General features: G+C 59.5%; 52 protein-coding genes and 1 tRNA gene (1 of these 53 running past the window's edge). 11 read left to right on the top strand and 42 right to left on the bottom strand.

What is annotated here, in order from left to right; genetic code table 11:
• From dprA to ADM64_RS09625, 8 genes are all read right to left on the bottom strand, one after another.
• Nucleotides 1-831, bottom strand: the 5' portion of a protein-coding gene (gene dprA / locus ADM64_RS09660; protein WP_049189671.1) for a DNA-processing protein DprA. It extends 306 nt beyond the left edge of the window; the window shows 831 of its 1,137 coding nt (coding positions 1-831); the start codon lies at nt 829-831; its stop codon lies off the left edge, out of view.
• Between the two features lie 29 nt (nt 832-860).
• The gene (locus tag ADM64_RS09655; RefSeq protein ID WP_049194022.1) at nt 861-2,393 is read right to left on the bottom strand and encodes a YifB family Mg chelatase-like AAA ATPase; all 1,533 of its coding nucleotides are present in this window, start codon (nt 2,391-2,393) and stop codon (nt 861-863) included.
• Nucleotides 2,394-2,816, bottom strand: coding sequence for a YraN family protein (locus ADM64_RS09650; RefSeq protein ID WP_049194021.1), 423 nt, complete (start codon nt 2,814-2,816; stop codon nt 2,394-2,396). It lies immediately after the preceding gene.
• A gap of 221 nt (nt 2,817-3,037) precedes the next feature.
• Nucleotides 3,038-3,340, bottom strand: a complete 303-nt coding sequence (locus ADM64_RS09645) for a DUF2469 domain-containing protein (protein WP_005509529.1) — start codon at nt 3,338-3,340, stop codon at nt 3,038-3,040.
• A gap of 54 nt (nt 3,341-3,394) precedes the next feature.
• A complete protein-coding gene (locus ADM64_RS09640) occupies nt 3,395-4,099 on the bottom strand; it encodes a ribonuclease HII (RefSeq protein WP_224783775.1) in 705 nt (234 codons plus the stop codon).
• A complete protein-coding gene (gene lepB / locus ADM64_RS09635) occupies nt 4,074-4,871 on the bottom strand; it encodes a signal peptidase I (protein WP_048735525.1) in 798 nt (265 codons plus the stop codon). Before lepB ends, ADM64_RS09640 begins: the two co-directional genes overlap by 26 nt.
• Before the next feature lie 74 nt (nt 4,872-4,945).
• Nucleotides 4,946-5,287, bottom strand: a complete 342-nt coding sequence (rplS, locus tag ADM64_RS09630) for a 50S ribosomal protein L19 (RefSeq protein WP_048761860.1) — start codon at nt 5,285-5,287, stop codon at nt 4,946-4,948.
• 139 nt (nt 5,288-5,426) lie between these two features.
• Nucleotides 5,427-6,836: an HNH endonuclease signature motif containing protein gene (locus ADM64_RS09625; RefSeq protein ID WP_049170763.1), complete on the bottom strand. Its 1,410-nt coding sequence runs from the start codon at nt 6,834-6,836 to the stop codon at nt 5,427-5,429.
• 340 nt (nt 6,837-7,176) lie between these two features.
• Here ADM64_RS09625 and ADM64_RS09620 point away from each other — a divergent pair, with 340 nt between their 5' ends.
• Nucleotides 7,177-8,160: a DUF1648 domain-containing protein gene (locus ADM64_RS09620; RefSeq protein WP_049171516.1), complete on the top strand. Its 984-nt coding sequence runs from the start codon at nt 7,177-7,179 to the stop codon at nt 8,158-8,160.
• A 38-nt stretch (nt 8,161-8,198) separates the two neighbouring features.
• Here ADM64_RS09620 and ADM64_RS09615 read toward each other — a convergent pair whose 3' ends face one another.
• Complete coding sequence (locus ADM64_RS09615) at nt 8,199-10,514, bottom strand: Tex family protein (RefSeq protein ID WP_049194020.1); 2,316 nt, start codon at nt 10,512-10,514, stop codon at nt 8,199-8,201.
• Between the two features lie 82 nt (nt 10,515-10,596).
• Here ADM64_RS09615 and ADM64_RS09610 point away from each other — a divergent pair, with 82 nt between their 5' ends.
• Nucleotides 10,597-11,091, top strand: coding sequence for a DUF1877 family protein (locus ADM64_RS09610; protein WP_049171521.1), 495 nt, complete (start codon nt 10,597-10,599; stop codon nt 11,089-11,091).
• On the opposite strand, the gene ADM64_RS09605 is transcribed toward ADM64_RS09610, so the two are convergent.
• From ADM64_RS09605 to rpsP, 4 genes are all read right to left on the bottom strand, one after another.
• On the bottom strand, nt 11,051-11,698 hold the full coding sequence (locus tag ADM64_RS09605) for a phosphatase PAP2 family protein (protein ID WP_049171524.1): 648 nt from the start codon (nt 11,696-11,698) through the stop codon (nt 11,051-11,053). The genes ADM64_RS09610 and ADM64_RS09605 overlap by 41 nt on opposite strands.
• Complete coding sequence (trmD, locus tag ADM64_RS09600) at nt 11,698-12,585, bottom strand: tRNA (guanosine(37)-N1)-methyltransferase TrmD (RefSeq protein ID WP_049171525.1); 888 nt, start codon at nt 12,583-12,585, stop codon at nt 11,698-11,700. The genes ADM64_RS09605 and trmD overlap by 1 nt, the downstream gene beginning before the upstream one ends.
• On the bottom strand, nt 12,582-13,076 hold the full coding sequence (gene rimM, locus ADM64_RS09595; RefSeq protein WP_049171609.1) for a ribosome maturation factor RimM: 495 nt from the start codon (nt 13,074-13,076) through the stop codon (nt 12,582-12,584). Before rimM ends, trmD begins: the two co-directional genes overlap by 4 nt.
• A gap of 144 nt (nt 13,077-13,220) precedes the next feature.
• Complete coding sequence (gene rpsP / locus ADM64_RS09590; RefSeq protein ID WP_038628648.1) at nt 13,221-13,703, bottom strand: 30S ribosomal protein S16; 483 nt, start codon at nt 13,701-13,703, stop codon at nt 13,221-13,223.
• Between the two features lie 298 nt (nt 13,704-14,001).
• On the opposite strand from rpsP, the gene ADM64_RS09585 reads away from it, so the two are divergent.
• Nucleotides 14,002-16,152 (top strand): acyltransferase family protein, encoded by a 2,151-nt coding sequence (locus ADM64_RS09585; RefSeq protein ID WP_049194019.1) that lies wholly within the window; start codon nt 14,002-14,004, stop codon nt 16,150-16,152.
• A gap of 16 nt (nt 16,153-16,168) precedes the next feature.
• Here ADM64_RS09585 and ffh read toward each other — a convergent pair whose 3' ends face one another.
• The gene (gene ffh, locus ADM64_RS09580; RefSeq protein ID WP_049189530.1) at nt 16,169-17,782 is read right to left on the bottom strand and encodes a signal recognition particle protein; all 1,614 of its coding nucleotides are present in this window, start codon (nt 17,780-17,782) and stop codon (nt 16,169-16,171) included.
• Nucleotides 17,783-18,387: 605 nt separating this feature from the next.
• Between ffh and ADM64_RS11055 the strand changes: the two genes are divergently transcribed.
• Together ADM64_RS11055 and ADM64_RS09570 are read left to right on the top strand one after the other, a co-directional pair.
• Nucleotides 18,388-19,338 (top strand): hypothetical protein, encoded by a 951-nt coding sequence (locus tag ADM64_RS11055; RefSeq protein ID WP_049194017.1) that lies wholly within the window; start codon nt 18,388-18,390, stop codon nt 19,336-19,338.
• Nucleotides 19,339-19,816: 478 nt separating this feature from the next.
• On the top strand, nt 19,817-20,566 hold the full coding sequence (locus ADM64_RS09570) for a hypothetical protein (protein WP_048735495.1): 750 nt from the start codon (nt 19,817-19,819) through the stop codon (nt 20,564-20,566).
• A gap of 167 nt (nt 20,567-20,733) precedes the next feature.
• Here ADM64_RS09570 and ftsY read toward each other — a convergent pair whose 3' ends face one another.
• The 16 genes from ftsY to ADM64_RS09490 all read right to left on the bottom strand — a co-directional run bounded on the left by ftsY (nt 20,734) and on the right by ADM64_RS09490 (nt 38,975).
• Complete coding sequence (gene ftsY / locus ADM64_RS09565; protein ID WP_049171536.1) at nt 20,734-22,293, bottom strand: signal recognition particle-docking protein FtsY; 1,560 nt, start codon at nt 22,291-22,293, stop codon at nt 20,734-20,736.
• Between the two features lie 47 nt (nt 22,294-22,340).
• Complete coding sequence (smc, locus tag ADM64_RS09560; RefSeq protein WP_049194016.1) at nt 22,341-25,835, bottom strand: chromosome segregation protein SMC; 3,495 nt, start codon at nt 25,833-25,835, stop codon at nt 22,341-22,343.
• Nucleotides 25,836-25,923: 88 nt separating this feature from the next.
• Nucleotides 25,924-27,243, bottom strand: coding sequence for an ammonium transporter (locus ADM64_RS09555; protein ID WP_049194015.1), 1,320 nt, complete (start codon nt 27,241-27,243; stop codon nt 25,924-25,926).
• A gap of 255 nt (nt 27,244-27,498) precedes the next feature.
• Nucleotides 27,499-27,780 carry an acylphosphatase gene (locus tag ADM64_RS09550; protein ID WP_049171546.1) on the bottom strand — a complete coding sequence of 94 codons (282 nt, stop codon included), beginning with the start codon at nt 27,778-27,780 and terminating at the stop codon, nt 27,499-27,501.
• A complete protein-coding gene (locus ADM64_RS09545; RefSeq protein WP_049171612.1) occupies nt 27,770-29,230 on the bottom strand; it encodes an alanine/glycine:cation symporter family protein in 1,461 nt (486 codons plus the stop codon). Before ADM64_RS09545 ends, ADM64_RS09550 begins: the two co-directional genes overlap by 11 nt.
• A gap of 18 nt (nt 29,231-29,248) precedes the next feature.
• On the bottom strand, nt 29,249-30,112 hold the full coding sequence (gene mutM, locus ADM64_RS09540) for a bifunctional DNA-formamidopyrimidine glycosylase/DNA-(apurinic or apyrimidinic site) lyase (RefSeq protein ID WP_049189533.1): 864 nt from the start codon (nt 30,110-30,112) through the stop codon (nt 29,249-29,251).
• A complete protein-coding gene (rnc, locus tag ADM64_RS09535; protein WP_049194014.1) occupies nt 30,112-30,840 on the bottom strand; it encodes a ribonuclease III in 729 nt (242 codons plus the stop codon). The genes mutM and rnc overlap by 1 nt, the downstream gene beginning before the upstream one ends.
• Nucleotides 30,841-30,882: 42 nt before the next feature.
• A complete protein-coding gene (locus tag ADM64_RS09530) occupies nt 30,883-31,443 on the bottom strand; it encodes a YceD family protein (protein ID WP_048735478.1) in 561 nt (186 codons plus the stop codon).
• Between the two features lie 29 nt (nt 31,444-31,472).
• Nucleotides 31,473-32,234: a DivIVA domain-containing protein gene (locus tag ADM64_RS09525; protein ID WP_049194013.1), complete on the bottom strand. Its 762-nt coding sequence runs from the start codon at nt 32,232-32,234 to the stop codon at nt 31,473-31,475.
• A gap of 10 nt (nt 32,235-32,244) precedes the next feature.
• Nucleotides 32,245-32,718: a pantetheine-phosphate adenylyltransferase gene (gene coaD, locus ADM64_RS09520; protein WP_049189535.1), complete on the bottom strand. Its 474-nt coding sequence runs from the start codon at nt 32,716-32,718 to the stop codon at nt 32,245-32,247.
• Nucleotides 32,719-32,763: 45 nt separating this feature from the next.
• A complete protein-coding gene (gene rsmD, locus ADM64_RS09515; protein WP_049189536.1) occupies nt 32,764-33,330 on the bottom strand; it encodes a 16S rRNA (guanine(966)-N(2))-methyltransferase RsmD in 567 nt (188 codons plus the stop codon).
• Nucleotides 33,331-33,603, bottom strand: coding sequence for an acetyl-CoA carboxylase biotin carboxyl carrier protein subunit (locus ADM64_RS09510; RefSeq protein ID WP_049171558.1), 273 nt, complete (start codon nt 33,601-33,603; stop codon nt 33,331-33,333). It abuts the gene before it with no gap.
• Nucleotides 33,604-33,627: 24 nt separating this feature from the next.
• Nucleotides 33,628-35,778, bottom strand: a complete 2,151-nt coding sequence (locus ADM64_RS09505) for an ATP-dependent DNA helicase RecG (RefSeq protein ID WP_049171560.1) — start codon at nt 35,776-35,778, stop codon at nt 33,628-33,630.
• A 4-nt stretch (nt 35,779-35,782) separates the two neighbouring features.
• Nucleotides 35,783-37,309 (bottom strand): DAK2 domain-containing protein, encoded by a 1,527-nt coding sequence (locus ADM64_RS09500; protein WP_048735464.1) that lies wholly within the window; start codon nt 37,307-37,309, stop codon nt 35,783-35,785.
• Between the two features lie 6 nt (nt 37,310-37,315).
• Nucleotides 37,316-37,981: a uracil-DNA glycosylase gene (locus ADM64_RS09495; RefSeq protein WP_048735462.1), complete on the bottom strand. Its 666-nt coding sequence runs from the start codon at nt 37,979-37,981 to the stop codon at nt 37,316-37,318.
• 37 nt (nt 37,982-38,018) lie between these two features.
• Entirely contained in the window at nt 38,019-38,975 is a 957-nt protein-coding gene (locus tag ADM64_RS09490; RefSeq protein WP_049171566.1) for a thiamine-phosphate kinase, read from the bottom strand.
• A gap of 111 nt (nt 38,976-39,086) precedes the next feature.
• Here ADM64_RS09490 and ADM64_RS09485 point away from each other — a divergent pair, with 111 nt between their 5' ends.
• The gene (locus tag ADM64_RS09485; RefSeq protein WP_049194012.1) at nt 39,087-40,067 is read left to right on the top strand and encodes a DUF3515 domain-containing protein; all 981 of its coding nucleotides are present in this window, start codon (nt 39,087-39,089) and stop codon (nt 40,065-40,067) included.
• A gap of 10 nt (nt 40,068-40,077) precedes the next feature.
• Here ADM64_RS09485 and ADM64_RS09480 read toward each other — a convergent pair whose 3' ends face one another.
• Nucleotides 40,078-41,181: a D-alanine--D-alanine ligase family protein gene (locus ADM64_RS09480; protein WP_049194011.1), complete on the bottom strand. Its 1,104-nt coding sequence runs from the start codon at nt 41,179-41,181 to the stop codon at nt 40,078-40,080.
• A gap of 35 nt (nt 41,182-41,216) precedes the next feature.
• On the bottom strand, nt 41,217-42,215 hold the full coding sequence (locus tag ADM64_RS09475) for an NAD(P)H-dependent glycerol-3-phosphate dehydrogenase (protein WP_049171574.1): 999 nt from the start codon (nt 42,213-42,215) through the stop codon (nt 41,217-41,219).
• A 112-nt stretch (nt 42,216-42,327) separates the two neighbouring features.
• On the opposite strand from ADM64_RS09475, the gene ADM64_RS09470 reads away from it, so the two are divergent.
• Nucleotides 42,328-43,308, top strand: a complete 981-nt coding sequence (locus ADM64_RS09470; protein WP_187269737.1) for an NUDIX hydrolase — start codon at nt 42,328-42,330, stop codon at nt 43,306-43,308.
• 3 nt (nt 43,309-43,311) lie between these two features.
• Here the strand turns inward: ADM64_RS09470 and ADM64_RS09465 are convergent, their stop codons facing one another.
• From ADM64_RS09465 to leuC, 4 genes are all read right to left on the bottom strand, one after another.
• On the bottom strand, nt 43,312-45,780 hold the full coding sequence (locus tag ADM64_RS09465) for a polynucleotide kinase-phosphatase (protein WP_049194009.1): 2,469 nt from the start codon (nt 45,778-45,780) through the stop codon (nt 43,312-43,314).
• Nucleotides 45,781-45,782: 2 nt separating this feature from the next.
• Nucleotides 45,783-47,183 (bottom strand): 3' terminal RNA ribose 2'-O-methyltransferase Hen1, encoded by a 1,401-nt coding sequence (locus ADM64_RS09460; protein WP_065428902.1) that lies wholly within the window; start codon nt 47,181-47,183, stop codon nt 45,783-45,785.
• A 48-nt stretch (nt 47,184-47,231) separates the two neighbouring features.
• Nucleotides 47,232-47,822, bottom strand: coding sequence for a 3-isopropylmalate dehydratase small subunit (gene leuD, locus ADM64_RS09455; RefSeq protein ID WP_049189541.1), 591 nt, complete (start codon nt 47,820-47,822; stop codon nt 47,232-47,234).
• Between the two features lie 62 nt (nt 47,823-47,884).
• Nucleotides 47,885-49,312: a 3-isopropylmalate dehydratase large subunit gene (gene leuC, locus ADM64_RS09450; RefSeq protein ID WP_049194008.1), complete on the bottom strand. Its 1,428-nt coding sequence runs from the start codon at nt 49,310-49,312 to the stop codon at nt 47,885-47,887.
• Nucleotides 49,313-49,377: 65 nt separating this feature from the next.
• Between leuC and ADM64_RS09445 the strand changes: the two genes are divergently transcribed.
• Nucleotides 49,378-50,103, top strand: coding sequence for an IclR family transcriptional regulator (locus tag ADM64_RS09445; protein WP_049171587.1), 726 nt, complete (start codon nt 49,378-49,380; stop codon nt 50,101-50,103).
• Nucleotides 50,103-51,293 (top strand): MFS transporter, encoded by a 1,191-nt coding sequence (locus ADM64_RS09440; protein WP_049189543.1) that lies wholly within the window; start codon nt 50,103-50,105, stop codon nt 51,291-51,293. Before ADM64_RS09445 ends, ADM64_RS09440 begins: the two co-directional genes overlap by 1 nt.
• On the opposite strand, the gene ADM64_RS09435 is transcribed toward ADM64_RS09440, so the two are convergent.
• On the bottom strand, nt 51,294-52,217 hold the full coding sequence (locus ADM64_RS09435; protein ID WP_065428904.1) for a TDT family transporter: 924 nt from the start codon (nt 52,215-52,217) through the stop codon (nt 51,294-51,296).
• A gap of 69 nt (nt 52,218-52,286) precedes the next feature.
• On the opposite strand from ADM64_RS09435, the gene ADM64_RS09430 reads away from it, so the two are divergent.
• Together ADM64_RS09430 and ADM64_RS09425 are read left to right on the top strand one after the other, a co-directional pair.
• On the top strand, nt 52,287-53,189 hold the full coding sequence (locus tag ADM64_RS09430) for a LysR family transcriptional regulator (RefSeq protein ID WP_048735417.1): 903 nt from the start codon (nt 52,287-52,289) through the stop codon (nt 53,187-53,189).
• Entirely contained in the window at nt 53,173-53,598 is a 426-nt protein-coding gene (locus tag ADM64_RS09425) for a carboxymuconolactone decarboxylase family protein (protein ID WP_048735414.1), read from the top strand. Before ADM64_RS09430 ends, ADM64_RS09425 begins: the two co-directional genes overlap by 17 nt.
• On the opposite strand, the gene ADM64_RS09420 is transcribed toward ADM64_RS09425, so the two are convergent.
• The 5 genes from ADM64_RS09420 to ADM64_RS09400 form a co-directional block, all read right to left on the bottom strand.
• Complete coding sequence (locus ADM64_RS09420) at nt 53,592-54,701, bottom strand: acyltransferase family protein (protein ID WP_049194006.1); 1,110 nt, start codon at nt 54,699-54,701, stop codon at nt 53,592-53,594. The genes ADM64_RS09425 and ADM64_RS09420 overlap by 7 nt on opposite strands.
• A gap of 70 nt (nt 54,702-54,771) precedes the next feature.
• Nucleotides 54,772-55,728 carry a lactate/malate family dehydrogenase gene (locus ADM64_RS09415; protein ID WP_048735408.1) on the bottom strand — a complete coding sequence of 319 codons (957 nt, stop codon included), beginning with the start codon at nt 55,726-55,728 and terminating at the stop codon, nt 54,772-54,774.
• Between the two features lie 110 nt (nt 55,729-55,838).
• A tRNA-Glu gene (locus tag ADM64_RS09410) sits at nt 55,839-55,911 on the bottom strand.
• Nucleotides 55,912-55,994: 83 nt separating this feature from the next.
• On the bottom strand, nt 55,995-56,780 hold the full coding sequence (locus tag ADM64_RS09405; protein WP_241482131.1) for a TatD family hydrolase: 786 nt from the start codon (nt 56,778-56,780) through the stop codon (nt 55,995-55,997).
• Nucleotides 56,777-57,556: a tRNA threonylcarbamoyladenosine dehydratase gene (locus tag ADM64_RS09400; protein WP_048735404.1), complete on the bottom strand. Its 780-nt coding sequence runs from the start codon at nt 57,554-57,556 to the stop codon at nt 56,777-56,779. Before ADM64_RS09400 ends, ADM64_RS09405 begins: the two co-directional genes overlap by 4 nt.
• Nucleotides 57,557-57,671 lie beyond the last annotated feature (115 nt).

The following is a 57,671-nucleotide window of genomic DNA, read 5'->3' as shown; positions in this document are numbered from 1 at the left end:
GCGGATTAGGTCATGACAGCCAGAGGTAGTTTGCAGCGTCACCGGTCCCGGCACTGCTCCCAAGGGCTTGTTTAGCCTCACTGCCCAGTGCGCTGTGTTGCGCGCCCCTGAACGCCAGCCCGCCTCGACGATTGTGGTTGCTCGCGATAGGGCCGCTACCAGACGATTCCTAGTCAAAAACCGATGCCGCGCAGGTCGCACCCCCAGTGGATACTCCGTAATCAGCGCACCCCGCTCTGCAATCCCGTCGAAGAGTTCTGCATGCGCCCGCGGATAGTCAACCCCTACACCACCGGCTCCGACCACAACCGTAGTGCCGCCAGCGTCGAGCGCAGCTCGATGCGCCGCGGCATCAATACCCAACGCACCACCACTGATGACACTAACCCCCGCATTCGCGAACTGCCCCGCGAATTGGGCCGCCACCTGTGTCCCGTAGCTGCTGGCCATCCGCGTTCCGACAATCGCCACCGCTTCACTGACCACGTCCCGCAAGTCACGGCCACGCACCCACAGCGCAAGTGGTGGTGCATCGGCGCGGTCACGGACTTCGAGCGTCGTAAAGCAGGACAGCAGCTCCCCCGGCCACTCTGGGTGCCCCGGATAAATAAGACGCCACCCCATCGCTGCCGCCAGCTCCAAATCGTGGCCGCTCTGGTCAACGTCGGCCCGTGCCTGCGTCGTATTGAGCAGACCTTCCGGCAGCCCGGCGCGAGCCTTGATCCTCTCTGCTACCTCTACCGGCCCAAACTCCGTCACGAGCCGCACAATCTGCGGATGCGTCGCCTCTATCACACGATTCAGGTAAGCCCACGCGTGAATTTCGTCCATTTCTCCCCCTTGATAGTGGTTCGGTTGTATTAGCCGCCCTCGCGGTCATGCAGCTGGCAGGCACGTTGCACGTGCTCGAAGGTAAACGCGTCTACTCCCCCGAGGTCTGCGAGCGTCCACGCCACTGCGATTACTTTGTCCACTCCCCGCTGGGTAATCTCTCCGTTCCTCAACTGGAAGTCCAATAACGCCATCGCTTCTTCGTCTAAGCCCGCGTGACGACGGAGAAGCGAGCGTGGCACACTCGCGTTGGTGACGGCTGCTTCGTCGGCAAGCCCCAGGGCCTGCCACCTATGTCGGGCACGGTCACGTGCGGCCTGTACCCGATCGCGAACGGCCGCGGAGGGCTCATTGTGTGCTTTGTTTTTAATTCCCAGCTTGGCCCCGGCAGGACTGAGCGTGACGTTGAGATCCATGCGATCGCGTAGCGGGCCCGATAATGCGCGACCATGCTTGGCTCGCTCGGTACTAGAACAGGTGCATTCGCTGGCATACGCCGCCCCACACCGACAGGGATTGGTCGCCATGACTAGTTGTGTTCTCGCCGGAAAGGTCACTCGATGGTGCGTACGCAGGTGGACGACCACCCCGTTTTCCATCGGCATCCGCAACGCATCCAATACCGCCGGGCGCATGAGGGTGATTTCGTCCAAGAACAGCACCCCATGGTGGGCAAGGCTAATCGCGCCGGGCTTGGGCACAGCACCGCCGCCGACTAACGCTGCCACAGTCGCGCTGTGATGTGGAGCCACAAACGGCGGATGTTGAATAAGAGTGTCCGCAGTATCGAGCGCTCCGGCCACCGAATGCAGCGCGGTGACCTCCAGCTGCTGCCACTTCTGCAATGGCGGCAGAATTGTGGGCAAGCGCTCAGCGAGCATGGACTTCCCAGTTCCCGGAGAACCCTGCATGAACAGATTGTGCCCACCTGCTGCGGCTACCTCGAGGGCGAAGCGGGCCTCAGGTTGGCCATCGACATCGGCCAGGTCTACCGAGAAGGCTTGTTCGCTGGGGTCGTCGTTAAGCGCGGTCGTCAAACCTGAGCCGGTGAGTACCCAGCCCCATAGCTGTGTGAGGTCGGCTGCGGTGCAGACTGCGATGCCGTCGACGAGCGCGGCCTCGGCGGCGTTGGCGGCGGGGACGACAACCCAACGGGCACCTGCCTCGCGGGCGGCAAGGACCTGCGGCAGCACTCCACGCACCGGGCGAATGGAACCGTCGAGCCCAAGTTCGCCAATGAGAACCGTGTGGCGGAGACGACCTCGGGCCTCCATGTCATCGCTGGTTGCGATAAGGATGGCGCAGACGATGGCGAGGTCAAAGCTAGTGCCGTGCTTGCGGATATGCGCCGGCGACAGACTCACCACGACTTTTGTCTTCGGCCAGGGCAACTGCGAGTTAGCAACCGCCGTGCGCACGCGATGTTTGGCTTCTCCGACGGCGGCATCGCCGAGCCCACCGATATACATTCCCGGCAAGCCACGCCCAACATCGGCTTCCACCTGCACAATAGTTCCTTCAATGCCGCTGAGGCTGACTGCAAGAGCTGTACCGACAGTCATCTAGCAGTCCCACATGATTGCGTCGCTGATTGCGGGAATGTACGTAACTGCAACGACTGGAGGACCGGACGAAGGGCTGGACACTGTGACTTCTGCGCAGTCGATAACTACGGACTCTAACCAGTAGGTAGAACTCTCTGACAGCCACTGTCCCGCCGCCTTGCGCAAATGACGAAGCTTGGCTGCTGTGATGGACTCTCTGCCGTCCCCAAACTGACTACTTCGCGAGCTGCGCCGCGTTTTTACCTCCACAAAATGCAGCCTGCCGTCAACATCTTCAGCAATAAGATCGAGCTCATAGCGCCCCACCCGCTCATTCCGAGCAATAACTTCCCACCCCTGATCCTCCAACATCTCAGCAACGAAATCCTCCCCAAACGCGCCGAGCTGTCTTGTGGTTAGTTCTTCAAAGCTCTGTGTCATAGCCCCGGTCCCCCTGGTTCCCCGTTGAATTGTGCCTTGGCGGTTTACTGCCTAGACTTTTGCCGCCTTGGCGGTTCGGAAACACTCTTGCACAGCGGGCATGACAAAGGCCCTCCGATAAATGCTCAGAGGGCCCTAACTGTGGATAATTTTTCGACTGTGGATAACTGTTAGCAGCTAGCCATAACATGCGATGACAGGCGACGATACGCGGCGATAAACTACGGCAGTCGCAAGTCCGGCTTATCCAGTTCCTCGATATTGACATCCTTGAAAGTGATAACGCGCACGTAGCGGACAAACCGAGCCGGGCGATGGACATCCCACACCCACGCATCCGACATCCGCAGCTCGAAATAGACCTCGTTTTCGCTGTTGTGCGGAATCAGCTCCACAGCATTAGCAAGGTAGAACCTGCGCTCCGTCTCAACAACGTACGAAAACTGACTAACGACATCGCGGAACTCCTTGTACAGGGATAGTTCAACGTCGGCCTCGTAGTTTTCTAGATCTTCTGCGCTCACGACCGCGACGGCTCCTTCGAGTGTTTACATGTTGCTCTTTTTGTACATGTTGGTCTATTCGGGGTGCTCAAGATACTCCGCGTGTGCCAAGCGCACATTGCGGTATGACCACCGATGCTCCGGGGTTGCGCCATGGCGTGAAATCGCTTCCATATGCGATGACGTGCCGTAGCCCTTATGCCCCGCCAGACCATAGTCCGGATACTTCTCCGATAGGTCAACCATAATGCGGTCGCGGGTGACTTTGGCTAAGACACTCGCAGCAGCAATACATCGGCAAGCGGAATCACCACCAATCACGGGCAAATAGGGTGCCGTGAAGCCAGACACCTTGAGTGCGTCGGTAAGCACGTAGCCAGGACGCTGCCCCAACCCGGCTACCGCGCGGCGCATTCCAGTGACATTCGCGTCCTGGATGCCGAATTGGTCGATGTAGGACGCGGGAATCGTCGTCACGCAAAAAGAGGTGGCGAAGCGTTGGATGAGCGGAAAGAGCCGTTCACGTGCGGCCGGCGTGAGCTTTTTAGAATCGGTGAGCTTATCCAGCTCTGCGATAGGGCGTTCTGGAAGGCAGCAGGCGGCGATAACTATCGGGCCTGCACAGGCGCCGCGACCAGCCTCGTCGACCCCGGCTACAGGTCCAAAGCCGCGCTTTGCCAGCGCGACCTCTATCGTGCGCGACTGCTTCAGCCTCCGCAGTTTCGGCGCCGGCGGCGTGAGCAGACTGTGCTGACTAGTTGTGCTGGATGTCCGGATCATCGACGCCACCGATGCGGTTAAACGGCAGGATGATTGCCTGCACCTTGCCGACGACGTTATCCAGTGGCACAGTACCCTGCAGCTCGTCGCCCATGTGATAGCGAGAGTCCGCGGAGTTGGTGCGGTTATCACCCATGACCCACAGATGCCCCTCCGGCACTGTTACCGGCCCGAAGTACGGGCCACCACACTGCTCTGAGCCAAGATTATCCACCACCGGCTTGTCTGCTGGAGTTTTAATGAAATCCTGGTCTGTCATCTTGCCGTCAACCATGATGCCGGGATCTCCTGGGCGACACTGCACAGTCTGCCCACCCGTGGCAATCACACGCTTGACCAACGCATTTTCATCAGGGGCGACAAGGCCAATCCAGGAACCAACCGTCTGCAGCGAGTTTGCCACCGGGTTAGTAGAACGCTGTGACACGTAGTTACTATTCCAGGACTCCGGGCCATTAAAGACGACAACATCGCCGGGCTTGGGATCTGAGAACTGGTAGGAAACCTTATCCACCCAAATGCGGTCACCGGTGCACCCGACACATCCGTTGAGCGTCGGCTGCATCGACTCGGATGGAATCACGTAGACACGGCCGATAAAGGACTGCACACCAGCACTGATGAGCAGGGCAATCACGATAATGATTGGAATCTCGATGTACCACGGAGTGTGCTTTTCAGGCTCCTCGTCAAGTTTCCGGAAGCCTTTCAAGCCTTCAGTACGGTCTTCTTTTTGGCCGTCAGTCTGTTCGCGAGAATCGTCGTCGGTCATGGGAAAAGACTATACGCGATAGAAAAATCCCCACCGAGCTCAACACTCGATGGGGATTATTTTGCGCCAAAAGACTAGCGGCGCTCCTTGATGCGTGCAGCCTTACCGCGCAGGTTGCGCAGGTAGTACAGCTTCGCACGGCGAACGTCGCCCTTGAAGACAACGCGAATCTCGTCGATGTTCGGGGAGTGCACCGGGAAGGTACGCTCAACAGCGATACCGAAGGATACCTTGCGGACGGTGAAGGTCTCGCGGACGCCGCCGCCCTGACGACGGATAACGACGCCCTTGAAGACCTGAATACGCTCGGTCTTACCCTCGACAATCTTTACGTCGACCTCGACGGTGTCACCAGCGCGGAACTCCGGAATGTCGTCGCGCAGGTATGCTGCATCAACCTTGTCAAGAATGTTCATGGAAACTTATTCCTTTACTTTTTGCATAGACAGAGGACCCTGGCGGCGCTTTCCCACAGAGGGACGCTCGGCCGGTTCATGCCCGAAACAGGTAAAGCTGCCTATAAAGACAACCTGGAAATTATTACACACCCCCTGGTCAGAAACCAAACTCTTCCATGTTCGGCGGGTCTTGCGGGTCTTGGGGAGCTTCCGAGTCTTGGGGGTCTTGCGGGTTGGGAGTATCGGTGTCTTCTCCCCTGCGCGCTTCCTCGACCAGCTTCCGTGATTGCTCTATCAGCTCCTGGCGATACTCGTTATATTCTGCCAGCGCCTGCGTCATCCGCAGTCCCCGTTTGTCGAAAGTGTAGCGCCCGTGCCCGGCAAGCGGCCCGTCTTCCAGGCTCACCGCCTTTTTGCCCGTGCTTGACGACGTCCACAGTTCCACCCCATCCCGATCACGTGCAACATTCCACAGACCAGCTGTTTTCATGTTGTGGTGCCGGCGGCAGAGGCAGTGGAGGTTCGGCGTTTCTGTTGCCCCGCCCTCCTCTGGGTGCTCTTTGTCGTACGGCTCAATATGGTCAATGTCGCAGAGCTCCGCGGGTACATCACACCCCGGAAAGCGACACGTTCCGTCCCGACCTTTAACGAAGGCTCTCTGACTTTCGGTTGGGGCGTAGCCCTCCGCGGTTTCGTCGGCAAGCATACGAATATGCGTGACCTTATCAATCCACGCCTGCGTAGCTAACTGCGAGATCCAGCCAACGCCGCCAAGCCAGGCGGTGCGGGGACGCTCCTCTGTGGCAGGACAGTATAGGTTGAGTACGATTTTTGCCTCGGCGGTGCCGCGGATGAGGTGTGTCAAAGCTTCGACTCGAGTGCAGCCAGCTGAGCTGGAGATGGACTCGAGGGTGGTTTTGAATTCGAGAGCGCGGGTCTTTTCCAGCTCCATAAAAACTTCCGCGAAGTTGTCGCTCTCTTCAAAACCGATACTCTCTCCTACTATTTCGCGTTCTCCTGCAGGAAGCAGCGGATCGACATCACCCGGAAGGTTTTTGGGGCGAAGCTGAGGTTCAATTTCTTCGATAACCCGTTGCAGGAATTTATGTAGGCTGCGAACTCCCCGGAGTGCCTCGCCATGCTTTCGGGGAATGACAAAGCGGGCAATTTCTTCTTCAACAGCTGCACGCACCTCTGGATCGTGGAGCGGCGCTGTCGCGCGAGCAATGGTGATCAGATGCGCAAAGGGCAAATGAGCTCGAGCTTTAATAAAGGCACCCAGCCGGGGCATACGCGCTAACTGAATGCCGACCTCTACATACTCGAGCGCCTTACCGCGGGAAATACCCAACTCGGGTGCGATTTCAGCAATGTATGCATCCACATCAATCTCAAGCGACTTCGGCGTGCAACCGCAAGCTATACCCAGTTCCAGGCGATTGCGTTGGATACCCGCCACCGCCAACTGGTTCGTGGATGACTCGTGGAAAAACTGCGGCGCTTCAGGCAGCAGAGCCGCTTGGTAAACATCGGACGGTTGTTTGGCCGGACTATCTTTTTCAGACATTGTTCCCCCAAAGCCCCAACCCCGCTCAGTGTCGATAACCAGTGAATACCACTAGCCCAACGCCAAGAAGAGAAGCTCAAGCACTTTGTTCTTGATGCCTCCATTTTAGCACACCCATTCGATTGCGCAACCCCTTTAATAAAACTTTTTCGCTTGTACATTCGAGTGAATTGTTGAGCGTGTTATCAAATGTCACGAGGTGCATCTTCTGGCGAAACTCCGCGCACACTAAGACGGCACGCTACAACCGCTCGCTACAACGTCACGCTGATACAGCACTCCAATAACGACCGCTGCCGACCGTTGCTACAAAGCCCCCCCCAACTGCTAGATTGTCTCCATGCAGCAGATTCCACGCTTTGACCCCTGGATTGTTCGAGGAACAATCATCGCCCCGTGCGTTCTGGCGATTGCACAGCTTCTGTGGGTAATTGCCATTTCCGACCGACTACCGGAGCAGTTAGCAACGCATTGGAGCGGTAGCGGCACTCCCAACGGTTTCATGCCGCCAATTCAAAGCACATTGATTATGGCCATCATCGTCATCGCATGTGCGCAGATCGGTTGGCTCGGTGCAAAGACCAGCACGCCGCTTGTCGTGCGCAAGCCAATTGCAATAACCAACCTCGCCCTCTGCGGCTTCTTAATCGGCATTGAATTCGCGATTATCATCCCGCAGATCGGCACGACGGACCCTACGACCGCCCGAATCGGCTGGATCTATGCAATAGCCGGCGTCATCATCGGCCTAGTAGCGGCCCTGCTCGTGACGCGCCGCCTCAAGGACTACTCCTCGCTTACCGACGCCACGGTCACCGAGCCGACATCGCCACAGTTGCCCCATCGAGAAGGAGCCCCGACTCCCATCGATGTCAGTGTGGCCATCTCTAAGGGGGTCAAGGTCACCCTCGCAGTCTGGTGCGTGGTGTCTGTAGCGCTCGCAGTGTTCCTGCCAAGCCTCGGCATTGTTTTTCTGCTGTGCACGCCGCTATTCCTCATCGCATATGAAACCGGCATGACACTAGACACGGACCCGAAGACAGATTCCATTACCGTTTTTAACGGCTGTGGACCGCTGAAGATGAAACACCCCATTGAGCTTCGAACCATCAAATATGCGAAGCCGGCCACTTATAACTGGGCCGACGGTGGCGGTATTGGGCTTCGACTTGGCAATGATGGCCGCATCACCGTGGCGGCACGGTCAGGCGAGGCAGTCAAGATTGAGACCTCGGGGTCCGATTACACCATCGTCGTACCGGATGGAATGGCTGCGGCTGTCGCGGGTGAGATCAACAGCCGCATCGACGCTATGCGCCAATAGGCTATGCGCTAATAAATCAAGCGCTAACAGATCAGGAGCTAAAAGCCTGCCCTGCGCAGCGCGTCAGCCATGGAACCGCCGCCTCCACCGCGGTTGGCTCCACCGCGCTTCTTATTCTGGGAACCACGCTTTCGGCCGCCTCCACGGCCTTCTCCGCGACCGCCGTCACGCTTTGGCTTGGCATCCGAGGCGTCGTCGTCAAGCCTGAGCGATAGACCGATGCGGTTGCGTTCGACGTCAACGTCGAGAACCTTCACCTTGACCACCTCGCCCGAGCGGACGACCTCGTGCGGGTCGGAGACGAAACCGCGGGCCATGTTGGAGACGTGGACGAGGCCGTCCTGGTGGACTCCGACGTCGACGAAGGCGCCGAAGGCCGCGACGTTGGTGACGGTGCCCTCGAGAATCATGCCGGGCTGAAGATCGGAGACCTTCTCCACGCCTTCCTTGAAGGTGGCGGTGACGAACTCGGGACGCGGATCGCGGCCGGGCTTGTCCAGCTCGGTCAAGATGTCCTGGACGGTGGGCAGGCCGATACCTGCGGACTCGTCGACGAAGTCTGCAGCACGCACCTTGGACAGGACACGGGAGTTGCCGATGAGCTCCTGGACACTAACGCCGGTCGAAGCGGCGATGGCATCGACGACGCGGTAGGACTCCGGGTGCACGGCGGAGGCATCCAGCGGGTTGTTAGCGCCGTGGATGCGAAGGAAGCCGGCGCACTGCTCGAAGGCCTTCGGGCCAAGACGCGGAACCTTCAGCAGCTCCTTGCGGGAGGTGAAAGCGCCGTTTTCGTCTCGGTAAGCGACGATGTTGTCCGCAACAGTCGAGGACACGCCAGCAACGCGACCGAGCAGCGGCGCAGAGGCGGTGTTGACCTCCACGCCGACAGCGTTGACGGCATCCTCGACCACGGCATCGAGAGAGTGCTCGAGCTTGGTCTGGGAAACGTCGTGCTGGTACTGGCCGACACCGATGGACTTCGGATCGATTTTGACGAGCTCAGCAAGCGGGTCCTGCAGGCGGCGGGCAATCGATACGGCACCGCGGAGAGATACATCCATGTCCGGGAACTCAGCTGCTGCCAGGGACGATGCGGAGTAGACGGAAGCACCGGCCTCAGAAACCACCACAGGGGTCGGCTTTTTGCCGCCGGCCTGAGCTATCAGGTCAGCGATTTCGCGGGCCAGGGTTTCGGTCTCGCGGGAAGCGGTGCCGTTGCCGATGGCCATGAGCTCCACGCGGTGCGTGGCGCAGAGAGTGGCCAGTTGCTCCTTGGCGCCGGACCAGTCATTGCGCGGCTGGTGCGGGTAGACGATGGCAGTGTCGAGCACCTTGCCAGTGGAGTCGACAACGGCGCACTTAACACCATTGCGGTATCCCGGGTCCAGGCCGAGAGTGGCGCGCTGGCCAGCCGGTGCGGCCAGCAGCAGGTCACGCAGGTTACGGGCGAAGACATCCACGGCTTCGGCCTCGGCGCGCTCCTTCAGTCGAGTGCGGGCATCGAGGGCAGCGGACACCTCCAACTTGGTGCGCCAACCGAAACGAACGGCCTGGTCAATCCACTTGGAGGTACCGCCGTCGGGAAGCTCAAAGGCCTCACGGATCATGTGCTCGTAGGTCTCATCCTCACCCGCATCGATGTTGAGCGTCAGGATGCCCTCGGCCTCACCGCGCAGCACGGCCAACACGCGGTGGCTAGGCATGGTGTCCAGAGGTTCGTTGTGCTCGAAGTAGTCACGGTACTTCGCACCCGCAGTCTCCTTGCCCTCCACCACGGCAGCGGCGGCGGAACCGGAGGACCACACCTGCTCACGGACAGAGCCAACCAAATCAGCATCGGTAGCGAAGCGATCGACCAAGATGGCACGGGCACCGGTCAGAGCGTCCTTCGCATCCTTACCAGCTGCCTCGCCGTACTTAGTGGCCAGAGTCTCGGGGTCCGCGGCTGGGTCGGCCAGCAGCTCCTCCACCAGCGGTTCGTACCCGGCCTCACGTGCAATATCGGCCTTGGTCTTGCGCTTCTTCTTGTACGGCAGGTAGAGATCCTCCAACCGCGCCTTAGTGTCGCAGGCGAGGATGGCGGCCTTCAGGTCGTCGTTAAGCTTTCCCTGCTCTTCGATAGCGGCGAGAATCGTTTGCTTGCGATCTTCTAGTTCGCGCAGGTAGACGACGCGTTCCTCGATGAAACGCAGCTGTGTGTCATCGAGTCCGCCGGTTACTTCCTTGCGATAGCGGGCGATGAAAGGCACGGTGTTGCCTTCGTCGAGAAGCTTGATAGCGGCGGCGACGGCACTTTCGGCAACGTCCGCACCAGTGGCGGCGAGTTCTCGGGCAATTACTGATGAAATCACCCGGGCAACTTTACTATCGTGGAAGTACCAATTGGCGAACGCCCCACAGAAGGCTCGCAGTAATCACCGGAAAAGGAGCCCCATGAAGCAGAAACTCTGTGCCGAATACCTGCGCATTTCCGATGAGGAGGCAGCGCGGTTAGTTGAGGTCGCAGCACCTGCGGCGACCAGCGACGGCGGCACGGCGGGGCTTGTTACCGACGGCGCGGAGAAGATTATCCTGCAGCACTTCGTCGACGTTCCGGACGAAGATGCCCTGGACATCGACACGGACTGGGAGTCCCTGCTGCGCACGTTGACCGGCAATCCCATCGACGGCCAGGCACTCGGCGACCCGCTGGCGGAGGCCATCCTCGGTGCCGACCGCGTCTGCCGCAAGCCGCTGTCTGCAGTCATCCGCGCCGATCGCGTCGGCGACGTGCACCAGACGCTGGCAAGCATCGATCTTGCCGCCCGCATCACGGACAATGGTTCGCTTATCGACGAAGCCACTGCGACACAGCGGTACCGCGAACTCGTGGCCTTCTACGAGGAGACTAAGGCAGCGCGTAGCGCCGTGCTCGTGGCCATCTCCTAAGAACTAGCAGCGCAACTGCTAAGCCGATAACTCCGGCGATGAGGCCGCCGATAACATCGGTGAGCCAGTGCGCCCCGACCCACACGCGCGACAGTGCCACAGCGCCGATAAGCGCGATGATGGCCAGGTCGAGCAGCTTGCGGGCTGTGCGGCGCAATACGGGGATGGCAAGCTGCATCGCGGCCATGCCACTGGAGGTAACCGCTGCCACATGTGCAGAAGGAAACGCCGCATCGTGCAGGTTGACCAGTGAGAACTCCTCTCCCGGTCGGTCGCGGTCCAAAAACCACTTCATGGCATAAGTCACCGCAATTGACGAACCGAATGACGCCGGCAGTAGCAACGCCCACGCACGGAAGCGGAACCACAGGAGTGCCGCAGCAACAAGCGTGACCGGCGCGATGTAAATCGGCCGGATAATCTCGCTCAAAGCCAGCATCACACTATCGACGCGGCCATCCCGCGCCCCATGCAGGTCACTGACCCAGCCCGCAAACGACTGATCCATACTCCCCGCCAGCTGCGTCTGAGTGAACCACGCCAGCGCCCCAAGGACAGCTAGCCAACCAATGACGTGCCGAGGTCGCGCAATTCGAACACGTGCCACTAGCAGTTCTCCTCGGTTACTTCCCCAATGACTCCCTGGATTATTTCCCGGTCACGGGCGCTGAGGTCGACGTCGGCAAGCAAATCGGGACGACGTTCGGCCGTGCGGATGAGCGATTGGTCGCGCCGCCAACGGTCCACCAGCGCGTGATTGCCGCTGAGGAGAACGTCCGGCACTGTCAGTCCACGCCACTCGCGCGGCTTGGTGTAGGACGGCCCTTCGAGCAGACCGTCAGAGAAAGAGTCCTCCTCGTGGCTTTTGCGATTGCCCAACACACCCGGGATCAACCGCACGACGGACTCCGCAATCACCAGCACCGCCACTTCCCCGCCGATCAGCACATAGTCCCCAATAGAGACCTCACGCACGCGGTAACGATTAGCGGCATCATCAATAACTCGCTGGTCGATGCCCTCGTAGCGCCCGCACGCGAACACAATGTGCTCCTCGTGTGAGAACTCCTGCGCCATCTGCTGCGTAAACGGCTCGCCCGCCGGGGTCGGGACGATCAGCAGGGGCTTCGCTGAATCTTCTTCGCTTAACGACGGCACTTCCGCTGCAGCATAGGAAGATTCCTCGACCAAGCCCAGTTTCTGATCATGGCGGACATTGTCCAAATGTGGCACCGCGGACGTGAGCGACTGCTCCGCTTTCAGCGTCGCCACCTCGTCGAGGGCGGGGCCCCAGACATCCGGCTTCATAACCATGCCGGGGCCACCGCCGTAGGGCGAGTCATCCACGGCTTGATGTACACCTGGCGCCCAGTCGCGCAGGTTGTGCACTCCGACACTCAAAATGCCCTGCTCAATTGCCTTGCCCAGCAGCGCATGACGCAGTGGCTCGAGGTACTCCGGGAAGATTGTGACTACATCGAGACGTAAGCTCACAGCTCCAACAGTCCTTCCGGCGGGGTGATGGTGACAGTAGAATTCTCAAGGTCAACTTCCGGAACGATGTCCTCTACCAGAGGGATGAGTACCTCCCGGGCCCCGTCGTCAAGCGTGACTTCAAGGAGACGATGAGCGGGCGCGCGGACGATAGAAGTGACCTCGCCTATATCGGTGCCGTTATGGACTACGCGCAGGCCTTCAAGTTCAAAGTCATAAAAGTCCTCGTCTTCGAAGACGGGCTCGGCATAAAACTTCATACCCCGATGACGCTCGGCCTCATTGCGGCCCGGAATCTCCTCGAAGCGAATCAGCAAACGCCCCTGGTGCGGGCGTGCCGTTTTCACAGTCAGCTGTTCCTCACGGCCGGCCTGTACACCCAACAGCGTGGCCCCGACTGCGAAACGCCCTTCCGGATCATCCGTTGTCGCATCGACGACGACTTCCCCGCGCACACCGTGGGGCTTGATCACTCGGCCAATAAGCACCATGTCAGCTACCGACACGCGCACACTCCCTCTCTTATAAAGGCTCTGTAAAACACCCCGCGTAAAGCAAAAAGGCGCCACCCAACACTTCGTCTTGAAGTATAAGGTAGCGCCCGGATTAGCTAAGCGGCGTACTCAGCGTCCTTATTACTCGGCGTCCTCGGAAGCCTCGGACTCAGCAGCCTCAGCCTCGGCAGCCTTTGCGGCCTCCTCAGCTTCCTTAGCAGCCTTAGCTGCTTCCTTGGCCTCGCGGCGCTTAGCGGTGATGGCCTCAGCGGACGGGCCATTGTTGGCCTCTTCCAGAGCCTTGTTGAACAGCTCGAGCTTGGTCGGCTTCGGCTCAGCAACCTTCAGAGTGCCCTCTGCACCCTCGAGGCCCTTGAACTTCTGCCAGTCGCCGGTGACCTTCAGCAGAGCCAGAACCGGCTCGGTCGGCTGTGCACCGACGCCCAGCCAGTACTGAACGCGCTCGGAGTCAATCTTGATGATCGACGGCTCTTCCTTCGGCTGGTAGATGCCCAGGTTCTCAATGACCGCACCGTTGCGACGGGTACGAGCATCAGCAACGACAACGCGGTACTGAGCGGTACGAATCTTACCCAGGCGCTGCAGCTTAATCTTGACTGCCATGAGGAGTTCCTCTTTCTTCTATGTCACTGGACAATACTTATGCATCCGAGCTCACGAGTAATTACTAACGAAGTGCCTCGGACCGGTTTTGCCCTTGGGATATTTACACTGCGCGTGACCACCGGGCGGCCGTGGCCGGATCCGATGAATTCGCAGTCGTGCCTCAGCTGAGGATTCTCATTGAGACAACTCGAGGTATGTTACCAGCAGTTTTTGGAAATTAACAAAACTGCGCACTCGAAACGCTGCATACCCACTAATGCTGAACGTCGTTGACAGTGCGGTAACGTAACATTCTATGAAAACCACCGGCACCCAATATAGGTATGACTTGGACGGACTACGGGGCATTTCGATTGCCCTCGTAGTCCTTTTCCACGTTTACGTCGGCCGCGTTTCCGGTGGTGTGGACGTATTCCTCTTGCTCTCCGGGTTTTTCTTCTTCGGCGCGCAGTACCGCAATGCCATCAATCCCCGGCAGTCCATCAATCCATGGTGGAGCATCTGGCGCACGCTGCGTCGCCTAATCCCGACACTAGTGCTGGTCCTCTTTGCGACAACCCTGTTTGTCATTTACTTCATTCCATCGCTTCGCACGATCGACATTGCCCAGCAACTCCGCGCCAGCCTGCTCTACTACCAAAATTATGAACTGGCACTCCAGGGCTCGGACTACGCAGCCGCAGAGAGCGAAACCTCCCCACTGCAGCACCTGTGGTCAATGTCGGTACAGGGCCAGTTTTATCTCGGCTCCATTTTGCTCATCTCCCTACTCGCCTGGATGACGCGCTCACCCCAGATTGTCGGCGCGGTTACCTCACCGGTGGAGGCGAAGCGCACCGACGCTACCGGCGGTAAACTCCGCCGAATCCTCACTCCGTTGCTGGCAGTTATCACTCTCGGCTCGATTGCCTATGCCTTCTATATGCACTCCGAGAACCAGGGGTGGAACTACTACTCCACTGTCAGCCGCCTCTGGGAACTCTGCCTCGGCGCACTACTCGGACTGATTCTTGTCCGGGGATCCATCCCCATGCCCAAGCCACTTCGAGTGCTGTTAGCCAGCATCGGCCTCGCACTGGTAGTCTCCACCGGTTTCATCTTCGACGGCGCCGCACAGTTCCCAGGCCCTTGGACCCTATGGCCCCTCGGTGGTGCTGCGCTGATTATTATCGCCGGCCCTGAGGCGGGCTGGATCTCCAAGTTCCTGGCCAGCCGCCCAATGCGCGAAGTAGGCCAGAGCGCCTACGCGCTCTACCTGTGGCACTGGCCTCTTCTCATCCTGGCCATAAACTACCTCAACCGCGATACTCCGGGGCTGAAACTTGGCACCACAGTGATCGTCGTTTCCTTTATTTTGGCCAAACTCACCAACAAGTATGTCGAGCTGCCGCTGGCTCAATCGACTCGCCGACCGACCCGGACTCAGCCCGTCGTTGGCGATGCAATCCACGCAATGAAGCATCGTCGCCCGGCTCGTCGTCTAGCGGCAGTCGGCACTGTTGTCGTCATTGCGTTGGTCGGCATGTCCAGCCTTGTCAACGTGCAACAGGTGCGCGTCGATCGCGCCTCCGCCACCAGCCTAGATCCAGAGGTCTATCCAGGTGCACTCGCGCTTACCGACGGGTACGAGGTCCCCAAGGCAGCCACAAAGCCGAATACCGATTTCATCACGGACCTTTGGCCGGAACCTGCCCTCGATGGCTGCCTTGCGACAGGCGGTGAGGACGTCGGATACTTCCCGCCGAATCGCCGTTGGCGCGATGAGACCCAGCCGTGTGTCTACGGTGATGCAGATGCTAGTGAATCGATTGTCATCGTCGGCGGCTCGCACATGGAACATTGGTTTGCCCCGATTGATGCCTACGGCAAAAACAACGGGTACCGAGTGGTGGTTCTTCTCCGACAAGGCTGTCCAGCGACCTTAGAACCGATCCACGGAGTCGGCGATATCTGCGTGGCCTGGACTTTCGAGGCTCTGCAGAAAATTGACGAGATTCAGCCAGAGATGGTTTTCACCACTGCAACCAGACCCTTGTTCCAGGCGGACCCACCGCAGCCCGGCGACTACACACCGGATGGTTACGTTTCGTTTTTCGCTGCTCTACAAGAACGCGGAATTGATTTCTTCGCCATCCGCGATAACCCATGGGCGCTACGGGAGGACTTGGACCAATTCTCCCCCAGCGTATGCGAAGAAGCGGAAGAAGACTGCACTATCCACCGCAAAACTGCCCTAAATGCAGAAAATCCCGCTGAGGAGATTCTTGCGAACTTCCCCAACGGGCACAGTCTAGATTTCTCCGACATCTTCTGCGGTCCGACCACCTGCCGTAAAGTTATTGGCAATATCTACGTCTACCGCGACAGCAATCACATCACCGATGAACTAGCGGCCACTTTCAGTCCTGAAATGGACCGCCAGATTCAGAAGGCTCTGCGGGACTAGCTACTTCTAGTCCCCGCTACTTCTTGCCCTGTCCGAAGTCGAGATTGTTGAGGTCAAAGTCCTCCATACCTTCTGGCAGCTGATTACCCATCTGCTTCTGCAGCTTCTGCAGTTCAGCCATGCTAGGCATACCCGGTATGCCCTGCATACCTGGCATTCCAGGCATACCGGGCATTCCGCCACCGCGCATTGCCTTCGGCGGCGTTGGACCACGGTTAGCGCCCTTGCGCTTATTCTTGCCCTTGCCCTTTCGACCACGCTTGGCCTTGCGGTTCGATGGGCGACCACCGCCCATACCAAATCGGCCGGCCATCTGCGCCATCATCTTCCGCGCCTCATTGAAACGCTCGATGAGCTGGTTAACCTCTGAAACGGACACACCGGAACCGTTGGCGATACGACGACGTCGTGAAGCATTCAGAATCTTCGGATTCTCGCGCTCTTCCGGAGTCATACCGCGGATAATCGCCTCGATGCGGTCAAGCTGCTTTTCGTCGACCATCTCGGCGGCCTTGGACATTTCCGCGCCGCCGGGGAGCATCTTGAGGATGTTGCCGATTGGGCCCATCTTGCGGACCATCATCATCTGCTCGAGGAAGTCCTCAAGAGTCAGTTCGCCGGAACCAATCTTCTGGGCGGACTTGGCAGCCTGCTCATGATCGATTTCCTTGGAAGCGACCTCAACCAACGTCTTTAGGTCACCCATCCCCAGGATGCGGCTGGCCATACGGTCTGGGTGGAAGACGTCAAAGTCCTCCAACTTCTCGCCCGTGGAGGCGAACAGAATCGGCTTACCGGTGACCTCACGGATAGACAGTGCAGCGCCACCGCGCGCGTCGCCATCGAGCTTGGTCAGTACAACGCCGGTGAAGTCAACGCCGTCTCGGAAGGCCTTGGCGGTCTCTACCGCGTCCTGACCAATCATGGAGTCGATGACAAACAGAACTTCATGCGGGTTGATGGCATCGCGAATGTCGCGGGCCTGCTTCATCAGAACCTCATCGATACCCAGGCGACCTGCGGTATCGATAATCACCACATCGTGGCGATGCTGGCGAGCATAAGCGAGGCCACGGAACGCGGCGTCAACTGGATTGTCCTCGCTGGTGCCCATTTCATGGGTGGAATCGAGGCTGGTGCCCGGGAACGGTGCGAAGCACGGCACGCCTGCACGCTCAGCGACAATTTCCAGCTGCTGCACCGCGCCCGGACGCTGCAGGTCACAGGCGACGAGGACCGGGGTGTGCCCCTGATCCGTGAGGTACCTGGCCAATTTACCGGCCAAGGTGGTCTTACCAGCGCCCTGCAGACCGGCCAGCATGATAACCGTTGGTGGCTGCTTCGACATATTCAGCCGTCGAGTCTCGCCACCGAGGATGTTAATCAGTTCCTCATTGACGACCTCAATAATCTGGTTTGCCGGGTTGACAGTCTGGCTGCCAATAATTTCGTTAGCGCGTTCCTTGATGCGCTTGATGAAGGTACGGACAACCTCGAGGGAGACATCGGCTTCCAGAAGAGCCAGCCGAATCTCGCGGGCGGTGGCGTTAATATCCGCCTCAGTCAGGCGGCCCTTCCCGCCCAGCCCCCGCAGGGCACCCGTCAAACGATCGGAAAGAGACTCAAACAAGTTTCCAGCTCCCCTTTTGCCTTGTTTTTTCTTAACTGTTCTACCGTACCCGCTGGATACTCCATTTGGCACATATCTACAGCTTCGCCTATCGACAACGATTGCAGCCCACCCACCCTAAATGCCCCGATTCGGGTGTAACCAATAGGAAGTAAGAAATAGCAATAGGATGAAGCTCTTTTGTACTCAAGGACGTTAGATTACTGTTCGTTATTTTAACGTGACAATTAAACGAGCCTCCAGATATGAATGCCCTACTGCATAAAGAACGTTTATCCAACCCAGTTACCACCAGCTAGGTAACAGAAAGATAACGCCAGTGGCTAGCTTTTGCTAAGGCCACCCTTAGTAAGAACCTCCCCCGGAATGGTGTAAGCCAAATAGCAAACCGGCGGCATTGCAGCAGGTCAAAGCACGCCACTGCGCACCTGATGTTATTCCTATAACTACCTCCAATACCGTTCATATATCAACCAGTTTATGGTTAATCATGAACCTAGTTAACCGCAGTTGGCCTGGTTTTATTTTCCGCCGTGCACGATGAGGGATGAACGGCGAAATCATATTCATTGGTCTCTGACCGTTTGACTCCTTGAGAGGTTTTCATGAAGAAGTTCACCACGGCTATCGCCGCCGCTGCCTTCTCCGCCAGCATGATTGCAAGCGCAGGCACCGCTACTGCACAGATTCCGGACTCAATGCCGACCGAGTGCCCCGCCGGCCAGCACTTTGAGAACGTCGGAGGCACTTTCCAGTGCGTCGCAGACCAGCCTGAGCAGGATTCCACTGACGGAATTCCGGCCCCAATGCCGGACAAGTGCCCAGACGGCCAGCACTTTGAGAACGTCGGCGGAACCTTCCAGTGCGTCGCGGACCAGGAAGCTCCTAAGCCCGAAACACCGGGCGACAATGAGTCCCAGCCGGGCGACCCCGGAAACCCAGGCATTTCTGATAAGCAGTGCCCGGAGGGCGAGCACTTCGACATGAGCAAGCCAGTTCCAGGCAACCCGAATGTCTTCGGTGTCTGCGTCAAGGACGAGGCGAAGCCGGACACTGACAAGCCAGGCACGGACAAGCCGGACACCGAGAAGCCAGGCAAGGACGGCAAGGACGGTAAGCCGGGCAAGGACGGCAAGGACGGTAAGGACGGTAAGCCAGGCAAGGACGGTAAGCCGGGCAAGGATAGCAAGGACGGTAAGCCAGGCAAGGACGGTAAGCCGGGCAAGGACGGCAAGGATGTCAAGGTAAACGTTGACATCAAGATCTCTGCTGAGTGCAAGAACGAAAACAAGTGCACGAAGGAAGAGAAGAAGGCCAAGGAAAAGGCCGAGAAGAAGGCTTCCGAGTCCAAGAAGACGACCTCTTCCGAGAATGTAAAGAAGGTTTCGGACTCCAAGAAGTCTGAGCAGAATACCTCGGAGTCCAAGAAGGCTTCTTCGACTCAGAGCACTGGCCTGGCAGCCACCGGCGTTGACGCCACCACCCTGGGCGGAGCCGCTCTGGTTCTCCTTGTCGGCGGTGTCGCCGCTACCCGCATCGCCCGCAAGAACCGCTAAGAAGCTTGGGGTTCTACCCCGGTAACGAAACATAAAATGCTCCTGATGCCTATTTAGCATCGGGAGCATTTTTGTGCGCCATACCTCCGAAAAGTCATAGCTCCTATAGCCCGAAGCATAAAACCTCACAGGCACCGATTTTTTACCGAACCTCTACGCCCCATCCACCTTTCACCACCCGACACAATCAGGTACCACGCTTCGCTAGCGAAGACAGAAAAGCCCCCTACCGAGTCGACAGTGACTGGTTCTATAAACGCCCTACCCACAACGGGTGTACACACTCAGCGTTGTAAATATAAGTTCCCACTTCCCCTTACTGGGGTTTGGACAAGTCAACAATTTCTCTTTACCCCCCCCTTCCCAAACCCATACCACCAAAGACTGTAATTAGTTATTAGAATCAAAAGTGTGAACAGTGTTCCCCCTTAAGTCCTTTGATTGCAGGGCTTTCCTATAGACATTGTGAGGTTTCCAAATGAAGAAGCTCTCTTCGACCATGGTGGCCGCTGCCGCTTCAGCCGGCATGCTCATCGGCGTTGGCGCCGCCACCGCACAGATTCCTGACCCCGCCCCGTCGGAATGCCCCGCCGGTCAACATTTTGAAAATGTTGGCGGTACTTTCCAGTGTGTAGATGACGCTGCAAATCCGGATCCAGGAGGTTCATCGAACGATGGCATTCCACCGGGCGTTGAGGACACCCAGACCTGTCCCGACGGTTCCCCGCGTGACATGAGTAAGATTGACCCGGCAACCGGGGCTTACGGTGCTTGTGGCACTTCAGATGATTCCGGCCCAACTCCGGAGCCTGATGAAGATGCCCCAGAAAATGACGGAATTCCGCCGGGAGTTGATGACACCGCAACGTGCCCCGACGGTTCCCCGCGTGATATGAGCAAGATCGACCCGGCAACCGGAGTCTACGGCTACTGTCCGACCTCCGATGACGAAACTCCGGGCGACGATGAGAACCCAGGCGATGACGCTCCGGGCGACGATGAAAACCCAGGTGACGAACAGCCCGGGGAGGACGAGAATCCTGGGGAGGAAAATCCAGGCGACAAGCCCGACACCCCTAAGAATGACGGTAAGCAAACCGGGACCAAGAACACTGGGCTAGCAGTCACTGGTGTTCAGGCGACTGCCCTCGGCGGTGCCGCTCTTGCACTCTTGGTCGGTGGCGTGGCAGCTACCCGCCTCGCACGCAAGAATTCTAAGGATTCCTAGCACAACTCTCCGCTAGATTCCTAGCACCTCAACATTAAAGGCCCCGGAGCCCCGCGTATCCTCTACAGAAATCTACGCGGTGGCTCCGAGGCCTTTATTTTTGCCGGGGGCAACGGGCGACGCTGTACTCACCAATCGATGGAAAATTCACTCATCGATGTTAGTTACTATTTGCGGCCGCCGAGCAGTGCGTCTACGAAGCTCTCCGGCTCAAACGGCGCCAGGTGGTCAGCACCTTCACCAAGGCCAACCAACTTCACCGGCACACCGAGCTCGTTTTGCACCTGGAATACAATGCCGCCCTTCGCGGTACCGTCCAGCTTGGTCAGGGCAACGCCGGTGATGTCTACTACATCCCGGAACGTACGAGCTTGCAGTAGACCATTTTGGCCAACCGTCGCGTCCAAAACCAGGATGACTTCGTCAACCTGAGCCTTCTTCTCCACCACGCGCTTAATCTTGTCCAGTTGGTCCATCAGACCGACCTTGGTGTGCAGGCGGCCGGCGGTGTCGATGAGCACCACATCAGCGCCGGACTCGATACCGTGAGCAACTGCCTCAAATGCAATAGAAGCAGGATCGGCGCCTTCAGCGCCGCGAACGGTCTCCGCGCCAACGCGTCGCCCCCAGGTCTCCAGCTGGTCGGCTGCAGCAGCACGGAAGGTATCCGCTGCGCCGAGAACAACACGGTGGCCACCGGCGACCAGTACACGAGCCAGCTTGCCCGTCGTCGTGGTCTTACCTGTGCCGTTGACACCGACTACCAGAATCACTGCGGGCTTGCCCTCGTGCGGAAGTGCGCGGATGGAGCGGTCCATCTCAGGCTTGCACTCCTCAATCAACACCTCACGCAGCAGGGCGCGCACTTGCTCTTCCGTGCTCACCTTCTGGCTGGCAATACGCTCGCGCAGCTTATCGACGACACGCTGCGTCGCAGCCGCACCGAGGTCAGCCATAACCAGGATGTCTTCAACCTCTTCCCACGCGTCCTCATCAAGGTCACCCGCGCCCAAGATGCCGAGCACAGACTGGCCAATTGCATTCTGCGACCGTGACAGACGACCGCGCAGGCGGCCCAGACGTCCCTCAGCCGGGTCGATGGAGTCAATCTGCTGTTCTGCTTCTGGCTCTGGCGTCGGCTCCGGCGCAGCTTCCGGCTCCGGCTCTGGCGTCGGTTCTGGTTCGGGAGTCGGCTCCGGCTCCAGCTCCGGTTCAGGAGCAGGAACTACCTCTACCTCAGGCTCTGCTTCGGGCTCTGGTTGTGGTTCCGGCTCGGGCTCTGATTCCTCTTCCCCGGCCGTTGGCAAATCGATTGGGATTTCCCGCATTACGCGGTCATAATCCCCCTCCATTTCGGTGGGGTTATCCGGAATAACCAGTCGACCTTCTGGTTTCAGCAGTGAACCGTCCGGCTGATCGGCAGGTATATCAGCCTGCTTTTCCTCTGGCTCCGGGGCCTGCTTTTCAATCGGCTTTTCCGCCGGTTTCGGCATCGGTTTTTCAACCGGCTGCTTCTCGCGGGTATCAGTCCCACCACCGGCCGGAGCGAAGTTAAAACCACTAGTGGCCTGGTAATTTCCAGACTTCTCCTGCTGGGTGAGTTCCTTAGTATCTTCCTTCGCAAAGGAAATGCGCTGGTTCTTCCTGCGGACATAGCCCACAACAAAGAGCAGCGCGATAATAACGACAATCGCGACGACAAGGAGTATCCACTGAGTTGGAGTCATAACTCTCATTATGCAGTATCAACGACTCTTCCTCACTTACTCCGCGCTTACTCCGCTCCTGTCGACGGAGTTGCGGATGCCGGTGACATTCGCTGCGAGATTACTCGAGTCACACCATCGCCCCGCATGGTCACGCCGTAGAGCACATTCGCAACGTCCATTGTTGGCTTCTGGTGCGTAATGACAATCAGCTGACTGGTCGCGCGGAGTTCCTCGAGCAGCGCAATAAGGCGACGCAGGTTAACGTCGTCAAGCGCGGCTTCCACCTCGTCGAGTACGTAAAAGGGACTCGGGCGCGCGCGGAAAATAGCGACGAGCATTGCCAGCGCCGTCAGCGACTTCTCGCCGCCGGAGAGCAACGACAGCCGCTTAACCTTTTTGCCCGGCGGGCGGGCTTCAACCTCGATACCTGTCGTGAGCAGGTTGTCCGGCTCGGTGAGAACCAGTCGTCCGTCGCCGCCCGGGAAAAGCGTTTGAAAGACTGCGGGGAATTCTGCCTCGACATCGTTCCACGCGTCTGTGAAGAGCTGCAGGATCGTGGCATCGACTTCCTCGACAACATCGGTGAGGTCCTGGCGGGCCTTGAGGACATCATCGAGCTGCGTGGATAGGAAAGAGTAGCGCTCCTCCATCGCCTTATACTCCTCCAGCGCCAACGGGTTGACGCGGCCGAGCACACGCAGATCCTTCTCCGCCTGTTTGAGCTGCTTCGTCACGGCTGCGCGGTCGAAGTTCTCATCAGGAGCAAAGTCCGCGAGCAGGTCATCGACAGACAGCCCCAACTGGTCGACGATGCGCTCTGCAGCCTCGGTCACGCGGACCTGCGCCTGCGCACGGGCGATGTCGCCCTGGTGCGCGGAATCCGTTAGCTGTGCCAGCTCACGTTGCGCCGTATTTGCCTCCGTCCGGGCCGCTGATAGTGCCTGCGACACTGTCTTCTTCTGCGCCTCGGCATCGTCGCGATCGGCCTCTGCCCGCGCCAACGACACGTTGACCTTCGCATGCAAATCCTCAGCCAGCTCCGCGACAACTTCTGCCAATTCGCGCTGGGCAACCTTCGCCATCTGCGCCTGCTCATGGCGGGCCTTCGCTACGCGCTCCGATGCAGCCTGGCGACGGAGCCGCTCGGCCTTGCCTCGTACACTCGACAGTCGCTCCTCTGCCGTACGCAGCGACAGACGCGCCTCTGTTTCCATGGCGCGCACAGCCGTCAGCGCCTCCGAGGCCCGATCACGTTCGCTTGTCGACGGTTCCCCCTCCTCGGGGTCACGGTCAACGCGTGCCAAGCGGTCTGCGACCTCCGCCAACTCCTTCTGGAGCTTCGTTACTCGGTCCGCGGCTTCGGCTCCGCGCTGCTCAGCACGTTCGGCATCATGCACCAGGCCGGACAGCTGCGCTGTGGCCCGAGTTCGGGCATCCGTGAGGACCTTCATACGACTCTGATGTTCACGCAACGCAGCACGGGCGGCCGCCGCGTCCGTGCGGCGGTCCTCTTCTTCGGCCTGTGCACCGGAGAGCACACCACCGAGGTCACTCAAACGCACCTGTGCTTCTGCTAGTTCTTCGCGAGTCTTAGCAATGTCGGCGGCGATTTCCACACCTGATGCAGTGCCACCAGCACCGCCAGCTACCCAACCAGAGCCACGCAGCACACCATCGCGGTCAACAACGCGCAGTCGAGTATCCTGCGACACTAACTCACGGGCAACGTGCTCGTCGTCGCAGGCCACGACATCAACGAGCAGAGAGGTCAACGAACCCGAAAGCTCCGCCGGCACTGTCACATGATCGAGCAGCCAGGATGCCTGTGCGGGCAGAGTGATGTCCAAGCGCCAGGAGTCGGATGCATCCGCAGAATTGATAACAACGGCACTGCCCTTGCCCGTGGCCACCAGCTCGTCGATAAGCGAATCTCCACTGCCCTCGCTGACCAGTGCTTCGGCGGCCGCGCCGAGGGCGGCAGTGAGCGCTTTTTCCCAGCCAGCGTCGACATCGATGACTTCAGAGAGAACGCCGAGTTCGTGTTTTTCACGTAGCCACGCGGTGCCGTCGTTGGCAGCGGCGGTGCGGGCGGTCTCCAGAGCTTCGATGCGGGCGGACAGACCTGAGACGCTGCGTTCAAGGTCGCGCTCGTCAGCGCGGAGTTCTTTCAACCGTGTAGAGGCCAGCTCTGCTTCTCGGTTGGCCTGTTCATAAGCACTCTGCAGCTCGGGACCTTCGAATTCTGCCTCGGCTAGCTCCTGCGCGGCGTTTTCCACAGCTTCGGTGGCATCGGCACGGCGTTCGTCGGCCTCATTGGTTTGCTCGGCAAGGCGTGCAGCTTCAGCTTCGGCGGCTTCCAATCGGGTGCGCAGAGATTCTTCTGCGGAAATGAGGCGAACCACGCCTTCGCGACGGTCGGCGATTGCGCGAACGGCAGCGAGGTGCTCCGCTTCGGCTTCGCGGAAAGTCTCCTCGGCGTCGAAGAGCGTTTCGCGGATTTCCTCCAGTTTTTCGCGGGCCTCTGCCTCAGCCTCAGCGAGCGTGGCTTCTTCGGTGGCGGCATCGTCGGCACGCTGCTCCAGGAAGTCCGGGTCTGGGCCTACCCACGGAGCGACAGAGTGGTCGGCTGCGCGATCGGCGGCGATGCGGGCCGTCGCTTGGATACGCTCACCGAGTGCGGAGAGACGGAACCAAAGGTCACGGGCAGCATCGGCAGCTGGAGTGATGTCCTCCAGTTCGGCTTCGAGTTCTGCAGTGCGCTCAGCGGCAATCTCGGCTCGCTCCGTGGCGGCCTCCACCTTTTCCTCAATGAGCTTGGCTTGACCAGCAATGTCATTGAGGCTGTCCTGCAAATCCACGAAGTCCGCGGCAGCCAAACGCAACTTGGCGTCGCGCAGGTCTGCCTGCACAGTCTGGGCGCGAGAGGCGGCCTCAGCCTGACGCTTCAGCGGTTTGAGCTGACGGGAAAGCTCACCTGTCAGATCCTCCAGCCGGTCGAGATTGGCCTGCATCGACTGCAGCTTGCGCTGCGCTTTTTCCTTGCGACGGCGGTGTTTGAGCACGCCTGCGGCTTCTTCAATAAACGCACGACGCTCCTCTGGCCGCGACTCCAGAATCTGCGAAAGCCGGCCCTGGCCGACGATGATGTGCATCTCGCGGCCAATACCGGTGTCGCTGAGGAGCTCTTGGACATCCATGAGGCGGACGCGAGAACCGTTGATTTCGTACTCACTTGCGCCGTCGCGGTACATGCGACGCGTGACAGAGACTTCCTTATATTGAATGGGAAGTGCCCCATCGGAATTGTCGATGGTAAGAGTTACCTCCGCGCGCCCCAAGGGCTTTCGCCCGGAAGTTCCCGCGAAGATGACATCTTCCATTTTGCCGCCACGGAGAGTCTTGGCGGAATGCTCACCCATAACCCACGCGAGGCCATCGACGACATTCGACTTACCAGATCCATTCGGGCCGACAACTGCGCAGATGCCGGGCTCGAATTTCATCGTCGTCGCCGAAGCGAAGGATTTAAAGCCCTTCAGAGTCAGCGATTTCAAATACATGGGGCAATATCTTACCCGTAGTTACGGTTTGGAGCTGAATTACCCCAAGCACGCACCCTGTTACACAAGATTGTTTACACAGCGTTGTTTACACCACTGCCTGCTTAGTTGACGCGTAGGCCGACTCACCGTGCTGAGCGACGTCGATACCAGAATGCTCCTGCTCGCCGTGGATACGCCAACCGACGGTTGCCTTCAGGACTCGGGCAATGATGTACGTCAGCACGCCTGAGAACACCGCTGCGACGACAGCAATAATGACCTGGATGGCAAACAACTTCAGGCCGTCGATGCCACCGCCGGTAAGCAGTCCGCGATCATTAGCCAGCAGGCCAACACCAATCGTTCCCCACATAGCTGCAACCAGATGCAGACCAACCACATCCAGGGTGTCATCGAAGTTGAATTTGTACTTCAAGCCCACTCCCCAGCAACCCAGCGCACCGCCGATATAGCCCAGAATGATTGAGGTCACTGGGTTCATATCTCCTGCGGCCGGAGTAATAGTCACAAGCCCTGCGATGACACCCGAAGCGGCGCCCAGCGAGGTGGGATGCCCATCACGAATACGCTCGAGTGAAATCCAGCCGAGCATCCCCACGCACGCTGCCACCGTCGTATTCAGCCATGCCAGACCAGCGACACCGTCGGCCGCAAATGCCGAACCGCCGTTGAAGCCGAACCAGCCGAACCACAGCAGTGCAGCACCCAGCATGACGAGTGGCAGATTGTGCGGGCGATGCTGGCTGCCATCGATGGACTTGCGCTTACCGACGATAATCGCCAGCACCAAAGCGGCAGTACCAGCAGCAATGTGCACAACCGTACCGCCAGCGAAGTCAATTGGAGCGATCAATGCTTCACCGTCAGCGGTACCGAACAGCTTTGCCGACAGCCCCTCTGCCGAGTGGCTCAGCAGGCCACCGCCCCAGACCATGAAGGCCATTGGGAAGTACACCAGCGTCGTCCAGAAGCCGACGAAAATCAACCAGGTGGACAACTTCACGCGTTCGGCCAGCGCCCCAGAGATCAGCGCTACAGAAATCGAGCAGAACGTGAGCTGGAACCCAATGTCGATGATGTTTGGGTAACCGTTCGCACTCGCAATGTAGTTGCCGTCGCCATCCGTGATTGAGTTACGCAGACCGAAGAACTCGAATGGGTTGGCAAAAACACCACCGATCGACTGCGATCCGTAGGACATCGACCAGCCCCACAGCACGTAAATGGCACCGACAACGCCGACAGCACCAAAGCTCATCATCATCATCATGTTGAGCACCGACTTCTGTCGCGACATGCCGCCATAGAACAGCGCGAGCGCCGGTGTCATCAGCAAAACCAACGAAGCCGAAATCAGCATCCACGCTGAGTTTCCAGACTGTGCAATTACTTCTTCAGGCGTCATATGTGCCTCCCCTGCCTGTCAGTAGGTAGTTATTAACTTAATCCACTCGCCTTTCGTATTTACGTATTCTTTTTCCCGGTTGCGTAGGTTTTTAGCGCTCTGAGACCTCTACAACGCACCAATCGACTACCTCAAGACACGAAAAATCCCCCGCCAACTGCGCAAAAACAATGACATAGAGCGAGGGATAGAACGTATTCGAATTTTTCGGATTCCTACACCGACATGGGGGGGAGGAAGGCAGTTGGCACCCGCTTAACGACGGTCAAACGTGCTCAATGCACCCTTCGGTTCCTGCCATAACGGCACCACTGCCGTCACATCGCCCGGAGTATTCGGCCCCTCAAGCCAAGCGAGCAAACTCTCACAGTCTGCCCGTGGCCCTTCAGCAACAACTAACACCCGACCATCCGGGTAGTTCTGGGCGTAACCAACCAACCCCAACTCCAGAGCCGTCGCGCGGGTGTACCAGCGAAAACCAACACCTTGAACACGACCGTGTACCCACGCGGTGAGGCGGACGTCGTTAAGCAACATCGGACTCACGCACTGTCATCGGGTCGGAACCGTCCCAGCACTCAATCTTGTCGTGGCCGCGGACGTTAGGCAGATCATCGCGGTGGAATACCGGATTAAGCCCCTTGGACTTCTGCTCGGAGTAATTCTTTAGTAGGGCGACAGCTACGCCGCCCAGCGGCAGAATGGCGATGATATTGATGGTGGCCATGAGTGCGGAGAAAGTATCTGCAAGCGACCAGACGAGCGGCACGGAACCGACAGCTCCGCCAATCACGCACAGGATGACCAGGACACGCACGGTGTTCAGGACAGCCTTGCTCTTTGACAGGAACGGGATATTCGCCTCGGCGTAGTAGTAGTTACCCACCAGCGAGGAGAACGCGAGGAAGAAGATGATAACCGTGACCGCGTGGATGGCCCACGTACCCACCTGCGCCGACAGCGCAGCCTGAGTTAACGCGGTGCCCTCCGCATCGCCGCCGAAGGTCGGATCGGACAACAGGATGATAACTGCGGTGATAGTACAGACGACCCAGGTGTCGAAGTAGACGCCCATCGTCTGGATGAGGCCCTGTTTGACCGGGTGCGACACCGACGCCGTAGCCGCCGCATTTGGTGTGGAACCCATACCGGCCTCGTTGGAGAACAGACCACGGCGAATACCCTGCATCATGGCGGTACCGACAGCGGCACCAGCGATCTCACGGATACCGAAGGCGTGCTCGAAGATGAGCTTGATCATGCCCGGCACTTCAGTGATATTGAGAGCCAGCACAATCAGACCGAGGATGATGTAGGCCACGGCCATGATCGGTACGACAATTTGCGTCACCGCCGAAATGCGCTGCACACCACCGAAGATGATGACGCCGGCCAAGATTGCCAGCACAATGCCGACGCAGAATTTAAAGATCGGCGTTCCCTGACCAGTCGACTCAGCCACAGCCGCCGTGATTGAGTTGGACTGCACCGCATTGAACACAAAACCGTAGGTCACCGTGATAGCGATGACGAAGAGCGACGCCATCCAGCGCCAGTTCTCTCCCAGCCCCTTGGTGATGTAGTACGCGGGCCCTCCTCGGTAAGAGTCCTTATCCCGCACCTTGTACAGCTGCGCCAGCGTCGACTCCACGAAGCTGGTAGCACCGCCAATCGCAGCGAGCAGCCACATCCAAAACACGGCACCTGGCCCACCCGTAGTGATTGCCACCGCCACACCTGCGACGTTACCGGTACCGACACGCGAGGCAGCAGAGATTGTGAAGGCCTTAAAGGCCGAGATGCCCTTGACCCCCTCGGAGATGTCAGACGGCTTTTCGGTAATTGCCTTGAACATCTCCGGGATGTACCGGAGCTGCACCACAATGGTCCGCCAGCAGAAGTACAGGCCTGCACCGCTGAGTAGCAGAATCATGAACAGCCAGTACTTGTCATTCCAGGCGTTGACCCAATCGGTCGCTTGTTCCATGAAGCTCATAAGGAAATTCTAGCGCTGACAGGTGGGACACAGATAACTCGATCTATTCCCAAATGGCAGACGGACAATTGCGCGCCCACACCTCGAGCACGGCTCCCCCGCTTGGCCATAGGCGTTCAAGCTCCGCTCGAAATAGCCACTTTCGCCGTTGACATGCACATATAACGCATCGAAGCTCGTGCCACCCGCCGCTAGCGCCCGCTGAAGTACCGCTTGCCCCTCGCGCAAAAGTTTCGCTAAACGACGGACCGAAAGGTCACACGCCGGCACGCGCCCATCGACCTTCGCTGCCCAAAGCATTTCGTCGGCATAGATGTTACCGATACCCGACACAATGTTCTGGTTGAGCAATACGGCCTTAATCGGCGAACGCGACTTCATCATGCGGTGTGCAAGTGCAACCACATCGACAGTTGGCTCCAATAGATCGGGCGCGATCTTGGCTGCGGGTTCCGGAACAAAGCGACCGTGGGATTCGACCATTTCACAGGCCCAGACCCAACCAAAGGTGCGCTGATCGTTGAAGTTGATAAGGTGCCGAGCGCCGTCCGGCAGGGCTATGTCAAATGCGGCCCTGGTGTGGCGTCCGGGCAGCGTATCGGGCGTGTACGGAGCTTCCACACGCAATTGGCCGCTCATACCCAGGTGGATGGCAATTGCGGAGTCGTCGTCAAGCGTGAGCCACATGAACTTGCCGCGGCGATCCGTAGCGATAACCGTGCGCCCGCGCGTGCGACCGATAAACTCTGCGGCACCACCGGGTTGGCGCCGCACGGCACGAGCGTTGTAGACGAAAGTGTCCTCGATGCGGCCACCGACGACGTAAGCGTCGAGACCGCGGCGTACGGACTCGACTTCAGGAAGCTCGGGCATTATGCCAGTGCAGTATGCGCCTGATGCGCGGCGTGCATCTCGGCTTCCTTCTTCGTGGCGCCGGTACCGCTGCCCTTAACCACGCCGTCAACCAGCACGTCGACGTAGAAAGTTAGGTCATGGTCGGGGCCGGTGGTGCGCACGGTGTACTCGGCAGCCGGTAGTTGCTTGACCGCCAGGCGCTCCTGCAACAGCGTCTTCCAGTCACGACCGCGAGACTCAGTCGGGGCATCGTCAATCATCTGGTTAAACAGGCGAAGCACGGTCTCGCGGGCAACCTCGAAGCCATGCTGCAGGTAAATAGCACCCAGCAGCGCCTCGGTGGTGTCAGCGAGAATCGAGTGCTTATCCGCGCCACCGGTGGCCTTCTCACCGCGGCCGAGGAGAATGTGCTCTCCCAGCCCGATACTGCGGGCCAGGTCAGCCAGCGCGTACATGTTCACGACACCTGCACGCATCTTGGAAATATCCTGCTCAGCGCGGTCCGGGAAGCGACGGTAGAGTTCTTCAGCAACGCACATGCCCAGCACGGCGTCGCCCAGGAACTCTAGCCGCTCGTTATTGGTCAGCATGCCATTTTCATTCGCGAAACTGCGGTGGGTCAAAGCGAGCTTCAGGGACTCCTCTGGTAGCTCAACACCGAGTTTTTCCAGCAGCGGGGCGTGATCGACGGCCTCGAAAGCCGCCTTTCTAGCCGCCTCACCGGTTAGCCGACGCTTGCGGCTCATCCGTTATATCTCCTTTAAAGTCTTCGTCTAAGTCGTCGTCGATTACTTCTCGTCGCCGAGCGAGCCAAACTTTTCCGCCAGGCCAGCCCAACGCGGATCAATGCGCTCCTCTTCACCCGAGATGCCGTCTGGCTCCGGCACTTCTGAGTCCGACTCAGCACAGCTGGAATCGAAATCCAGACAGGTCGGATTGAAGGGCAGATTCAAGCCCGCCTCATCGATGACGGCTTGAGTGATATCCACCGTATTGTCGACGATCTGGCCAACTTCGTCCTCGAGGTCTTCTTCCTCGGCATCGTCGCCTGTGATGAAGTCCTCGTTGTTGGAAAAGACAGCCGAAATGTGGAAGCTGAGCTCCGGATTCAGCGGGGCTAGGCAGCGCACGCACTCGCCGGTGGCCTTGGCAGTCACAGTCGCGTCAACCATGACACCGCTGCCGAGGTTCGTGACAATGCCGTCAACGACAACCTCCTCGCCAGCGGCGATGCCAATCATCTCGACACCAACGCGGACAGGGCTATCGCCTACCTTGCGGAACTGCTCGGGCATGCCGCCCTGCAGACATGTCGAAACGTCCAGAACAAATGGGGATGAGTCAGTCATGATAGACCTCAGTCTACCCCGAAGATGCGCTAACGCTCGTACCGGCGGCGTTCCTGTCCCTCGGAGAAGGAAGACGGCGCGTTCTGAGCCCCTGCACCACCGCCGACGGCACCGGCTCCCGAACGCAGTACCGAGCGATTGCGACCGACATTGCGCAGGGTCTCCTGGAGAGTCCGTTCAAACTCGGCGAGCTTGGAATCAACGTAGCGGTCACACTCTTCACGGAGGCGAGAGGAATCCGCGTGTGCGTCGGAAAGCAGACGATTCGCCTCGTCGTTGGCTTCGCGGACGACCGTTGACTCAGCGACCAGGCGAGCCTGCTCCTCGCGGCCTTCCGCAACGGAACGCTCGTAGGATTCGTTACCAGCGTGAATCAGGCGATCGGACTCGGCAGAAGCACGATCCACAATGCTGTCGTACTCGTGCTGAGCATCCTCGCGGAGGCGACGGGCGTCGTCCTCAGCGGCCGCGACGGTGCCAGCTGCGTGGGCATTGGCATCCTCGACGGTGTGGTTAGCGCGGGCCTCGGCCTCGTCGACAATGCGATGGGCTTCTTCATCCGCAGTCGAAATGGTGTTGTTCGCCCGGGCTTCAGCATCGTTGATAATCTCATCCCGCTGGTCCAAGACATCCTGCGCGTCATCGAGCTCAGCCGGGAAAGCATCCCTCAGCTCATCGAGCAACTCGAGAACACGCTGACGCGGAACCATACAATTGGCCGACAGTGGCACGCCGTGTGCCTCTTCTAGGATCTGGACCAGTTCATCAAGAGATTCGAAGACGCGAAACATGACTTACATGCTACTTCAGTCGGCGCTGCAGGGCGTGCAAGACAGGCTCAGGAACTAGCCCTTCCACCGAACCGCCGTAGCGAACAACTTCCTTCATCAGTGTCGACGACACATGACCGTACTTCGGATCAGCTTCCACAAAGAGAGTCTCAATGCCCGTCATGCGCCGATTCATCTGCGCCATGGGAGCCTCGTACTCGTAGTCCGCCGCCGAGCGCAGCCCCTTGACCAGGCAGGAGATGCCCTGCGCGGAGGTGTAGTCAACCAACAGCTTCGACCAGGAGTCCACCTGCACATTGTCCAAGTGCTGCGTGCACTGCCGAATGAGGTCCATGCGCTCTTCGACATTGAACATGCCCTGCTTATTCGGGTTGTGGGTAACCAGCACGGTCACCTGATCGAATTGGCGCGCGGCACGCTCAATCACATCGAGGTGACCAGAGGTCATGGGATCGTAGGAACCGGGGCAGCATGCGTGAGTCATAGAGGTCAAACCACCTTTGGCCGTCGTAAAGCGTAAAGAAGAACGTTAAGCGTTGTAGATAGCGGTGTCGAAGCGCGCCAAACCGTGAATGCGACGCTTCAGCTTCTGCTGGAGCTGTTCGTAGCCCTCGGGCCACTGCGTCTCCTCGTCATCGCGGTGACGCTCCACAGTCACGACCGCGCCCGGCGCGAGGAAGCTACGCAGCGCCTCGAGCATCTCTGTAACGGCCTCCCCCACCAACTCATAGGGCGGATCCGCGATGACGCGGTCAAAAGGCTCGCCCGGCGCGCCCGCAAGGTACGACGACACTTTCATCGGAGACAGGGCCACATCGGGATGCCCCACGGTGCGAATGTTCTTTTCAATAGCGGCAATGGCGTTCGGATCGTTTTCCACCAACACGACGGAACGCGCGCCGCGAGAAGCCGCTTCCAAACCGAGCGCACCCGAGCCAGCAAACAGGTCGAGAACGCGAGTTCCCTCTAGCCCAAAGCGTGTGGACCAGGAGGAAAAGATGGCTTCCTTCGCGCGGTCACTAGTTGGCCGAGTGGTCTCTCCCTTAGGCGCGACTAGCCTACGACCGCGTGCCTCACCTGCAATAATGCGGGTCATCTACTTCCCTTCGTGCGATGTGTTCTCGTTGCCGTTGTGCTGTGCCGTGGCGCTGTGAGTTGCTGGCGTGATTCTTGCCAGCAGCTGACCGCCTTCGACATCCACAAATTGATCTGCCGCCACCTCCGCGACCGTGCCCGGGCAGGGCGCTAAAACCGGCGCTTCTAGCTTGACGGCCTCCACGACCGCAATAACCTGACCGGTCGTCACCGAGTCTTTCTCGGCGACCTCCCAGCGGACTACTCCTGCAAAAGGTGCACAGACATCTACCATGCCCAACAGTCTACTTTGGTCTTACTAGGAGCGGTCCAAGTAGTTCGACTGCTCTTCATCGATATCGGAGATAAGCTCTCCCACAAGCCTCTCATCAACATCGAGAAGAGCCATGGCATCATGTCGGGTGCGCTCGATGATTTCGCCGTCGGTGGTGAGGTCCACCAGGCCGAGGCCGGTTGCCAGTCCCGATTGGTCATCGCCGAGCAGATCGCCGAAACTACGCGTGGCCAGGTCCAGCTCCGCCAGTTGAATGCCGTCGGTGGTGGCGGCAATGCGGTCCAGCCGGGTGCGCTCCGGTGTCTGCGAATGCGTGTGTGTACATAGGAAGCACAGGCCACCACGGTCACCACGGCCGACACGACCGCGCAGCTGGTGAATCTGCGAGATACCGTAGCTCTCGGCGCGGCGAATCATCATGATCGTGGCCTCTGGTACATCCACGCCGACTTCGATAACTGTGGTGGACACCAGCACATCCAGCTGTCCTGTGGCAAAGGCCTGCATCACGCGGTCTTTGTCCTCCGGTGCCATATTGCCGTGCAACTGACTGATACGTACACCGGGCAGTTTTTTCCTCGCTCGGTCGAACACCGCCTCCACGGACTCGTCGAGGAACTGTTCCTCATCGCGGGTAATGCGGGGACAGACAATGAAGGCGCGGTTGCCCTTGGCCACTTCTTCCCCAATGCGCTCCCAGGTTCGTGCCTCCCAGCGGGGTTTCTCCAGCGTCGGTACGACAAAGGATTGGATTTCCTGACGTCCCCGTGGCAATTCCGTCAACTGCGAAACTGCGAGGTCGCCAAAAATGGTCATCGCTACCGTGCGCGGAATCGGGGTTGCCGACATCACCAACAGATGCGGTGTCATTCCACCCCGTCCCCTGCTTCGCAGCTGATCGCGCTGGCGCACACCAAAGCGGTGCTGCTCATCGACGACCACCAGCCCGAGATCGAAGAACTCCACGCCCTCACTGAGCAGGGCATGCGTGCCGACGACAATGTCAGCCTCCCCGTTGACTGCCTCCAACAGGGTTGCCCGGCGCTCCTTCGTCGACATCGATCCCGTCAACAGTCGTACAGTCACTGCTACTCCGGCTTGCTCCAGCATCGCTGTCAGCGATCGGTAGTGCTGTTGGGCCAGGACTTCCGTCGGCGCCAGCATCGCGCACTGCCTGCTGGAATCGACTGCTTGCAGCATTCCCAGTAGGGCCACCACGGTCTTACCCGAGCCGACTTCACCTGCTAGCAGGCGGTTCATCGGGTTAGACCTCGCTATATCCTGCGCGATATCGGCTGCGACCGCGACCTGACCGTCGGTAAGCGAAAACGGCAACCCCCGGCGTAGCTCGTCGCGAAGTCCCCCGGCGACTTCCATGCAGGCCGGAGCGGTGAGACTCGCTTGAGTACGCTTGCGTGCACCAACGGCGAGCTGGAGCTCAAGCGCTTCGTCGTACTTCAGTCGGGCAAGCGCGATGTCGGGGCCCGCGATGGAGGGAAAGTGTGCGCCACGCAGTGCGGAGTCGAAATCGGTAAGTCCCTCCGGCGTGGCGGGCAATGGGTCTGGCTGCAGCGGTAACCATTCGAGGATGCGCTGCATGTACAGAGCCAGGTGAATACCCGCTACTCCTTTACGGCCACGGTAAATGGGCAGATAGGGGCGCGTGAGCAGCCGCTGCATCTCCGCAATCCCCTTGGCTGTCTTCGTCAGTGTGGCCAGCTTGCCAGTGGCTGCGCCTACCGAACCATCGGCTTTAAGCACCATGCAATCAACATTTTTCAGCTGTAGCTCATTGCGGAACTCGCTGAGCGTGCCAACAATGAGTAGACGCACACCGGGGTGCAGCATATTGCGCAGCCATTCGGCACCGAAAATCGCGGCCGGAAGAATGCGCACGCCGTCGCTGACATAGATTTTCAGTGGCTTGCGTCGGTCGGCGAAGGCGGGCGCTGGCGAAATGCTGTGCACCTCCACGACTGTGGTGATGGTGTCGCCAATGTCGGAAAATGACACATCTAAGCTCTTACCCTGCGCCACGTAGCGCTTCGGGAAATTCGTCAGCGCATCCGAGACGGTCTCCATACCAAAAGCCGTATGCAGCTTCTTTGCAGTCTTTGGCCCCACCACGATATTCAGGGGCGTGCGCGCATAATCCGAGCCGAGCCATCCGAGCATCGCGCTACTCGATTCCTACCTGCACCAGCTCATCGATGCCGGTCGCATCATAGGCTACGACCTCCACAGGCTTGTCCAGCCGCGCCCGCACTTGCGCTATGTCCACGCCCTCAGCTCCGCGCCCGAGCAGCAGAGTCACTAGTTCCCCGCCGCCAGCCAACAGGTCTGAGATGGTCTCTGTGAGCGCGTCAGTCAGGGGCTTATCGACGTCCGCAGCGACTACAGCCGTTCGCGTGCCATTGGCAGCCTCTCCCATCGCATACGCAGCAACCGCCAGCGGCAGCTCAGCCGAATGCACGGCCAAGGCAGCAAGGCCAGCCGGAATGGAGTCTGTGGACACTACCGCGAGAGTCGGATTAGCCGCAGCAGCAGCGAATTCGATATCCGCCAATTCCTGGTCGCTGACCAGCCCATTTGGCAGCAGGATAACCTCGTCCGCGCCCCTCATGGCAGTCAGTGCCTTGGTGACCACATTGTCAGCGAACTCCTGGTCGGCGATGGCTGCGCGATCTGTGGGAGTGGATGTGGGAGTCGGAGCGGGGGTCGGGCTGATAGCAATCGCCCCAGAGGAGGTGATGAGATCATTCAGCGGACCATCCGGCACTACCGCAATGAGGATGCGAGTGGAGTCAGGTGTTGTCTCCGGCTCATCGAGCACCTCGATACGGATGCGTTCCGGACGACCGAAGTCAAGTGCTGCCTCGATAACCGCGCCCGGCTCCACTGTGTGGATATGCACCATGTACTGCGCGGTCTCCGCATTACCAGCATCACCTGCGATGATGAGCGAATTGCCCAGCGGGTTCAACCGCTCTCGCAGCGCTTCCACCGCCTGGGTATCCGCCAAGGAAATCAGGTACATGACCTCCATCTCAACGGTGGCTACGTGTGGCGCGTCGACATGCAAATCGACCGGTGCGGCTGCGCGGCCGCTGACTTCGTCGGCAAGCGCGTCGAGCAGAATGACCAACCCCGCGCCGCCGGCGTCGACCACGCCCGCCTGCTGCAGTGCCGGGAGCTGGCTGGGGGTTTTCGCCAGCGCATCGCGAGCGGCATCCGCGATCGTGTCGGCGAGCTCCTCAATCGAGTCGCCCTCAAATTCCTCCGCGGCAATCGCGGCGTGCCGCAGGACTGTCAGAATCGTGCCCTCCACCGGATTGGCAATCGCTTGGGAAACATGTTGCACAGCTAGCTTTAGCGAGTGTTGTACCGACTCAACGCCAATGCCACTACCGGAGGCAGCCTCAGCCACCGCGCGAAAAACCTGCGAGAGCACAGTGCCCGAATTACCGCGGGCGCCGCGCACTGCACCGGCAGCTAGGGCCGCGGTGACTGCGCGAACATCGGAAGCGTCAGCCTTTTGCGCTTCCTCATAGGCCGAACTCAACGTCGCGAGCATATTCGACCCGGTATCGGAATCCGGTACTGGGAAGACATTGAGACTGTTGATCTCATCGCGGCGGGATTGAAGCGCGTCAATCCCCCGGGCAACCCAGCCGACAATGGCGGCAGAACCAATCTGCAAAGACATGAATTCCTATTCTAGCGTCCAGTCGATAGGGGTAGCTCCCTGACGAATCAGCGACTCATTGGCCCGGCTGAACGGACGCGACCCGAAGAACCCACGGGATGCCGACAGCGGTGACGGGTGCGGCGAACAGATGCAGTCCACGCCGGGGAGCCAACGCTGCAAACTCTGCGCGTCGCGTCCCCACAGAATGGCCACGAGAGGCTGATCACGGGCGACCAATGCTTTGATGGCATGCTCCGTGATTGCCTCCCAGCCCTTACCGCGGTGCGAGGCAGCAGCACCCGGGCGCACGGTCAGTACACGGTTGAACAGGGCCACGCCCTGCCTACTCCACGGAGTGAGGTCACCGTTGGAGGGAGTCGGGAGCCCCAGGTCGGAGGAGTACTCCTTAAAAATATTCGCCAACGACCGCGGTACCGGCTTCACATCCGGCTGGACCGAGAAGCTAAGCCCCATCGCATGCCCCGGGGTCGGGTACGGGTCCTGACCGATAATGAGCACCTTGACCTCATCGAATGGATAAGTAAAGGCGCGCAGCACATCGGTGCCCGCGGGCAGGTAACCGTAGCCGGCCGCGTTCTCCTCGCGCAGGAACTGCCCCATCCGGTGGATGTCATCGGCCACTGGCTCCAGCGCCTTCTGCCACCCTTCTTCGACCGGCAACGGATCCATGTCATGCAGCCTTTCTTCTCAAAACCTCTTCGAACTCTTAAAAGGAAACCCAACCGGCATCGCGGGCAGGAGGTTTGCCGTCGATAAGCACCGAATCGAACTTTTCCTTCGACACCGTACCGATAGCGCGGAACCCCGTCGGAGGCTCCCCCGGCGTCGAACCGATCAGTGTATGGTCCTCCCCTCCGGTGAGCACCCACTCCCACGGGTCGATGCCCAGGTATTCACCAGCGGCAATCTGCAACTCATCGGGCGCAATAGCACTGCTGTCAACTTCCAAAGTAACCCTGGAGGCCTGCGCAATAGCGCGGAGATCCACCACCAGTCCATCGGAATTGTCCGTCAGTGAACGCACACCTGTGGCTCGCGCCGTGGCACCCCTGCGATATTCAAATTCGGGCGTACAGTGTGCTGCCACCAGCTGCGCAAACTCACTCGGAACCTTTGCCGGGCTTCCGCAGTGCTGCAGCAGCGCAAGGCCCGCAGCAGAGTAGCCGATGCGTCCCGAAGCAATCACCGTATCCCCCGCGCGTGCCGCTGAGCGCAGCAGCGGCCGCCCAAGCCCACCGAGTTCGCCCATCGCACTGATGGAAATCACCAGAGAATCTCCGCTGACCATGTCACCACCGACGAGCTCCGCCGGACATTGCTTGCCTTCCTGCCACAACCCCTCGGCGATACCGGTGACCACACTCACCGGAGTATGCAACGGTGCTGAGATGGCGAAAAGCATGGCCGTTGGACGCGCACCCATCGATTCGATATCGGCGAAGTTCTGTACTGCGGCCTTAGCTCCAACTTGCTGAGGTGTCGACCAGTCCAGGCGGAAATGGCGCCCTTCCACCAACATGTCGGTGGAAGTGACAAAACGGGCGTTGGGGGTTGTCTGTGTCAAGACGGCGGCATCGTCGCCATTGCGTGCCGACGGGGCGATAGCCCGGATGGCCTCAATGACCCCAAACTCGCCAATATCGCCAATGGTCAATTCAGTCACAGTGTCGAGTCACATTCCTAATAGTCGATGGTTAACCGTTAATAGCGGAACCCGTCTCGGTATTGCCCCCAACCAATTGGAGTTGGTACCGGACAACGTAGAATCAGGCCCATGGTAGACGCACCCCCATCGGGAGAAACAGTTCAGTCCAAGGGTAGCCGGACACGCGCGGGCATCGCACTCGCTATCGCCATTATCTCTATCCTCGGCATCATTTTTGCCGCAAAGATTTACCAGGATAATCAGGCGACAAAGCCAGTCGCGATTTCCAACCCGGAGCTCCCCGCCAATGACTCGCCCGAGTGTGCGGAACTGCTCGACCGACTGCCAGATCGCGCCGCAGGTCTGGTTCGCGCCGACATTGCAGAGCCAGCTCCAGAAGGTGCCGCTGTGTACCGAAACTTGGAACAAGACCGCATCACGCTGCGCTGTGGCGCGAACGTACCTAGCCAGTACAACGAACTGGCTAAGACCGAAGAGGTCAAGGGCATTTCGTGGCTGCGTGTTGTCGACAGTACCGACGAGTCTTTGGCGACTTGGTTCACCGTCGGGCGCGAACCGGTTGTTGCAATTACCGCCGAAGGAAATGCAGAGGCGGAGGATGCCCTGAGTGACCTCGCCGAGGCGCTGCGCCCGGACTCCGCGTACAAGAACAAGCCGGAGCGCGGCGGCGTCCCACTGGTAGAACTGGCAGCTCCGGAAGCTGATAGGCGCTGCAGCGGCTTGGAGGCTGCCCTCCCCCGCGAGCTTGGCAACCGTCACCGTCTGAGCGCAGAGGAAATGCCGGCTGACATGCCGAAGGACATGGTCATTTGGGGCGGCACCCCAGCCGATCCGGTGGTGCTGCGCTGTGGTGTCGACGAGCCGGCTGGCTATAGCACCACCACGCAGCAGCTGACGCAGGTTGGCGACATTGTCTGGTTCAACGAACCAACGCTTTCCTCCGGTACCTCCGCCACCTGGTACGCCATGGGCCGGGAGCGCTTCGTCGCCGTTGAAATGCCGATGTCGGAGGCCAGCTCACTGATGCCGGTGCTCTCCTCGGTCATCGCGGACAACCTGGAGAACATCTCGCCGAGCGAAGAAAAGTAAGAACCAACTTCTATCGACGAGCTACTAGCGCCCGCTCAATCAGGGCGCTGAGCAGCTCCTCGTAGGCAACACCGGAAGCCGCAAACATCTGCGGGTACATCGAAATCGGGGTAAAGCCCGGCATGGTGTTGACCTCATTGATAATCGGGCCATTATCCGTGACAAAGAAGTCCACGCGAGTCAGCCCATCAGAGCCCAGTGCCCTGAACGCCCGACGAGCATCCGTGTCCAGTGCCTTCAAAACACCCTCCGGCAGCTCAGCCGGGATCTGCGCCGAGACGACATCATCCAAGTACTTGGTCTCAAAACCGTAGAAGCCCTCGTCAGAGTCCTCCGTGCCACGCAGCAACGACGGAACTGATACCTGCAGGCTGCCGTCAGCGCGCTGCAGCACACCAATCTCCACTTCGGCGCCGTCTACACCGGCCTCTACAATGACCTTCCAGTCGTGCTCTCGGGCCAGCTCTACCGCCGCATCCAGATTCGCCCAATCATCGACGCGGGAGATACCAATCGACGATCCACCACGGGCAGGTTTAACGAACACCGGCAGGCCAAGGGTCTCCTTGTCCTCGTCGGAAAGCGACTCGCCGACATGCAAAACAACCTGCTTGCCAATAGGAAGCCCCGCTGCCTGCAAGAGATTCTTCGTGCGTTCCTTATCCATTCCCGCAGCGGAAGCGAGCACGCCCGGGCCGACATAAGCAATGCCGGAAAGCTCAAAGAGCCCCTGAATCGTGCCGTCCTCGCCGTGCGGACCGTGGAGGACCGGGAAGATAACGTCGACGGTGTCGAAAACCTCGCCGGCGCGATCACCGGTGACGAAGCGGAATTCACCGCGGCGTGACGGCGAGGTGCTCAGCGCAACCTCCTCGCCCGGGATGACCTCAGGCATCGTACGCCCCTGCGTGCGCAGCGTATCCGTCTCACGCGTGCCGACGGTCCAGACACCATCCTTGGTAATACCAATGGGAACCACTCGGAAGCGGTCTTCATCCAGGTGATCCATAATTGCGCCGGCCGAGACACAGGAAACACTGTGTTCAGGGCTTGCGCCGCCGTAGATGACGGCGACGGAAATGCGATCTGCAGACGAGCTATTCGACGAAGTCATGGTGACTAAGTTTAGCCCCGACCTCGTTTAAGTGGTTACTCCGACTTGCGGCTGCGCCCCATCAGCTTGCGAATTGTCTCATCGACCTTCGCGCCTTCGTGGCAGACGGCGTAAACGGCCTCAGTAATTGGCATTTCCACGCCATTGCGACGAGCGAGGTCACGGACCGAGATTGAAGAAATCACACCCTCAGCCACCTGACCGCGCGTAGCGTGCTGCGCCTGCTCCATCGTGTCACCGCGACCGAGACGATCGCCGAAGGTACGGTTACGCGACAGCGGCGAGGAACAAGTGGCCACCAAGTCACCGAGGCCCGCCAATCCCGCGAAAGTCTTATCTTCTGCACCAACCGCGTCGCCCAGACGCGTGATTTCCGCCAAGCCACGGGTGATAATGGTTGCCAGCGTGTTCTCACCCAATCCTTGACCAGCGGCCATACCGCAGGCCAACGCAATGACGTTCTTGCAGGCACCGCCGATTTCGCAGCCGATCACATCGGTGTTGGTGTACGGGCGGAAGTAATTAGTGGCAACTGCCGCCTGAATCATCTTGGCGTTGTTCTCATCGGCGCAAGCAATCACCGTTGCCGCTGGCTGCTCCATCGCAACTTCGCGGGCGAGGTTCGGGCCGGACAGCACCGCAATACGCTCTGCTGGCAGGTCTGTGACCTCCGCAATGACCTCACTCATGCGCAGATGTGTCTCGCGCTCCACACCCTTGGCCAGGCTGAGCAGAATCGTCTCCGGCCCGATGAAGTCCTTCCAGACCTTGAGGTTGTCACGCAGAGTCTGCGAGGGCACGCCCAGCACCACCACATCCGCGCCCTTCAGCGCGGCCTCTGCATCCGAGGTGGCTTCGATGTTGCGCGGCAGCCCCAGACCAGGCAGGTAGTCGTGGTTTTCGCGGCTGATCTCAATACGCTGTGCCTGCTCCGCACGTCGCGACCACAGCCGTACAGGATTGCCCGCATCAGCAAAAACCTTGGCGAGCGTCGTGCCCCACGAGCCCGCACCCATCACTGAAACCTGCACCATCGCCGCGACCTTCCTCCGTTAGTCTCTAATCTCCAACAAGTCTAGCGAGACGTTCTCACACTGCGATACTAAACTAGGTCGGCGACAAAGGATTGAAAGGGAATTCACGATGATGCACGAAGAGGACAAGGACCTCAAGGGCGATACCTCCGTGACCGGTCGCCTGCGCCAGATTCCAACGAAGCCAGGTCAGGATGTCACCAAGCCGACCTTCGCGGCCGGCGCGGTTCTATGGCGCGGCGATGTCCACAACCCTGAAATCTGCGTGATTCACCGTCCCTCCTACGACGACTGGTCGCTGCCGAAAGGCAAGCTCGACGCCGGCGAGAACCTCATTGCCACCGCCGTCCGCGAAATCTGGGAAGAGACCGGTTACCGCGTCCGTCTGGGCAAGCTCGTCGGCAACGTCTCTTACCCTGTCGCCGGACGCACGAAGCTGGTCTGGTACTGGACCGCTGAGGTTCTAGACGGCGAATTCGAACAGAACTCCGAGGTCAACGAGCTTCGTTGGGTCTCCTGGGACGAAGCCGAGGAGCTACTGTCCTACGACCTCGACCGCGACGTGCTGGTCAAGGCCCGCAAGCGCATGAACAAGGAACCGGACACCCGTCTCATTCTGGTTCGCCATGGGCGTGCGCACCGTCGCACCAACTGGAACGGCAATGATGCACTGCGGCCACTGGATAAGAAGGGACGTCGTCAAGCGGAACTGCTCGTCTCTGCCCTGGAAGGCTTCCGCCCCGAGCGGGTCTACTCCGCCGAGCCCGTGCGTTGCCAGGACACCGTCGCGCCACTCGCCGCAGAGCTGGGCATGCAGGTCACAGTCGACGAACGGCTTGGCGACGAGCACTGGATTGCCAACCAGGTGGAGTCCAAGAAGGCCTTCGAGGACATTGTCGCGCTCGGCGGAGTCAGCGTGATCTGCTCTCAGGGCATCACCATCCCAGACCTACTTGCCGCCTGGTCCGCTGAGGGCACCCTGCCATTCGACGAGGAAATCTTGTGCAAGAAGGGCTCTGCCTGGGTGCTGGGCTTCAACGACGGTGTGATGACCACGGCTGATTACTACGCCTCGGCGCTGCCGGTGAAGTAGGTCCTACAACCTCGGATCCATCGGCTCTGACTCCAGCGCCAACACGCCGAAGACAGGGACGTGGATTCGATGCAGAGGCTCGCCCGCCGCTAGACGTTCCAGCGACTCAATGCCGAGGGCATACTCGCGCAGCGCTGAGGACTGCTTGTGCTGCAGATTTCGCCGCTTCAACTGCTCTTGACGCTGCGGGTGCAGGTAGTCATGCCCATAGATCATGCGCAGATACTCCCGCCCCCGCACCTTCATACCGGGCTGCACCTGGCGGTCCACTGCCGCGTTTTCCATTGGCTTGACGACGGCCCCCTCCCCGCCCGACTCTGTCAGTTGCAACCACCACTGCGATGCGGCCTCCACCTGTTCCGGGTCACTGGGGTCGAGGACGAAGCAGCGCGTCTGCCGGTAGATCTCACTGTCAGCTGCTACCAGCTGGTTCGCGATATCCAAGTGCCATGAGTGCGGCTTGTAGTGCCAGGTGGCATCCTCACTTGCCAGCACTTGGAAGGGTGCGAACTGAATCTTGTTGTCGCTGTCGACATAGCGGTTGTAAGCAGCGCGGAACTTCTCGAGCTCGTCCAGAGTCTGTTCTGGAGCGGGACCGCCGACCTCTATTCTCCTGCCGGTAGCTGCCTGCAGAGCGGCCGCGAGCTGTCTGGCAGCACCAATACCGGCGGCAGCAGTGGGTGCATAGATGTCGTCGATAAGCCCTTGCGCCTTGAGATTCCAAGGCAATACTTCGCCGTCGAGCAGGACCCAGTCGCCGAATTGGTCGAAAAGCCCGGCGCGCTCTGCGGCCTTGGTCATTTCGTCGAGTGCTGGATTCTTACCGTCGAAGAAGGCGCGTCCGGTACGGGTATATGCGTAGGTGCTAGCACCGAAACGGGTCTTTGCTCCTGGCCGAATCAGGCAGAGCACAGCTCGGGAACCCATGTGCTTTTCCTGACAAATGACCTGGTCAGTGTGTTCAGCGTAGTAGCGGAATGCCTCCTCCGGGTGTTCCAGGAAGCCTTCCCGCTGTGAGGTCGGCGCCGGTGACATGGTCGGTGGCAGGTAAGGAATTCTCTCCGGCGCGAGCGTGAAACGGCTGATGGTTTCCAGCGCTGCAGCCGCGCGGCCACTATCAATGCGGATGCGTCCATGGCGCCCAGTCTGGATACCATCGACGTCTAACACGTCAGTGATACGCAGCTCGGACTCCGGTCGGTTGGTGGTCTTGCGGGATGGGGCCTCCCACCACGTCTGCTTTGCATCGACCTGCACGTTCTCTAGTTCGGGATAGCGCAGTGCAGAGAGCTTACCGCCGAATACGCAACCGGTGTCGATGCACATGGTGTTATTGACCCAGCGCAGACGGTCCGCTTCCATGTGGCCATAGACAACACGGGCGGCACCGCGGTAGTCCGCCGCCCAATCCAGACGTTCTGGCAGGCCATTTTCATCGAGCTTGCCAGTAGTCGCACCGTAGAGCGCGAACTCGCGGACTTTTCCAGAGGCCCTGCCATGGAGGTGCTCAGGCAGTCCCGCGTGGGCTACGACCAGGGCTCCGTCATCAAGCACGTAGTGCACAGGCAGGTGGTCGATGAAGTCGCGGACGTCTTTCCGGAACTCCTCACTTTCGCCTGCGAGCTGAGTGAGCGTTTCGGCCAGCCCGTGGCCCGTGGTGACGTTGTGGCCGTCGAGGGCGCGCACCAACTTAGAGTCGTGGTTTCCGGGCACGCAGAGAGCATTGCCGTCCGAGACCATCCCCATGACCAGCTTCAAGACGGCTGGGCTATTGGGGCCGCGGTCAACGAGGTCACCAACGAAAATGGTCTTGCGGCCATCTGGGTGATGAGCATTGCTGCCATCCGCCGAGAGCTCGTAGCCGAGCTTCTCCAGCAGTGCGGTCAGCTCGTCGAAGCAACCGTGGACATCGCCGATGATGTCGAAAGGGCCGTGGAGATCGCTGCGATCGACCTTCAGCGGCACACGTTCAATGGTGACGTTGTCGATTTCCTCCGCGGAATTCAAGATGAAAACGTTGTGAATCTTCTCGCGCTTCAGGTGCTTGAGCCCTCGGCGCAGGTCACGGTGCTGGCGCTCCAACACCTCTACTCCGAAGTTGCGGTCAGTGCGCTGCCTGTGCCGCTCCTTCACCTCCGCCAACGGAAGATTCAAAACGATAGCAGCACTGAGCGCATGGTGTCTGCGCGCCAGCTTCACGAGCCGGGCGCGGTCCTGCGGTTTCACATTCGTCGCATCGACCACGGTGAGTAAGCCTGCTTCCAGCCGCTTGCCGACGATCGTCTCCAGCAGCTCAAAAGCAGGCGCCGTCGCCGCCTGGTCATTCGGATCGTTGGAAACAATGCCGCGACAGGTATCCGAGGAAACGACCTCAAATGGACCAAAGTGTCGTGCCGCAAAGGTCGACTTTCCAGCACCGGAGACACCGACCAGCATGACCAAGCTGAGGTTAGGAAGTGAGATGGTACTCATAATTAGCTCTCCTCTGCTCCGGTGAAGTCGTAGGAAAAGACCGCCATTTCTGTCGGTTGTCCATAGGTTTCGTGCACGTCCCCAATACCGTCGAAGTCCACCAGATAACCGAACTTCTCAGCCACGCCCTTCGCCCACTGTCGAAACTCCACGCGACTAAACTCGAAACGGTGATCCAGGTGTCGGAACTGCCCGGGCGCTAGGTTTGGATAGCACGCGTTATAGTCGCTGTTCGGCGTGGTGACGATGACGTACTGTGGCCGGGCTGCTCCAAAGACGTTGTTCTCCAACGCGGGCAGTCGGTCGGCATCAACATGCTCGATGACCTCCATCAGGATCGCCACGTCCATGTTCGCGATGCGCTCATCGGCATAGGTAACCGAGGATTGGAAAAGCTCAACCCGCGCGGCTTGGCGCTCCGGCATACGATCTAGGTTCAGCGCCTTGTGCGCCTTACGAAGCTCCCCCACAGAAACATCGGTACCAACGATCTGCGCGATTCGCGGATTCTCCAGCATCGGCCCCAGCAACACGCCGGAACCACAGCCGATGTCCACAACGCTGCGCGGGCGCAGGCTAAATACCTCACGCAGGACCCGCTCTTGACGCTGTCGATTTAGTGGGTTGGCTGGCTGGTCACCGCTGAACAGTTCGATTGCACCGGCTTCCCCGGCTTCCCCAGCAAGCTTCACGACGGCCTCGTTGACCAGGCCTTTTTGATCCGCAAGGTAGCGCCCCAGGATTCTCTCCCGCTGTGGGTGCTCCGGTAGCCAGTCCTGCGCACGCGCGGCGAGCTTGTCGATTTCCCGGTCATCGACCCAATAGTGTTTCCCACCGTCGAGGACGGGCAGCAGAATATACAGGTGATTGAGCAAATCGCGGACGGTTGCCCTACCCGAAAGCGTTATCGTCGGTGAGAACTTCTGGCCGGCAATATTGTTCGAAAAATCGCAGGCGACGTTCCACCCCAGCGGTTCGAACAGAGCCCGGATTTCTTCCTCGGTGCCGGGTACCGCGGCGACTGTCGCGGTGAGGTCGCTCGGGGTTTCGTCGTAAGGCGAGGGCTTTTCCATGACCATCGCCGTGGAGAAGACGGACTTCAGCGCCACTGTCATAAGCGATGACGCGGCCCATTGCCGGTCATTGATGTAGCCGGTCAGATTGAACGTATCAGCGCGGTACTGCTTGAGTTTCAGCAGCTCATCACGGTCAATATCAACCCAAAGGGCTGCCGTGCATTCGGCATCGGTAGCCGTGGGGAAAAAGACTCTGGCAACACCGAACTTTAACTCGGACTCATGCACGCGATCGGGATGCTTTCGCAAAATAAATCCCAAATCGCGTGCCGATTCAGCAGGCGAAGATTCACCGAGCCGAGAGTGTTTAGTGATTGCCAGATACATACGGCAAGTCTAACGCCTACCGCGGATTGGACTAGAGCATTTTTTGACCTACAGCGTCTTAGGCTTGTGGGCCGGACGACTCTCCTCGTAGGCCACAATGTCCGCTTCGTTACGCAGGGTCAGGGAGACGTCGTCAAGCCCTTCCATCAGACGCCAGCGGGTGTAGTCGTCGACCTCGAACGGGAAGACCTGCTCACCTGCCTCGACGGTGCGGGTCTCCAGGTTGACGGTGAGCTCCATGCCCGGGTTAGCTTCCAGCAGCTTCCACAGCAGCTCGACATCGGACTGCTGCATCTGTGCGGCGAGCAACCCCGCCTTGCCCGCGTTTCCGCGGAAGATGTCGGCGAAGCGGGAGGAGATGACGACGCGGAAGCCGTAGTCCATCAGTGCCCACACGGCGTGCTCACGGGAAGAACCGGTACCGAAGTCCGGCCCTGCTACGAGGACGGAGCCCTTTGCGTACTCCGGGCGGTTGAGCACAAAGTCGGACTCATTGTTGCGCCAGTTGCTGAACAGGCCATCCTCGAATCCGGTGCGGGTGACGCGCTTTAGGTAGACGGCCGGGATGATCTGGTCGGTGTCGACGTTGGATCGCTGCAGGGGAACGCCGACGCCGGTGTGAGTATCAAACTTTTCCATGGTGAAAGGTCCTTAGAAGTTCTGCTTGGTTCTGTTGTGCAAAGATCGGCAGTGAGAGTCAGTTAGAGATCAGCCGGTGCTGCGAAGTGACCGGCGACGGCGGTAGCTGCGGCGACGGCAGGGCTGACCAGGTGGGTGCGACCACCCTTGCCCTGGCGGCCCTCGAAGTTGCGGTTGGAGGTCGAAGCGCAACGCTGGCCTGGAGTCAGCTGGTCCGGGTTCATGCCCAAGCACATGGAACAGCCCGGCATACGCCATTCAGCGCCTGCTTCTTCAAAGATCTTGCCCAGTCCCTCTTCTTCAGCCTGCGCGCGGACCTTTGCGGAGCCCGGCACGATGAGCATCTGGACGCCGTCGGCAACCTTGCGGTCCTTCAGCACGTCGGCGACGGCGCGCATGTCCTCGATGCGGCCGTTGGTGCAGGAGCCGACAAAGACAACATCAACGTTGACGTCGCGCATCGGGGTGCCCGGCTTCAGATCCATGTACTCCAGTGCGCGTTCGGCCGCGATGCGGTCGGAGTCCTCAGCGATGAACTCCGGATCTGGCACGGTCTCCCCCAGCGGCACGCCCTGGCCAGGGTTAGTACCCCAGGTAACGAATGGAGTCAGCGCGGAACCGTCGATTTCAACGACCTTGTCGAACTTCGCGTCCTCGTCAGTAACCAGGGACTTCCAGTATTCGACTGCCTCGTCCCACTGCTCGCCCTGCGGCGCGTGCGGGCGGTCCTTCAGGTATTCGAAGGTGGTCTCGTCCGGAGCAATCATGCCGGCACGGGCACCGGCTTCGATGGACATGTTGCAAATGGTCATGCGGGCTTCCATCGACAGCTTCTCGATGGCCTCGCCGCGGTACTCAATAACGTGGCCCTGACCACCGCCGGTGCCAATCTTGGCGATAATCGCCAGAATCAAATCCTTGGCGGTAACACCATCCTGCAGTTCGCCGGTGACGTTGACCGCCATGGTCTTGAAAGGCTTCAGCGGCAGGGTCTGGGTAGCCAGAACGTGCTCAACCTCCGAGGTACCGATACCGAAGGCCATAGCACCGAAAGCACCGTGGGTTGCGGTATGCGAGTCACCACAGACGACGGTGGTGCCCGGCTGAGTCAGGCCCAGCTGTGGGCCGACGACGTGCACGATACCCTGTTCGCGGTCGCCCATCGGATGCAGGCGGATACCGAACTCCTCGGCGTTCTTGCGCAGTGTGGCAATCTGGGTACGAGAGGTCGGCTCCTCAATCAGATTGATTTTGCCGCCGGCGACAGTGGTCGGAACGTTGTGGTCCTCGGTTGCGATGGTCAAATCCGGGCGGCGTACCTTGCGCCCTGCCAGACGGAGGCCATCAAAAGCCTGCGGCGAGGTAACCTCGTGGACGAGGTGCAGATCGATATAAATCAGATCTGGTTCGCCGTTGTCGCCTTGCTTGACTACGTGGTCATGCCAGACTTTCTCGGCCAGAGTCTTCGGGCTGGTGTCCGTGGTGCGCATAGTGGGTGAGCCGCCTTCCGGATATATCTCTTTTATCTCAAGGAATGAGATGTTAATATCATGGCATGGGACAGATTAGCACATCCGAGACGCCAGCTCTAAGTGGCATTAAGGTTCTCGACCGTTCGGTACTCATTCTCAAGTCTGTTGCAGAAACTCCACGCACCCTCGCCGAGCTCTGTGACGACACCGGCCTGCCCCGCGCCACCGCCCATCGGCTGGCCACGGCGTTGGAAGTACACCGCCTTGTCACCCGCACTCCGGACGGCCGCTGGACGACGGGCCCCGGCCTCACCGAGATCACGCCTGTCACAACCGACCTGCTTGCCGACGCCGCAGCGCACATCCTGCCGAAGCTAGTAGAGGTAACCGGAGAGTCCGTGCAGCTCTACCGTCTCACCGGCGATACCCGCACCTGTATTGCCTCCATGGAGCCCGCCACCGGACTGCGCAACACCGTGCCAGTTGGCTCTCGCATGCCGCTAACCGCCGGCTCCGCCGCACGTGTTCTCCTGGCCTTTGGCCCGGCCAACCTCGCTGAGCGAATGCTTCCCGACGCCGACTTCAACCAACAGGACCTCGACGACTGCCGACGTCTCGGCTGGTCCGAGTCCATGGGTGAGCGCGACCCCGCACTTGCCTCCGTCTCCGCCCCGGTTTTCGACAGCAACCAGCGCATGATTGCAGTCCTATCCGTCTCCGGCCCCGTGGAGCGCATGACTCCGTCGCCCTACGAATGCTGGGGCGCAAAGGTTCTCGGCGCCGCTGAAGAGATGAGCTCCCGACTGTAATGCCCGCTTACCGTCACCTTGTCCTTCTTCTGTCCATGTTCGCGGCGGTCGGTTCGTCCGTCGTTCACATGGGTGTGCCTTTTCTCATCCCATCCCTACAGGAAAACGGCTTAAGCCTCTCCGCCGCCGGCCTCGTCGCAGCAATGCCGGCGGCCGGTATTGTCTTCACGCTCATCGCCTGGGGCTGGTTTGTCGACCGCTATGGCGAACGCGCAGCTCTGTTCGCCGGCCTGACCTCTACTGCCTTAACGACGGGGCTTGCGGCGCTAGCTTCGTCGTCAAGCCCGGCTCTGCTCGGGGCCACGCTCTTTCTCGCCGGGTGTGCGGCGGCGAGCGTGAATTCGGCATCCGGCCGCGTGGTGTCGGGCTGGTACCCACCGCATCAGCGCGGCACTGCGATGGGCATTCGCCAAATGGCTCAGCCCCTCGGCGCTGCACTATCAGCGGTAACCCTGCACCCTCTCGCGCAGAATTACAGCATCGGAGTCGCACTCGCGATGCCCGCAATCCTGTGCGCCGTGCTGGCGTTGCTTGTACTGATAGGCGTGAAGAATCCCCCTCGCCCTGATGCCTCGAACCCCACCGTCACGGCCAGCCCCTACCGGGACGGCAAGTACCTCGTGCGCATCCACATCGCCTCGGCGCTGCTGTCCTGGCCGCAGTCGATGATGGGTGCCTACATTCTGGTGTGGTTGCTGTCTGTGGGGTACTCCGATGGCACGGCGGGCACAATTGTGATGGTCTCGCAGCTGCTCGGTGCCGGATCGCGAGCACTGATGGGTGTGGTCTCTGACCGAGTGCGATCTCGCATCCGCCCCTACCGCTGGGTCTCGGGTGCGACCTTTGTTTTGGCTGTCGCAATGATGATTGCCAGCTGGGCTGATTGGCGCACGCTTGGAACTTTGCTGGTCTGCGCACTGGCCGTTGCTGTGGTCAGCCCGAATGGACTCGCCTTCACCGCAGTTGCTGAATACGCAGGCCCCTTCTGGTCCGGACGCGCTATGGGTACGCAGAACACGTTCCAGAACATTATCTACGCTGCAACGCCTCCGGTTTCGGGTGCGATTGTGGCCGCTGCGGGCTTCCCCGCGCTGTTTGCCGTCACGGCTCTGTTCCCCGCCGCCGCGCTGGGTATTGCGCCACGAGAAGACCAGAACCGCAACGGGCGGGTGCGGGTCGAGCTTGACTAGCTAGCTCCGCATCCACCAACCAAATCGAGCCACGCACGCTACCCAGTGCACAGCCAATAAACACAGCAGTCCGGCACTAACGGCGTACAGCCACTGCGCGCCGATAGTGCCACCCAGGTTGTGCGTACCAAGACTCAGAGTGCCCACGGGGAAGGTTGCACCCCACCAACCAGGGCTGTATCCCGCCCAACGGATTACGGCGCGGGTGAATCGTCGTAAAGCAATGGCGACGAGGAAGACACCGACAATGAGCACGGTGGAACCGTAAGCGACAGCGAAGGTTCGGTTGAAAAGCAGCTGGGCAGCGGCCGTGGACTGACCGACCAATCCGAGCGGAATCCAGGCAGTACCGGCGATGGAATCGGGGATACGCATGGTGCCGGAGAACAGCGCGACGTAGCAACGTACGAAAACCGGCAGAACTGTAATCAGCGCCATACAGAAGAGTATTTGTGCGCAGACCTGATAGAACGTGCCGTAGCCAACGCTCAGCTGCGCGCCGCTTGTCGCCGCCACCATCGGGGCGACCAGTGCAAGGCCCCACTGAAAAGTCGGCTCGCCTTCGAATCCTCGCAGTTGACGAAGACTGACGTAGATTGCCAGCGGCGCGCCAATCCACCAGGACGCCAGCTGCCACACAGAATCGTTAAACAACGAGCTTGCGGCGCTCCCGAGAGACATAATGCCCATCGCGAACATGCCCCACGGCGCCTGCAACTTCGAGTGAAAAGCCGGGTTTCGAAATCGCAACCAACCGACCACTATGAAACCGAGAATGCCAACTGCCACGACGAGAAGCAGTTCCGGAACCACCGGCACGTCATGAATGTGCGCAAGCGTGGCGAAGATGGAGGTGCCCATCAGCGATCCTGCCCACGCAGGCCCGGCGGGCGCAAGCACATCACTGCGAGGAGAGTTGGTCATGCCCATACCGTATTTGTTCTTGCTGCAGTCACCGCTATCACGAAACTCTGTGAGGGGTACCATTGATGCATGTACCCCTCCGCTGTGGCCGAACTCGAAGCACTTTTCACCGTCGCCCGTGCGGGGTCGATCTCGAAGGCCGCGCGTGAGCTCGGCACCAACCAGCAGACCATGTCCGCACGCATCGCACGGGCGGAAAGAGCGCTGGGAATCACAGTCTTCGAACGCTCCCCTTACGGCGTCTCCCCTACAGAAAAAGGGCAAGTGCTTATCGACGCTCTCCCAGACCTCCTCGCCGCCTGCCACAAGTTTTCGGGCATTGCCGCCAGCTTGCGTTCCGACAATGTTCCCCGCCACCTCACCCTTGCGGTGTCCAACACTGTCGCTGAGCTCTACTACCCCGGCTGGGCCGCAGAGTTCCACCGGCAACATCCCGCAGTCAAACTTTCGATGGTGCAGGCAAACTCCCGTGAGGTGCGGCAACTAGTAGCCGACAGTGCGGTGGACTTCGGCCTGGTAGAGGGCGAGGCTGGTCGGCACGACCTCGAAGAACGAATCATCGGCACCGACGAACTGGTCCTCGCCGTGCCGACTGGGCATTTGTGGGCTGAGCGGGCCGAGATATCCGCCGAGGAACTGCGCGCGACGCCACTCGTTATTCGCGAACCGGGTTCCGGTAGCCGACAGGTGGTGGAAGATGCACTGGGCACTCTCACCGAACCCGCCGGAGAATTTGGCTCCCTTTCAGCACAGCGCGCTGGAATGATTGCGCTGGCAGCGCCAACAATCATCGCCCGCGGCGCAATTCGCGATCAGGTAACGCTCGGGCGCATCGTCATCGTCCCCACCGACACCGTTTTTACTCGCAACCTCAGCGTGGTTATGCGTCGTGGCAGTAAAGCTAGTGGGGACATTTCGGAATTTATCCGCATTGCTAGTCCTATACTTAGCAAGCATGAGCAATTCGAATGATGAACTCTTTTCCTCCGACCGCTACGATGCCGGTATCCAAATCCGCCGCGAGGTAATGGGCGACGAATTCGTCGATGCCGCCCTCTCCCGCAATGCTGGCTCCGACGGAGAGACCCTGCAGAAGCACATCACCGCCACAGTCTGGGGTTCTGTCTGGAGCCGCGAAGGGCTGGCCAAGCGCGATCGCTCTCTGCTCAACATTGGAATGCTCGTCGCTCTGCGAGCCACCGAGGAACTGCGCGGCCACATCAAGGGCGCCCTCGCCAACGGTCTGACCCGCACCGAGATCACCGAAGCCATCGTCCACGCTTCCGGTTACTGCGGCGCACCGGCCGCACTGTCCGCGATGAAGGTCGCGCAGGAAGTGCTCGTTGCTGAGCTCGGCCCGCTTGACGACGACGATCAGTAGGCAGCCCATGGGCTCTCAGGCTCTGGTCTCCGCGTTAGTACATCAGTGATGCGGCGCAGCAGCCACGACAGTGGCAGGGCGATGGCAGTGGTGACAATTGCCACTGCCAACATCGAACCCTGGAAGGTCTGATAACCCATCAAGCTCATTACCCAGTCCATGACCAACACGTGAACGAGGAAGAACTCGTAAGAGACTTCTCCCAACCAAATCATGGCTGGATGACGAAGCCACCTTACCTCCGTACCCAGCGCAATCGGAGCCACGAATGCGCCGGCAGACAGACCATACAGCGTGGTCTTCCACAACGCCTGGTCGACATCATCCGGCACCAAGGTTGCTGGCCCCACGTGAGTGGTTGTGGATAGGAAAAACAGGACTAGCGCTATCAGCCAGCTGGCCGCCAAATTGACGCGCCAGCCAACTTTTCGCCCGTAAGCCAGCAGCATTCCGATGGCGAACCAGTCGAAATACGCCATCGGCCACAGCCGTGCCACTACCGGCAGCAGCCCTTCCTGATGCGACAGCACAGTCCAGACCGGTCCAATAAGGCCAAAACCAATAATGATGGCCAACGTTGGACCAGGCCGCAGCCGCCCCTTTGTGATCGTCCAGATGCCAAGCCCCACCAGCGGCAATACCAAGTAGAAGCCGACTTCCACCACCATCGACCACATCTGCGGCAAGCCCGGGTGAATCCAGCCGAATTGGAGCGTCTGGGTAAACGACATCGTGCGCAACCAGCCCTGTAGCCCTCCACCAGATGGTGGTGGCTCGTCTGCAGTGTGAATCAGAAAGGCCGCAGTGACCACAATCCAGTAGGCCGGCAGGACTCTCTTCGCACGGCTGGTGAAATACTTCCGCAAGTCCGGTCGGTTCGCGGGGACGTCGTCAGGCGAACCGAGCCAGCGCCCTGTGAGCAGAACCGCACTGAGCACGAAGAAGATGGTGACGCCAATTTCGAATCGACCGTTGAGGCGCCCCCACCAATCGCCGGTGTAATTGCCCGTCCAAAACGCGGCATGCGTGAGCAGGACGCCGAACGCGCCGATGGCTCGGATGCTGGTCAGCTCCGGAACGTAGGTGGACTTGGCCGAATTCATGCCAATATTTTAGGAGCGCAAAGTACTTCCCCGTGTTATTTCGGCAAAAGTGGAATCTACATAATTTCTTCTACATATTCTCGACGGTGCTCAAAATGTACTGAGCAGATTCACGCAACCGCTCCAGCTCCCAGCTGTTTAGCTGTGGCGGCATACGGCGAATGATTCCACCTCGGCCAATCACCGCAGGCATCGACAGCGAGACATCCGGCAACCCGTATTCACCATCCAAGCGTGTACACACCGGGTGGACGCTGTTTTGATCCAGCATCACCGCACGGGCAATTTCCAAAGCGGAGCGTGCAACACCGGCATTAGTCCAGCCCTTGGCATTGAGAACATCGTAAGCTGCCCCGACCACGGCATCTTGAATTTCTTGCGGTGAAGGCAGCGGCGTGCCATGCCATTTTTCCAGTTCTGCCCACCTCACACCTTGAACATTGAGTGTGGACAAAATTGGGACAGCCGTAAGCCCGTGCTCACCCATCATGTAGCCAGTGACTGACTTCGGGTCGATGCCGAGCTGCTTGGCCACCACCCAGCGCAGTCGAGCCGAGTCCAGCATGGTGCCGGTACCAAAGAGCTTTTCCGCGGGGTAGTCGAACTCGGTATGTGCCAAGTGCACCACCGCATCGAGTGGATTAGTAATAAAGAGGACGATCGCATCGCGCGTATGCTTCACGATTCCCGGCATGACATCGCGAACCACCTCCCCGCTGAGCTTGGCCAATCCGGCACGGTCCGGACGGGAATCCGGGTCGTCCGGGTCCGGGAGAATGGACGCACCAGCAGCGACGATAATCATATCTGCGTCAGCACAATCGCTGTAGTCGCCAGCATGCACATTGACATAGTCCGTGCCGGGAACACCAGTGGACTGGGATTGGTCCAGAGCCTCGCCATGCGCGACGCCTGGTGCTGCGTCAATAGTGGCAATCTCAGCGAACAGCCCGGATTCCATGGCATATGTCAGAACATACGAACCGACGTGACCGAGACCAATACAAACGAGTTTTGAATGTTTCATAGTTTCGATACTAGGACTGTGGAAATCCAGTGCCGCGGTGGAGGGGTGAGCAGCAAGACAAGAGCCTCCACTCGATTACGAGTGAAGGCTCTTGTCTCTATATATCTTTGTACCCCGTACGGGATTTGAACCCGTGTTACCGCCGTGAGAGGGCGGCGTCCTAGGCCGCTAGACGAACGGGGCTTAGAACTTTCATCCGCGCGCTGCGGACTTGTTAAACAATACACTAGACGTGGATAGTAACTGCAAATCACCAGGTCAAAGCACTAAATTCCAAGTGTTTCCGCATTTTCTGCCAATGCGTTTTTAAGCTCCGCTTCATCCATTCTTCGCAAAGTCGCAACTTCGGCGACAGTGTCCCGCAACGCGGCGATGACCTCGGCAGAGACCGCCTCCGCCGCATCACCGCTTCCGGGCTCGCGCGGAAGGTCAGTTTCCAGCAAAAGCCTATCGACGGGCACCTGCGACACATAGGCCCGTCCGCGTTTGGTCCGCAACATGAGCGGATTGACGGAGATGTAGCCACCGGCTCGGATAAGCCTGGTCAGCTCATCGTTGGTGCCACCGAAACGGTGAAAGATGGGCACGAGATTCTGACCGAGCCCTACCCCTTTGCCGGAGTCCAAGCGTGGTTCCAGCAGATCAAGCACCGTATCGGCGCTGCGGACTGTGTGAATGGACAGGATATGCGGCTGGCTCGAAGCTTGGACAGCATCGAGGATGCCGGTGAGGACATGGATTTGAGTCTCGGCGGGAACGTCGTCAAGCCTGCGGGGCGCGAAGTCCAAGCCAATCTCACCGACGAAACGGGTGTGTGGAAGGGCCTCGCGAAATATCTCAAGCTCGCGCTCGTAGTTGCCGTCGATATACCACGGGTGATAGCCGACTGCGGCCATGGGGAGATTTTCGCGCTCTAGCTCGACAAATCCGGAGGGGCGGACTGTCTGCGCGATGATCTCCACGCCTTCCTGCGCAATATCGGCTTTGAAGCACTCGCGCGAAGCCGGTGGCAGGAAATCGTAGTGAAAGTGGGTATCGATGAGCCGCATCATTTTTCCGTTGGTGGCTGGTTTTCGTCGGCCGGACCGCCGATGCGCGGGGCCAGCGGGGTTTCCTCGAACCCGAGCAGACGGCGAATGACCTTTCCGGCCAGCATCTGCCCCATGATTGGCGGTATGTAGCTCATGGTACCGAGGGTTTCCGCCTTGGTACCGCTGCCCTTGTCCGCAATTCTCACTGGCTCTTCGGATGAGTACAGCACCTCAAGACCGCGAATGCGTCGGCGGATACACACCTGACGGACGACCTTCGCCAGCGGACAGACCTTTGTCTTATTGATTTTCGAGAAGGTCAGCCGAGCTGGGTCGAGCTTATTTCCGCCGCCCATAGCGGAAATGAGGTGGACACGATTTTCCGCGCACCACTGCGCGATCTCAATCTTGCCGGTGACATCGTCGATAGCGTCGATGATGTAATCCGGACGCGGGAACTGCTCGAAGGTCTCCGCCAGGTTTTCGCGTGTGAGAAAAATCTGGCGGGCATAGGTCGTACAATCCGGGTTGATATCGGCAACCATCGCCTCCATGACCTCGGCTTTGACCCGGCCAATCGTGGAGACAAAAGCCAGCGCCTGACGGTTGAGATTGCTCGGCTCCACGACATCACCGTCGATCAAGATGAGGTTGCCCACGCCGCCTCGGGCAAGAGCTTCGGCACAACTCGACCCCACGCCTCCGAGTCCGACAACCATGACGGTAGATTCAGCTAACGTTTCTAGCCCCTCCTCCCCTAGGAGAAGCTTCAGTCGTGCGAAACGTTCACTGGTCATAGTCGCCCCTGGTCATAGTCGCCTCGATTCTTAAAAAACAAAAACTCCCCAGCCGACTGACTGGGGAGTAACTTTGTACCCCGTACGGGATTTGAACCCGTGTTACCGCCGTGAG

Source organism: Corynebacterium sp. 401_CJEI (assembly GCF_001076435.1).
Taxonomy (GTDB): domain Bacteria; phylum Actinomycetota; class Actinomycetes; order Mycobacteriales; family Mycobacteriaceae; genus Corynebacterium; species Corynebacterium jeikeium_D.
This window is presented reverse-complemented; position numbering and strand designations above follow the sequence as displayed.

Excerpts from the sequence above, each read along its gene's own strand:
- ADM64_RS09655 (WP_049194022.1), bottom strand. The coding sequence starts at position 2,393 with ATGACTGTCGGTACAGCTCTTGCAGTCAGCCTCAGCGGCATTGAAGGA.
- ADM64_RS09650 (WP_049194021.1), bottom strand. The coding sequence starts at position 2,816 with ATGACACAGAGCTTTGAAGAACTAACCACAAGACAGCTCGGCGCGTTT.
- ADM64_RS09640 (WP_224783775.1), bottom strand. The coding sequence starts at position 4,099 with ATGATCCGGACATCCAGCACAACTAGTCAGCACAGTCTGCTCACGCCG.
- lepB (WP_048735525.1), bottom strand. The coding sequence starts at position 4,871 with ATGACCGACGACGATTCTCGCGAACAGACTGACGGCCAAAAAGAAGAC.
- rplS (WP_048761860.1), bottom strand. The coding sequence starts at position 5,287 with ATGAACATTCTTGACAAGGTTGATGCAGCATACCTGCGCGACGACATT.
- ADM64_RS09625 (WP_049170763.1), bottom strand. The coding sequence starts at position 6,836 with ATGTCTGAAAAAGATAGTCCGGCCAAACAACCGTCCGATGTTTACCAA.
- ADM64_RS09620 (WP_049171516.1), top strand. The coding sequence starts at position 7,177 with ATGCAGCAGATTCCACGCTTTGACCCCTGGATTGTTCGAGGAACAATC.
- ADM64_RS09610 (WP_049171521.1), top strand. The coding sequence starts at position 10,597 with ATGAAGCAGAAACTCTGTGCCGAATACCTGCGCATTTCCGATGAGGAG.
- rimM (WP_049171609.1), bottom strand. The coding sequence starts at position 13,076 with ATGGTGCTTATTGGCCGAGTGATCAAGCCCCACGGTGTGCGCGGGGAA.
- rpsP (WP_038628648.1), bottom strand. The coding sequence starts at position 13,703 with ATGGCAGTCAAGATTAAGCTGCAGCGCCTGGGTAAGATTCGTACCGCT.
- ADM64_RS09585 (WP_049194019.1), top strand. The coding sequence starts at position 14,002 with ATGAAAACCACCGGCACCCAATATAGGTATGACTTGGACGGACTACGG.
- ADM64_RS11055 (WP_049194017.1), top strand. The coding sequence starts at position 18,388 with ATGAAGAAGTTCACCACGGCTATCGCCGCCGCTGCCTTCTCCGCCAGC.
- ADM64_RS09570 (WP_048735495.1), top strand. The coding sequence starts at position 19,817 with ATGAAGAAGCTCTCTTCGACCATGGTGGCCGCTGCCGCTTCAGCCGGC.
- ftsY (WP_049171536.1), bottom strand. The coding sequence starts at position 22,293 with ATGACTCCAACTCAGTGGATACTCCTTGTCGTCGCGATTGTCGTTATT.
- smc (WP_049194016.1), bottom strand. The coding sequence starts at position 25,835 with ATGTATTTGAAATCGCTGACTCTGAAGGGCTTTAAATCCTTCGCTTCG.
- ADM64_RS09555 (WP_049194015.1), bottom strand. The coding sequence starts at position 27,243 with ATGACGCCTGAAGAAGTAATTGCACAGTCTGGAAACTCAGCGTGGATG.
- ADM64_RS09550 (WP_049171546.1), bottom strand. The coding sequence starts at position 27,780 with ATGTTGCTTAACGACGTCCGCCTCACCGCGTGGGTACACGGTCGTGTT.
- ADM64_RS09545 (WP_049171612.1), bottom strand. The coding sequence starts at position 29,230 with ATGGAACAAGCGACCGATTGGGTCAACGCCTGGAATGACAAGTACTGG.
- mutM (WP_049189533.1), bottom strand. The coding sequence starts at position 30,112 with ATGCCCGAGCTTCCTGAAGTCGAGTCCGTACGCCGCGGTCTCGACGCT.
- rnc (WP_049194014.1), bottom strand. The coding sequence starts at position 30,840 with ATGAGCCGCAAGCGTCGGCTAACCGGTGAGGCGGCTAGAAAGGCGGCT.
- ADM64_RS09530 (WP_048735478.1), bottom strand. The coding sequence starts at position 31,443 with ATGACTGACTCATCCCCATTTGTTCTGGACGTTTCGACATGTCTGCAG.
- ADM64_RS09525 (WP_049194013.1), bottom strand. The coding sequence starts at position 32,234 with ATGTTTCGCGTCTTCGAATCTCTTGATGAACTGGTCCAGATCCTAGAA.
- coaD (WP_049189535.1), bottom strand. The coding sequence starts at position 32,718 with ATGACTCACGCATGCTGCCCCGGTTCCTACGATCCCATGACCTCTGGT.
- rsmD (WP_049189536.1), bottom strand. The coding sequence starts at position 33,330 with ATGACCCGCATTATTGCAGGTGAGGCACGCGGTCGTAGGCTAGTCGCG.
- ADM64_RS09510 (WP_049171558.1), bottom strand. The coding sequence starts at position 33,603 with ATGGTAGATGTCTGTGCACCTTTTGCAGGAGTAGTCCGCTGGGAGGTC.
- ADM64_RS09505 (WP_049171560.1), bottom strand. The coding sequence starts at position 35,778 with ATGCTCGGATGGCTCGGCTCGGATTATGCGCGCACGCCCCTGAATATC.
- ADM64_RS09500 (WP_048735464.1), bottom strand. The coding sequence starts at position 37,309 with ATGTCTTTGCAGATTGGTTCTGCCGCCATTGTCGGCTGGGTTGCCCGG.
- ADM64_RS09495 (WP_048735462.1), bottom strand. The coding sequence starts at position 37,981 with ATGGATCCGTTGCCGGTCGAAGAAGGGTGGCAGAAGGCGCTGGAGCCA.
- ADM64_RS09485 (WP_049194012.1), top strand. The coding sequence starts at position 39,087 with ATGGTAGACGCACCCCCATCGGGAGAAACAGTTCAGTCCAAGGGTAGC.
- ADM64_RS09480 (WP_049194011.1), bottom strand. The coding sequence starts at position 41,181 with ATGACTTCGTCGAATAGCTCGTCTGCAGATCGCATTTCCGTCGCCGTC.
- ADM64_RS09475 (WP_049171574.1), bottom strand. The coding sequence starts at position 42,215 with ATGGTGCAGGTTTCAGTGATGGGTGCGGGCTCGTGGGGCACGACGCTC.
- ADM64_RS09470 (WP_187269737.1), top strand. The coding sequence starts at position 42,328 with ATGCACGAAGAGGACAAGGACCTCAAGGGCGATACCTCCGTGACCGGT.
- ADM64_RS09465 (WP_049194009.1), bottom strand. The coding sequence starts at position 45,780 with ATGAGTACCATCTCACTTCCTAACCTCAGCTTGGTCATGCTGGTCGGT.
- ADM64_RS09460 (WP_065428902.1), bottom strand. The coding sequence starts at position 47,183 with ATGTATCTGGCAATCACTAAACACTCTCGGCTCGGTGAATCTTCGCCT.
- leuD (WP_049189541.1), bottom strand. The coding sequence starts at position 47,822 with ATGGAAAAGTTTGATACTCACACCGGCGTCGGCGTTCCCCTGCAGCGA.
- leuC (WP_049194008.1), bottom strand. The coding sequence starts at position 49,312 with ATGCGCACCACGGACACCAGCCCGAAGACTCTGGCCGAGAAAGTCTGG.
- ADM64_RS09445 (WP_049171587.1), top strand. The coding sequence starts at position 49,378 with ATGGGACAGATTAGCACATCCGAGACGCCAGCTCTAAGTGGCATTAAG.
- ADM64_RS09440 (WP_049189543.1), top strand. The coding sequence starts at position 50,103 with ATGCCCGCTTACCGTCACCTTGTCCTTCTTCTGTCCATGTTCGCGGCG.
- ADM64_RS09435 (WP_065428904.1), bottom strand. The coding sequence starts at position 52,217 with ATGACCAACTCTCCTCGCAGTGATGTGCTTGCGCCCGCCGGGCCTGCG.
- ADM64_RS09430 (WP_048735417.1), top strand. The coding sequence starts at position 52,287 with ATGTACCCCTCCGCTGTGGCCGAACTCGAAGCACTTTTCACCGTCGCC.
- ADM64_RS09425 (WP_048735414.1), top strand. The coding sequence starts at position 53,173 with ATGAGCAATTCGAATGATGAACTCTTTTCCTCCGACCGCTACGATGCC.
- ADM64_RS09420 (WP_049194006.1), bottom strand. The coding sequence starts at position 54,701 with ATGAATTCGGCCAAGTCCACCTACGTTCCGGAGCTGACCAGCATCCGA.
- ADM64_RS09415 (WP_048735408.1), bottom strand. The coding sequence starts at position 55,728 with ATGAAACATTCAAAACTCGTTTGTATTGGTCTCGGTCACGTCGGTTCG.
- ADM64_RS09405 (WP_241482131.1), bottom strand. The coding sequence starts at position 56,780 with ATGATGCGGCTCATCGATACCCACTTTCACTACGATTTCCTGCCACCG.
- ADM64_RS09400 (WP_048735404.1), bottom strand. The coding sequence starts at position 57,556 with ATGACCAGTGAACGTTTCGCACGACTGAAGCTTCTCCTAGGGGAGGAG.